General features: G+C 64.4%; 57 protein-coding genes and 3 tRNA genes (2 of these 60 running past the window's edge). 24 read left to right on the top strand and 36 right to left on the bottom strand.

Features of this window, described 5'->3' with window-relative positions:
- Together JOD47_RS08790 and JOD47_RS08785 are read left to right on the top strand one after the other, a co-directional pair.
- A protein-coding gene (locus JOD47_RS08790) for an alkaline phosphatase family protein (RefSeq protein WP_204533617.1) crosses the window boundary here: on the top strand, positions 1–331 show its end. It extends 1,091 nt beyond the left edge of the window; 331 of the gene's 1,422 nt are visible here — the last part of the coding sequence; the start codon falls outside the window, past its left edge; the stop codon is at positions 329–331.
- A 326-nt stretch (positions 332–657) separates the two neighbouring features.
- Positions 658–2,742, top strand: coding sequence for a PQQ-dependent sugar dehydrogenase (locus tag JOD47_RS08785; RefSeq protein WP_204533616.1), 2,085 nt, complete (start codon positions 658–660; stop codon positions 2,740–2,742).
- Between the two features lie 122 nt (positions 2,743–2,864).
- Here the strand turns inward: JOD47_RS08785 and JOD47_RS08780 are convergent, their stop codons facing one another.
- The 4 genes from JOD47_RS08780 to JOD47_RS08765 form a co-directional block, all read right to left on the bottom strand.
- Positions 2,865–4,094, bottom strand: coding sequence for an ROK family transcriptional regulator (locus tag JOD47_RS08780; RefSeq protein WP_307836242.1), 1,230 nt, complete (start codon positions 4,092–4,094; stop codon positions 2,865–2,867).
- A gap of 119 nt (positions 4,095–4,213) precedes the next feature.
- On the bottom strand, positions 4,214–5,293 hold the full coding sequence (locus JOD47_RS08775; protein WP_307836241.1) for a polyprenyl synthetase family protein: 1,080 nt from the start codon (positions 5,291–5,293) through the stop codon (positions 4,214–4,216).
- A 71-nt stretch (positions 5,294–5,364) separates the two neighbouring features.
- The gene (locus tag JOD47_RS08770; RefSeq protein WP_204533615.1) at positions 5,365–6,435 is read right to left on the bottom strand and encodes an ABC transporter permease; all 1,071 of its coding nucleotides are present in this window, start codon (positions 6,433–6,435) and stop codon (positions 5,365–5,367) included.
- Complete coding sequence (locus JOD47_RS08765) at positions 6,432–7,952, bottom strand: sugar ABC transporter ATP-binding protein (protein ID WP_204533614.1); 1,521 nt, start codon at positions 7,950–7,952, stop codon at positions 6,432–6,434. The genes JOD47_RS08770 and JOD47_RS08765 overlap by 4 nt, the downstream gene beginning before the upstream one ends.
- 156 nt (positions 7,953–8,108) lie before the next feature.
- Between JOD47_RS08765 and JOD47_RS08760 the strand changes: the two genes are divergently transcribed.
- The 9 genes from JOD47_RS08760 to JOD47_RS08720 all read left to right on the top strand — a co-directional run bounded on the left by JOD47_RS08760 (position 8,109) and on the right by JOD47_RS08720 (position 17,227).
- Entirely contained in the window at positions 8,109–9,152 is a 1,044-nt protein-coding gene (locus JOD47_RS08760; protein WP_204533612.1) for a substrate-binding domain-containing protein, read from the top strand.
- 88 nt (positions 9,153–9,240) lie between these two features.
- Positions 9,241–10,413 (top strand): Gfo/Idh/MocA family protein, encoded by a 1,173-nt coding sequence (locus JOD47_RS08755; protein WP_204533610.1) that lies wholly within the window; start codon positions 9,241–9,243, stop codon positions 10,411–10,413.
- A 39-nt stretch (positions 10,414–10,452) separates the two neighbouring features.
- On the top strand, positions 10,453–11,208 hold the full coding sequence (locus tag JOD47_RS08750) for a sugar phosphate isomerase/epimerase family protein (RefSeq protein WP_307836240.1): 756 nt from the start codon (positions 10,453–10,455) through the stop codon (positions 11,206–11,208).
- Entirely contained in the window at positions 11,205–12,308 is a 1,104-nt protein-coding gene (locus JOD47_RS08745) for a Gfo/Idh/MocA family protein (protein ID WP_204533608.1), read from the top strand. The genes JOD47_RS08750 and JOD47_RS08745 overlap by 4 nt, the downstream gene beginning before the upstream one ends.
- A gap of 24 nt (positions 12,309–12,332) precedes the next feature.
- A complete protein-coding gene (locus JOD47_RS08740; protein ID WP_204533607.1) occupies positions 12,333–13,331 on the top strand; it encodes a sugar phosphate isomerase/epimerase family protein in 999 nt (332 codons plus the stop codon).
- 86 nt (positions 13,332–13,417) lie between these two features.
- Positions 13,418–14,239, top strand: a complete 822-nt coding sequence (gene nadE, locus JOD47_RS08735; protein WP_204533606.1) for an NAD(+) synthase — start codon at positions 13,418–13,420, stop codon at positions 14,237–14,239.
- 18 nt (positions 14,240–14,257) lie between these two features.
- Positions 14,258–15,058, top strand: coding sequence for an exodeoxyribonuclease III (locus JOD47_RS08730; protein ID WP_204533605.1), 801 nt, complete (start codon positions 14,258–14,260; stop codon positions 15,056–15,058).
- 3 nt (positions 15,059–15,061) lie between these two features.
- The gene (locus tag JOD47_RS08725) at positions 15,062–15,910 is read left to right on the top strand and encodes a DUF8083 family protein (protein ID WP_204533604.1); all 849 of its coding nucleotides are present in this window, start codon (positions 15,062–15,064) and stop codon (positions 15,908–15,910) included.
- 21 nt (positions 15,911–15,931) lie between these two features.
- Positions 15,932–17,227, top strand: coding sequence for an MFS transporter (locus JOD47_RS08720; protein WP_204533603.1), 1,296 nt, complete (start codon positions 15,932–15,934; stop codon positions 17,225–17,227).
- Between the two features lie 2 nt (positions 17,228–17,229).
- Here JOD47_RS08720 and JOD47_RS08715 read toward each other — a convergent pair whose 3' ends face one another.
- From JOD47_RS08715 to JOD47_RS08695, 5 genes are all read right to left on the bottom strand, one after another.
- A complete protein-coding gene (locus JOD47_RS08715) occupies positions 17,230–18,003 on the bottom strand; it encodes an alanine--tRNA ligase-related protein (RefSeq protein ID WP_204533602.1) in 774 nt (257 codons plus the stop codon).
- Between the two features lie 43 nt (positions 18,004–18,046).
- Positions 18,047–19,057: a LacI family DNA-binding transcriptional regulator gene (locus JOD47_RS08710; RefSeq protein WP_204533600.1), complete on the bottom strand. Its 1,011-nt coding sequence runs from the start codon at positions 19,055–19,057 to the stop codon at positions 18,047–18,049.
- 6 nt (positions 19,058–19,063) lie between these two features.
- Positions 19,064–20,020: a carbohydrate ABC transporter permease gene (locus JOD47_RS08705; RefSeq protein WP_204533599.1), complete on the bottom strand. Its 957-nt coding sequence runs from the start codon at positions 20,018–20,020 to the stop codon at positions 19,064–19,066.
- Entirely contained in the window at positions 20,017–20,982 is a 966-nt protein-coding gene (locus JOD47_RS08700) for a carbohydrate ABC transporter permease (protein WP_204533598.1), read from the bottom strand. Before JOD47_RS08700 ends, JOD47_RS08705 begins: the two co-directional genes overlap by 4 nt.
- 85 nt (positions 20,983–21,067) lie before the next feature.
- Positions 21,068–22,420 carry an ABC transporter substrate-binding protein gene (locus JOD47_RS08695; protein WP_204533597.1) on the bottom strand — a complete coding sequence of 451 codons (1,353 nt, stop codon included), beginning with the start codon at positions 22,418–22,420 and terminating at the stop codon, positions 21,068–21,070.
- Positions 22,421–22,582: 162 nt separating this feature from the next.
- Between JOD47_RS08695 and JOD47_RS08690 the strand changes: the two genes are divergently transcribed.
- Complete coding sequence (locus tag JOD47_RS08690; protein WP_204533596.1) at positions 22,583–24,328, top strand: glycoside hydrolase family 13 protein; 1,746 nt, start codon at positions 22,583–22,585, stop codon at positions 24,326–24,328.
- 28 nt (positions 24,329–24,356) lie between these two features.
- On the opposite strand, the gene JOD47_RS08685 is transcribed toward JOD47_RS08690, so the two are convergent.
- The 6 genes from JOD47_RS08685 to JOD47_RS08660 form a co-directional block, all read right to left on the bottom strand.
- Positions 24,357–24,965, bottom strand: coding sequence for an Asp23/Gls24 family envelope stress response protein (locus JOD47_RS08685; protein WP_204533594.1), 609 nt, complete (start codon positions 24,963–24,965; stop codon positions 24,357–24,359).
- On the bottom strand, positions 24,962–25,549 hold the full coding sequence (locus JOD47_RS08680) for a DUF6286 domain-containing protein (RefSeq protein WP_204533592.1): 588 nt from the start codon (positions 25,547–25,549) through the stop codon (positions 24,962–24,964). The genes JOD47_RS08685 and JOD47_RS08680 overlap by 4 nt, the downstream gene beginning before the upstream one ends.
- On the bottom strand, positions 25,546–25,926 hold the full coding sequence (locus tag JOD47_RS08675; protein WP_204536577.1) for a hypothetical protein: 381 nt from the start codon (positions 25,924–25,926) through the stop codon (positions 25,546–25,548). The genes JOD47_RS08680 and JOD47_RS08675 overlap by 4 nt, the downstream gene beginning before the upstream one ends.
- Positions 25,917–26,108 (bottom strand): DUF2273 domain-containing protein, encoded by a 192-nt coding sequence (locus tag JOD47_RS08670; RefSeq protein ID WP_204533590.1) that lies wholly within the window; start codon positions 26,106–26,108, stop codon positions 25,917–25,919. The genes JOD47_RS08675 and JOD47_RS08670 overlap by 10 nt, the downstream gene beginning before the upstream one ends.
- Before the next feature lie 9 nt (positions 26,109–26,117).
- A complete protein-coding gene (locus tag JOD47_RS08665) occupies positions 26,118–26,558 on the bottom strand; it encodes an Asp23/Gls24 family envelope stress response protein (RefSeq protein WP_204533588.1) in 441 nt (146 codons plus the stop codon).
- Between the two features lie 67 nt (positions 26,559–26,625).
- Positions 26,626–27,105 carry a hypothetical protein gene (locus JOD47_RS08660; protein WP_204533586.1) on the bottom strand — a complete coding sequence of 160 codons (480 nt, stop codon included), beginning with the start codon at positions 27,103–27,105 and terminating at the stop codon, positions 26,626–26,628.
- A gap of 169 nt (positions 27,106–27,274) precedes the next feature.
- Between JOD47_RS08660 and JOD47_RS17765 the strand changes: the two genes are divergently transcribed.
- Positions 27,275–28,519: a sensor histidine kinase gene (locus JOD47_RS17765; RefSeq protein ID WP_307836239.1), complete on the top strand. Its 1,245-nt coding sequence runs from the start codon at positions 27,275–27,277 to the stop codon at positions 28,517–28,519.
- Here the strand turns inward: JOD47_RS17765 and JOD47_RS08650 are convergent.
- The 6 genes from JOD47_RS08650 to JOD47_RS08625 all read right to left on the bottom strand — a co-directional run bounded on the left by JOD47_RS08650 (position 28,511) and on the right by JOD47_RS08625 (position 31,820).
- Entirely contained in the window at positions 28,511–29,959 is a 1,449-nt protein-coding gene (locus tag JOD47_RS08650) for a glycosyltransferase family 2 protein (protein ID WP_204533585.1), read from the bottom strand. The two genes, JOD47_RS17765 and JOD47_RS08650, sit on opposite strands and share 9 nt — an antisense overlap.
- Positions 29,960–29,967: 8 nt before the next feature.
- The gene (locus tag JOD47_RS08645; RefSeq protein WP_204533584.1) at positions 29,968–30,939 is read right to left on the bottom strand and encodes a HEAT repeat domain-containing protein; all 972 of its coding nucleotides are present in this window, start codon (positions 30,937–30,939) and stop codon (positions 29,968–29,970) included.
- A 5-nt stretch (positions 30,940–30,944) separates the two neighbouring features.
- Complete coding sequence (locus JOD47_RS08640) at positions 30,945–31,313, bottom strand: response regulator transcription factor (protein WP_239548052.1); 369 nt, start codon at positions 31,311–31,313, stop codon at positions 30,945–30,947.
- Between the two features lie 163 nt (positions 31,314–31,476).
- Positions 31,477–31,552 (bottom strand) — tRNA-Phe (locus tag JOD47_RS08635).
- 57 nt (positions 31,553–31,609) lie between these two features.
- Positions 31,610–31,683: transfer RNA gene (locus JOD47_RS08630), tRNA-Asp, on the bottom strand.
- Positions 31,684–31,747: 64 nt separating this feature from the next.
- A tRNA-Glu gene (locus JOD47_RS08625) sits at positions 31,748–31,820 on the bottom strand.
- A 141-nt stretch (positions 31,821–31,961) separates the two neighbouring features.
- On the opposite strand from JOD47_RS08625, the gene JOD47_RS08620 reads away from it, so the two are divergent.
- From JOD47_RS08620 to JOD47_RS08610, 3 genes are all read left to right on the top strand, one after another.
- The gene (locus tag JOD47_RS08620; protein WP_204536573.1) at positions 31,962–32,321 is read left to right on the top strand and encodes a metallopeptidase family protein; all 360 of its coding nucleotides are present in this window, start codon (positions 31,962–31,964) and stop codon (positions 32,319–32,321) included.
- 37 nt (positions 32,322–32,358) lie between these two features.
- Complete coding sequence (locus JOD47_RS08615) at positions 32,359–33,276, top strand: cation diffusion facilitator family transporter (protein WP_204533582.1); 918 nt, start codon at positions 32,359–32,361, stop codon at positions 33,274–33,276.
- A 140-nt stretch (positions 33,277–33,416) separates the two neighbouring features.
- Entirely contained in the window at positions 33,417–34,937 is a 1,521-nt protein-coding gene (locus JOD47_RS08610) for a C40 family peptidase (protein ID WP_239548051.1), read from the top strand.
- On the opposite strand, the gene JOD47_RS08605 is transcribed toward JOD47_RS08610, so the two are convergent.
- Positions 34,934–35,950: a universal stress protein gene (locus JOD47_RS08605; RefSeq protein ID WP_204533581.1), complete on the bottom strand. Its 1,017-nt coding sequence runs from the start codon at positions 35,948–35,950 to the stop codon at positions 34,934–34,936. The genes JOD47_RS08610 and JOD47_RS08605 overlap by 4 nt on opposite strands.
- A gap of 134 nt (positions 35,951–36,084) precedes the next feature.
- Here JOD47_RS08605 and JOD47_RS08600 point away from each other — a divergent pair, with 134 nt between their 5' ends.
- Positions 36,085–36,906 (top strand): FAD-dependent monooxygenase, encoded by an 822-nt coding sequence (locus tag JOD47_RS08600; RefSeq protein WP_239548050.1) that lies wholly within the window; start codon positions 36,085–36,087, stop codon positions 36,904–36,906.
- 8 nt (positions 36,907–36,914) lie between these two features.
- Here the strand turns inward: JOD47_RS08600 and JOD47_RS08595 are convergent, their stop codons facing one another.
- Complete coding sequence (locus JOD47_RS08595) at positions 36,915–37,556, bottom strand: copper resistance CopC family protein (RefSeq protein ID WP_204533579.1); 642 nt, start codon at positions 37,554–37,556, stop codon at positions 36,915–36,917.
- A 93-nt stretch (positions 37,557–37,649) separates the two neighbouring features.
- On the opposite strand from JOD47_RS08595, the gene JOD47_RS08590 reads away from it, so the two are divergent.
- Positions 37,650–39,101, top strand: a complete 1,452-nt coding sequence (locus JOD47_RS08590; protein ID WP_204533577.1) for an NCS2 family permease — start codon at positions 37,650–37,652, stop codon at positions 39,099–39,101.
- Between the two features lie 73 nt (positions 39,102–39,174).
- Here the strand turns inward: JOD47_RS08590 and JOD47_RS08585 are convergent, their stop codons facing one another.
- On the bottom strand, positions 39,175–39,999 hold the full coding sequence (locus tag JOD47_RS08585; protein WP_204533576.1) for a 3-hydroxybutyrate dehydrogenase: 825 nt from the start codon (positions 39,997–39,999) through the stop codon (positions 39,175–39,177).
- A 2-nt stretch (positions 40,000–40,001) separates the two neighbouring features.
- The gene (locus JOD47_RS08580; protein ID WP_275577877.1) at positions 40,002–41,408 is read right to left on the bottom strand and encodes an MFS transporter; all 1,407 of its coding nucleotides are present in this window, start codon (positions 41,406–41,408) and stop codon (positions 40,002–40,004) included.
- A 151-nt stretch (positions 41,409–41,559) separates the two neighbouring features.
- On the opposite strand from JOD47_RS08580, the gene JOD47_RS08575 reads away from it, so the two are divergent.
- On the top strand, positions 41,560–42,456 hold the full coding sequence (locus JOD47_RS08575) for a LysR family transcriptional regulator (RefSeq protein WP_204533575.1): 897 nt from the start codon (positions 41,560–41,562) through the stop codon (positions 42,454–42,456).
- 66 nt (positions 42,457–42,522) lie between these two features.
- On the opposite strand, the gene JOD47_RS08570 is transcribed toward JOD47_RS08575, so the two are convergent.
- The 5 genes from JOD47_RS08570 to JOD47_RS08550 are packed head-to-tail and all read right to left on the bottom strand — an operon-like array spanning position 42,523 to position 45,318.
- Positions 42,523–43,359 carry a spermidine synthase gene (locus tag JOD47_RS08570; RefSeq protein WP_204533574.1) on the bottom strand — a complete coding sequence of 279 codons (837 nt, stop codon included), beginning with the start codon at positions 43,357–43,359 and terminating at the stop codon, positions 42,523–42,525.
- Between the two features lie 34 nt (positions 43,360–43,393).
- Positions 43,394–43,708 carry a TM2 domain-containing protein gene (locus tag JOD47_RS08565; RefSeq protein WP_307836238.1) on the bottom strand — a complete coding sequence of 105 codons (315 nt, stop codon included), beginning with the start codon at positions 43,706–43,708 and terminating at the stop codon, positions 43,394–43,396.
- A gap of 1 nt (position 43,709) precedes the next feature.
- On the bottom strand, positions 43,710–44,264 hold the full coding sequence (locus JOD47_RS08560) for a GNAT family N-acetyltransferase (RefSeq protein WP_204533573.1): 555 nt from the start codon (positions 44,262–44,264) through the stop codon (positions 43,710–43,712).
- Between the two features lie 59 nt (positions 44,265–44,323).
- A complete protein-coding gene (locus JOD47_RS08555; protein ID WP_204533572.1) occupies positions 44,324–44,968 on the bottom strand; it encodes an O-methyltransferase in 645 nt (214 codons plus the stop codon).
- Positions 44,965–45,318 carry a thiamine-binding protein gene (locus JOD47_RS08550; protein ID WP_204533570.1) on the bottom strand — a complete coding sequence of 118 codons (354 nt, stop codon included), beginning with the start codon at positions 45,316–45,318 and terminating at the stop codon, positions 44,965–44,967. The genes JOD47_RS08555 and JOD47_RS08550 overlap by 4 nt, the downstream gene beginning before the upstream one ends.
- A 136-nt stretch (positions 45,319–45,454) precedes the next feature.
- Between JOD47_RS08550 and pta the strand changes: the two genes are divergently transcribed.
- Positions 45,455–47,548 carry a phosphate acetyltransferase gene (gene pta / locus JOD47_RS08545; protein WP_204536564.1) on the top strand — a complete coding sequence of 698 codons (2,094 nt, stop codon included), beginning with the start codon at positions 45,455–45,457 and terminating at the stop codon, positions 47,546–47,548.
- Positions 47,545–48,672, top strand: coding sequence for an acetate/propionate family kinase (locus JOD47_RS08540; RefSeq protein WP_204533568.1), 1,128 nt, complete (start codon positions 47,545–47,547; stop codon positions 48,670–48,672). The genes pta and JOD47_RS08540 overlap by 4 nt, the downstream gene beginning before the upstream one ends.
- 73 nt (positions 48,673–48,745) lie before the next feature.
- On the opposite strand, the gene JOD47_RS08535 is transcribed toward JOD47_RS08540, so the two are convergent.
- Complete coding sequence (locus JOD47_RS08535; protein ID WP_204533566.1) at positions 48,746–49,057, bottom strand: AzlD domain-containing protein; 312 nt, start codon at positions 49,055–49,057, stop codon at positions 48,746–48,748.
- On the bottom strand, positions 49,054–49,773 hold the full coding sequence (locus JOD47_RS08530) for an AzlC family ABC transporter permease (RefSeq protein WP_204533564.1): 720 nt from the start codon (positions 49,771–49,773) through the stop codon (positions 49,054–49,056). Before JOD47_RS08530 ends, JOD47_RS08535 begins: the two co-directional genes overlap by 4 nt.
- A gap of 128 nt (positions 49,774–49,901) precedes the next feature.
- Between JOD47_RS08530 and JOD47_RS08525 the strand changes: the two genes are divergently transcribed.
- Complete coding sequence (locus JOD47_RS08525; protein ID WP_204533562.1) at positions 49,902–51,077, top strand: zinc-dependent alcohol dehydrogenase; 1,176 nt, start codon at positions 49,902–49,904, stop codon at positions 51,075–51,077.
- A gap of 63 nt (positions 51,078–51,140) precedes the next feature.
- Here JOD47_RS08525 and JOD47_RS08520 read toward each other — a convergent pair whose 3' ends face one another.
- The gene (locus JOD47_RS08520; protein ID WP_204533560.1) at positions 51,141–52,946 is read right to left on the bottom strand and encodes a glycoside hydrolase family 15 protein; all 1,806 of its coding nucleotides are present in this window, start codon (positions 52,944–52,946) and stop codon (positions 51,141–51,143) included.
- A gap of 12 nt (positions 52,947–52,958) precedes the next feature.
- On the bottom strand, positions 52,959–53,849 hold the full coding sequence (locus JOD47_RS08515; protein WP_307836237.1) for a glycerophosphodiester phosphodiesterase family protein: 891 nt from the start codon (positions 53,847–53,849) through the stop codon (positions 52,959–52,961).
- A gap of 132 nt (positions 53,850–53,981) precedes the next feature.
- On the opposite strand from JOD47_RS08515, the gene JOD47_RS08510 reads away from it, so the two are divergent.
- Positions 53,982–55,187, top strand: coding sequence for a DUF445 domain-containing protein (locus JOD47_RS08510; protein ID WP_204536560.1), 1,206 nt, complete (start codon positions 53,982–53,984; stop codon positions 55,185–55,187).
- A gap of 2 nt (positions 55,188–55,189) precedes the next feature.
- On the opposite strand, the gene JOD47_RS08505 is transcribed toward JOD47_RS08510, so the two are convergent.
- Positions 55,190–55,963 (bottom strand): hypothetical protein, encoded by a 774-nt coding sequence (locus tag JOD47_RS08505; protein ID WP_204533558.1) that lies wholly within the window; start codon positions 55,961–55,963, stop codon positions 55,190–55,192.
- A 109-nt stretch (positions 55,964–56,072) separates the two neighbouring features.
- The gene (locus JOD47_RS08500) at positions 56,073–56,339 is read right to left on the bottom strand and encodes a GlsB/YeaQ/YmgE family stress response membrane protein (RefSeq protein ID WP_204533556.1); all 267 of its coding nucleotides are present in this window, start codon (positions 56,337–56,339) and stop codon (positions 56,073–56,075) included.
- Positions 56,340–56,692: 353 nt separating this feature from the next.
- Here JOD47_RS08500 and JOD47_RS08495 point away from each other — a divergent pair, with 353 nt between their 5' ends.
- Positions 56,693–56,708 carry the beginning of a DUF6458 family protein gene (locus JOD47_RS08495; protein ID WP_204533555.1) on the top strand. The gene runs 242 nt beyond the window's last position, so the window shows 16 of its 258 coding nt (coding positions 1–16); its start codon is at positions 56,693–56,695; the stop codon falls past the right edge of the window.

The following is a 56,708-nucleotide window of genomic DNA, read 5'->3' as shown; positions in this document are numbered from 1 at the left end:
GAAACCCGGGTACGACCCTTCCGAGCTCTTCTTCAACCCGGCGGACAAGCTGGCCAAGGCGAAGGCGGGTATGAATCTGGCGCGGAAAAAGCTGGGCCTGCGATATGCCATGAAAACGGTGCCCCTGGATCCTACGCACGTTCGCGGAACCCACGGAAGGCTACCCGATTCGAAGGATGGCACGCCGCTGATCATCGCTTCCCATGACCAGATACCCGGGTCCATCGAGACACTCGTGAACGGCGGCAGACAGGTGCCGGCAGCCGCCGTCAAAGGGCTGGTGCTCGAGACCCAGGGTATGCACAGTTTAACGGGTTCACAACGACTTTAGCTTTACGGAACAACAAAATCCCGATTCGGCGCAGGAATGCGTTGATGTCGGACGATAGCCTGCTTTTGCGTGCCCGAACGCAGGGAACTTGCCGAAAAGAAACGGTACTTTGTTTGTTGAAACCACTAGCGGATTTGATCGACCTCTACTAGCGTTTTAGGTGACCTGACTCCGGCTGGTCCGGATCCTCAAAGGCGAGAAGAAAGTGAACGATGAAAGTCAATCGACACAGGATAGCGCAAGCATCCGGGCATCACACCGATGCCGCACCATTCTCAATGAAGCGTGCTGCGAGAGCGGGCGCAGGCCTCGCAATGGTGGCGCTGATGGCCACCTCCTTCGCAGCTGTACCTGCTCAGGCAAAGGACGCCGGTGCAACGCCGCCGGTCGCTCCACCGGACGCAAACTTCGAGAAAGTGACCCTGAATGACACCCCGGGAGAGCCGGTAGACCTGGCCGTCCTGCCGAACAACGACGTCCTCCACACCACCCGCGGTGGCGAGGTGTGGCTCAACGATGCCGAGTCCGGCCTCAACACACTGGCGGCGACCCTCGATGTCTACGAACACGACGAGGAAGGCCTGCAAAGCGTCGCGCTGGATCCGAACTTCGGAACCAAGGGCAACAACTGGGTCTACCTTTACTATTCACCTCCAGGAAATACTCCGGTAGATGACCCGGCCACTGAGGGCGTCAACGAGGGCGATGCGCCGACCACCGGCACCGCCGCCGACTTCGCACCATTCAAGGGCTCGCTCACCCTGTCCCGTTTCCAGTTCGACGGTTCCACCATCGACTTGGCCAGCGAACAGGAAATCCTCGAAGTTCCCGTGGACCGTGGCATCTGCTGCCACGTCGGCGGCGACATCGTCTTCGATGCCGAGGGCAACCTCTATCTTTCCACCGGCGATGACACCAACCCCTTCGCCTCCGGCGGCTACACCCCGATCGACGAACGCCCGGACAGCAACCCGGCATTCGATGCGCAGCGGACCTCCGCCAACACCAATGACCTGCGCGGAAAGGTCTTGCGCATCACCCCGACGGACGGCGGCGGATACACCATCCCCGAGGGCAACCTCTTCGAGCCGGGGACTGCGCAGACCCGCCCCGAGATCTACGTCATGGGCCTTCGCAACCCATTCCGCATCGAGCTCAACCAGAGCACTAGTGAACTGCTCATCGCTGACTACTCCCCCGACGCCCGGTCAGCCGATCCGCTTCGCGGTCCGGCAGGAACCGGCAAGTGGATGTCAGTAACCGAGCCTTCCAACTACGGATGGCCCTACTGCGCCACCGCCGAACTGCCGTACGTCGACTATGACTTCGCCACCGGCGTCTCCGGCGAAACCTTCAACTGCGATGCACCCGTCAACGACTCCCCGAACAACACCGGGCTTCGCGAACTGCCGCCGGTAACCCAGCCGCAGGCGTGGTACTCCTACGGCGCTTCGGCCGAGTTCCCTGAATTCGAGACCGGTGGAATCGGACCCATGGCCGGACCGGCATACCAGTTCGACAAGAAGGCAACCACGGGCCGCGCTCCGGTCGCGTGGCCGGAATACTACGACGGGATGTCCTTCTTCTACGAGTGGACCCGCGACTACATCAAGGGCATGACCACGGAAAATGGTGAACTCGTCTCCATCGAGAACGTTGTCGACTCGCTGGTCACGGACAACCCGATTGACATGGAATTCGGTCCCAACGGCGCGCTGTACGTCCTCGAATATGGTGACGGCTACTTCGGCGAAAACCCGGATGCCCAGCTCTCCCGTATCGACTACATCGGTGAAGGCGGCAACCACAGCCCCGTAGCGGTGGCCAGCGGAACTCCCACCGTTGGTGCATCCCCGCTGACCGTCGAATTCTCAAGTGAAGGAACAGCAGACGCCGACGGCGACAAGCTGCGTTACGCCTGGGACTTCAACTCCGACGGCGTTGTGGACTCAACAGACGCGAACCCCACGTTCACTTATGAGGAGATCGGCTCCTACACCGCCAGCCTGACGGTGACGGACCAGGGCGGAAAGCACCGGGGAAAGCACTCTTCCGCAGAAGTGACGATTGAAGTCGGGAACCAGGCACCGGTTGTGGAGTTCATCAGTCCGGTTGCAGACCAGGCCTTCCAGTTCGGAGACACGGTTTCCTACGAAGTCCGCGTCACCGACGACCAGCCCGTTGACTGCGCACTGGTTCAGGTCACCTATATCCTGGGCCACCACACCCACGGACACCCGCAGACCACCACCACGGGCTGCACCGGAACTATCACCACAACGGTTCCTGAGGGACACGATCCCGCAGTGGACGACCTCTCGGCAGTGTTCAACGCTTCCTACACTGACGCCGGCGATGCGGCTTCCGATCCGCTGACCGGAACCGCTGAAGTGGTCATCATCCCCAACTGATCACGCACGTAGCACGCTGATCGCACTGTAACGGCCATCTGGCCCTGACAAGAAAAGCGGATCCTGTTCCAGCCGAGGCTGGAACAGGATCCGCTTCTTCGTGTCCGGCAGGTTGCTGTCTGCTACGCGAAGCGAACCGGTGTGCCGGCGTCGTCGTCCTGTGAGCGCAGGAAACCGGCGGGATTCCGGATGAGCGGCTCGAAGGCGAGCTCCGCGGCACCGACCAGAATGGGATCTTCACCCAGGGGTGCCAGCTCGATTGTGACGCTCTCCCTCGGCCCGCGCGTGCCCGGAGTGCGCAGGGCTTCGCTCAGCGCGTCCGGCGAGGCGCGCACCAGGATGCGAAGGAAGCCGCCCAGCACGATCATTGAGGGGTTGAGCAGGTTCACGACGCTCTTGAGCCCTATCGCCAGCAGCTGGATCTGGCGCTCAATCAGCTCCCGCAGTTCCTGCGAGCCCTCCTGCTGCAGCTTCTCCAGGACAGCGTCTTCGAGATTCTCAGTCTCACCGGCGGGCAGGCCGACCGCCGCGATCAGCTCCTCCCGGGTGATCTCGGCTTCAAGGCAGCCGAAAGACCCGCAGGTACAGGCCACACCCCCGGAGCGCACGTGCGTGTGCCCGAGCTGCCCGGCGAAGCCGGTGGCACCGCGGATCAGCCGGCCGCCGCTGATGACGCCTCCGCCGATTCCGCTGGCGCCCCCATAGAGATAGACGAGGTCGGACACGTCCCGGCCCGCACCGAAGGTTGCCTGCGCGCGGGCGCCCACGACGGCGTCGTTCGCGGCGATGACCGGAAGCTTCAGGGCGTCGCTGAGAAGTGCAGCGAGCGGTTGGTCGCGCCAGCCGAGGTGTGGCGCTTCAATGACGGTGCCATCCCCGGGGTCGACGAGTCCCGGAATGGCGAGCCCTACCCCCATGATCCGGTGCCCGGCCGGCAGGGAGGTTCGCATTCCCGCGTAGATGGCGGTCACGATGTTCACCACTTCCGCGACCGACGGCGCGCGGACGGTGTGGAAGCGGACCGGATTCACAATGTGGCCGCCCAGCGAGACGAGCGCAACGCTGACGACGTCGATATCCGGATTGACCGAGAGCGCCAGCGCTCCGGGACTCGGCTCGATCATGATGCTGGGGCGGCCGTGCAGCTGTGCCTGGTCAAGGTTGCTCTCGACGACGAGACCGAGCTGGACCAGTTCGCCGACGAGCGCAGCGATCGTTGACCGGTTGAGTCCCGTGGCACGGGTGAGCTGTGCCCGGGAGACTCCGGCCATGGAGTGCACCAGCCGCAGCACCGTGGAAAGATTGTGCTGCCGGGTGGAATCGCGGTTATTGCCGAGGTTGGTGCCGGCCACCGTTCTACCTTCCACCTGGTTCAGGTCCTTCCTGGCGGATCGCCTCGGTGCCGGATTATTCCTTCATGATAACGGCAGAACAGGCGGCATCCATGAGCCGAAGAAACGGCCGGGCGCGGTCAGTGTGAGGTGGCGTCGGAGATGACGGCGAACAGCATGCGCTCGAGGCTGCTGCGCAGTCCGTCGGGCACGCTCTCGGACTCCAGGTGCATGACGGCGAGTTGTGCGTTTTCGATGGCCAGATTGACGGCGAAGTCCCTGGCACCGCAGGCCACCAGCACGGAGCGGACGTACCCGGCGCTGGAGGCCGTCAGGTCCGGGGATCCTATGAGCGTGGCTATGCTGCTCCATTCCGGCCGCGTGGCCGCATAAGAGAGCAGGGCCGTGCGCTTGCCTTCCCGCAGGTCTCCCCAGGTGGTCTTCCCTGTCCGGCTTTCACTGCCGAAAACGCCCAGCAGGTCATCGGCGATCTGGTAAGCGATCCCGGCATAACGGCCGAAGGATGTCAGTGCCCCAACGGCCGGCTCTTCAGCTCCGGCGAGCACGGCTCCGGCCTGCAGCGGCGCCTCGAACGAGTAGACAGACGTTTTCTGGTGCGCAGTCTTGGTGATGTCCTCGAGCGAGGGCATGTCCTGAGTCCGGCTGAACTCAATGTCGAGGACCTCACCGCCCACCGAGGAGAAAATGGCATCATCAAGGATCTCGTTGAGCCGCCGCGCTACGGCTTCCGGAGCGTCCACGGATCGCAGGAGCCGATAGGCGCCCGAAAGGGCGAGGTCACCGGCAAGGACTCCCGCAGAGACTCCGGCGTGCTCAGCGGCCGCCGGGGATGCACCGGCGCGCGGCGCCCTGTTCCTGTAGTGGCCGGAAACGTTGGGGTTGCCGCGCCGGACGAAGTCGCGGTCAATGACGTCGTCGTGAACGATCAGCGCGCTATGGAGGAGCTCATAGGCGGCGGCGAGCTGTGCAGCACCGGCGGGGTCAGTACCTCCCAGCTGGCGGTAGGCGAGCAGAACCAACCGCGGGCGGGAGCGCTTGCCGCCCGCGGTTGCCCTTTCCAACGATTCCCACAGGGTGAGGTAGGCGGCGTTCACCGATACAGCACGGAGTTTCGCGTCACTGAAGAATCGCTGGAGCGCATCCTCGACCAGTTCGAGCTCCGCGTTGCGGTGCAGCGCGTAGTCCACGTTCAGGTTCACCGACTCATCCTCCGGTTCCTCCGGCTCCCGGTACTCGGAAGCCGGCTGGTGGGCTGCATCCTGGTTTCCGGTTAGGCCTTGACTGGCTTGGCTTTTGCCCTTTTCTTTCCGCCGCTGACGGCGAAGCGCTGCTGCAGCAGTACCGCGACCACGATGATCAGGCCCTTGGCCAACGCCTGGACAGAGGTGTCCAGGTTGTTCTGGATGAAGACATTGGTCAGGGTGCTGAAGATGAGCACCCCGAGGACGGTGCCCATGATCGTGCCGCGCCCGCCAATGAGCAGCGTTCCACCGACGACGACGGCGGCGATCGCGTCGAGCTCGTAGAGCAGACCGTGCGTCGACGTACCCGCCGTGGTGCGGCCGAGCATCATGACAGCTGCAATACCCGCGGCGAGGCCGGCAAGGACGTACAGGTAGACCAGATGGCGCTTCACCTTGATACCGGCCAGGCGGGAGGCTTCAAGGTTTCCGCCGATGGCGATGGTCCGGCGACCGAAGGTGGTGCGGTTCAGGAGGAACCACCCTGCCACTGCGACAAGGAGGAAGATCCAGACGAGGATGGGAATGCCCAGGAAGTCAGCGCGCATGACCTGCAGGAAGTCCTGATTGACGACGATCTGCGTGCTTCGGCCGGAGATAAGCTCGGCAAGTCCGCGGGCGCCGACCAGCATGGCCAGGGTGGCAATGAACGCGACGACATTGCCGTACGCGATCACCACGCCGTTGATCAGGCCCGCACCCGCGCCCACCGCGAGCGCCACGAGGACCATGAGGAGCCAGGACGATTGCGTGGCGGCAAGCTGGACGCTGGTCAGGGTGGCAACGACGGTCGCCAGTCCCATGACCGAACCGACCGAAAGATCAATTCCTCCGGCGGTGATGACAAAGGTGACGCCTATGCTGATCACACCGATAATCGAGGCGTACCGGAGGATGGTCAGCATGTTCTCGGGGTTCAGGAACCGGTCCCCACTGGTGATGGCACCCACCGCGAACAGCAGCCCCAGCGCGATGACCAGCCCCAGGCTGCGACCAGCGGAGCCCTTCAGGACGCTCTGCAGCGGGTTGGCCTTGGAGGCGCTGTGGTCGGCCGACGCGTCGATTCGCGGTTCAGCCACCTTGGTATTCTGCTCGCTCACGCGGCACTTCCCTTCATGACGAGGTCGAGCACTCCGTGCTCGTCTATATCGCTTGCTTTGGTTTGGGTGAGGACTGTGCCGTCATCGATGACGAGGACATTGTCGGCGAGGCCGAGCACCTCCTCGATTTCGCTCGAGACGACAATGATGGCGGTTCCGGCGGATGCGAGTTTGCGGATGAGCGCGTAGATCTCGGCACGCGCCCCGACGTCCACCCCGCGGGTTGGCTCGTCGAGCAGCAACACCGGAGTTCCGTGCACGAGCCAGCGGGCGAGGAGGATCTTCTGCTGATTTCCGCCGGAAAGCGTGCGGGCCGGCCGGTCCGGATCGGCTGGACGCAACTCGAGGGCAGCAATCTGCTCGCGTGCTGCGTCCCGCTCTGCCTTTTCATTCAGATACCCCGAGCGGGCAAAGCGCCCGAAGGTTGAAAGGGTGACGTTCTTGAACAGCGGCTCATCCAGGATGAGGCCCTGGCTCTTTCGCTCCTCGGGGGAAAGGCCGATTCCGGCATTAACGGCGGAAGCAACGGATCCAGGCTTCAGCTTCCTGCCCTTGACCGAGACCCTGCCCGACGATGCCTTGCGCGCACCGTAGATGGTTTCGAGGATCTCGGAGCGCTTTGAGCCCACCAGGCCCGCAAATCCGAGGATTTCGCCGGCCCGGACAGTGAAGCTGACCTTGTCGAACTCACCGTGGAGCTCAAGGCCGTCCACATCGAGTACCACGGGTGCGTCAACCGCAACAGGCTGCCTGTCGGGGAAAACGTTCTCGACATCCCGGCCCGTCATCAGGCGGATCAGCTCCGCCCTCGAAGTATCGGTGACACTCAATCCGCTGGCTGTGCTGCGGCCATCCTTAATGACAGAAATTCGGTCACCGATCTGCCGGATCTCCTCCAGCCGGTGGGAGATGTAGACGACGGCGATGCCCTGGGCGGTGAGCTCGCGAACCACGCGGAACAGGTTGGCGACCTCGCCGGAGTCCAGAATGGCGCTCGGCTCATCCATGATGATCATCTTCGTGTCCCGGGACAGCGCCCGCGCCATGCTCACGATCTGCTTGTTGGCGGCAGACAGCGTACCGACCTCGGTGGACGGCGAAAGGCCGCCGTGCCCGAGCCGCTTGAGCAGGGTACGCGCGATCGCGTTGGTCTTCTTGACGTGGAGCACACCTCCACTGGCCCGTTCATGCCCGAGGAAGATGTTCTCCGCGATGGACAGTCCATCCACCACGTCAAGTTCCTGGTACATGGTGGCGATGCCGAGATCCAGCGCGGCGGTGGGGCCGGGGATCGAAATTTCCTTTCCCTCCCAGCGGATTTCACCCCCGTCGGGCTGGTGCACTCCGGACAGCGTCTTGATGAGGGTGGATTTGCCTGCTCCGTTCTGACCCATCACGCAGTGCACTTCTCCGGGAAGCACCTGCAGGTCGACGCCTTTCAGCGCCTGGACACCAGCAAATTGCTTGGTGATCCCCCGAACTTCGAGCAACGGCCGTGGCTGATCTTCTTCGAACATGAGACGAAGCTAACACATTATGTCGGCAATCGGTATAAAGTCGTCGATTTCTTTCGATCTTCTGTTATTGTGATTGCAGTCACGCAAAGAAGCGGTCATGGAAGATGCATGCTGCACCCTTGGCGAAGACGCACCTAACTCATTGAGGAGATACACATGCTTGCAGTTCGCACGGGCCGGAAAATGCTCGTCACCACCGGTGCCTTCCTGGCTGTCGGCGCCCTTGTTACCGGGTGCACAGCTGACGCGGGTAACACCAACACGCAGCCCACCAATGCATCTGTCGAGGGCAACCAGGCCGAAGGCGACACCGTAGTCATCGGCTTCTCCGGACCTGCCGCTGATCACGGCTGGTTGGGCGCCATCAACTCCGCTGCTACCGCTACGGCGGAGAACTACCCGGACATCGATCTGCGCGTCGCTGAGGGAACCAACGACGCGAACCTCCAGATCAGCCAGGTTGAGCAGTTCATCAACGACGGCGTCGATGCCATAGTGCTCCTGCCGACGGATGGCGCAGCCCTCACCCCGGTGGCCACCCAGGCCATGGAAGCCGGCATCCCAGTCATCAACGTCGACCGCGAGTTCTCCAGTCCCTTCGCGGCACGCACCACCATCCTGGGCGACAACTACGGAATGGGAGTCAGCGCAGGCACGTACGTCTGCGAGCAGCTCGAAGGCAACGACGATGCAGTGGTTGCCGAGATCGCAGGCGTTGACTCGCTGCCATTGACGCAGGACCGCAGCCAGGGTTTCGCCGATGCACTGGAATCCTGCGGCCTCGACGTTGACAACCGCGTCGCAGCTGACTTCACCATCGCGGGCGGCGAAGCAGCAACCTCGCAGCTCCTCTCCGCTGCCCCCGAGATCGACGCCATCTGGAACCATGATGACGATCAGGGCATCGGCGTCCTGGCCGCCATCGACAACGCCGGCCGCGACGAGTTCTTCATGGTCGGCGGCGCAGGATCGGCCAACGCCATGCGTGAGATTCAGTCCGGCGAGAGCGTCCTCCAAGCTACCGTCATCTACCCCGCCACCCAGGCGGCCGACGGCATCCTCCTCGCCCGACTGATCGTCCAGGGCAAGGCCATGAGCGATCTGGTGGAAGTGGAAGTCCCCAAGCGCATCGTTCTGAACGCACCGGTTGTCACCAGTGAGAACGTTGAGCAGTACCTGCCGACGGCCTTCGAGTCGTAGGACCATGAGAGGTGGGGCTCCCAATCGCTGGCAAGGGCGCCCCACCTCGACTCCACCGCTTATAACCGCCGCCGGATAAAGAGGAAACATGCACAACGACGTACCACCCCTGAGAATCGCCCTGATCGGACACGGATTTATGGGGGCTGCCCATTCGCAGGGATGGCGGGTTGCACCGCGATTCCACGATCTGCCGGCCCGGCCGGACATGACTCTGCTCGTAGGGCGCAACGCCCGCGGCGTTGAGGAATCGGCTCGAAAATGGGGCTGGGAAGAGACCGCTACCGATTGGCGTGCCGCCATCGCCCGCGACGACATCGACGTCATCGACATTGTTACTCCCGGCGGATCCCATGCGGAGATCGCCATCGCAGCACTTGAGGCGGGCAAGCACGTCCTCTGCGAGAAGCCCCTTGCAAACACCCTCGAAGAGGCTGAAGCGATGGCAGCCGCCGCCGACCGCGCCGGCAAGAACGTCTTTGCAATGGTCGGTTTCACCTATCGCCGCGTTCCGGCAGCAGCCTTCGCGAGGGATCTGGTTCAGTCCGGCGCAATCGGCGAGGTTCGCCAAGTGCGCGCCGCCTACCTGCAGGATTGGCTGGTTGACGCAGACGCGCCGCTCACGTGGCGCCTGCAGAAGGACTCCGCCGGCTCCGGTGCGCTCGGTGACCTCGGCGCACATGCGGTTGACCTCTCCCAGTTCATCACCGGCCAGAGAATCACCGGTGTGAGCGGGATCCTGAATACCTTCGTTCACGAGCGTCCGCTGCTGGCCGAAGCCTCGGGGCTCGCAGGCACCGCCTCAGCGGAGCGCGGCAATGTCACGGTGGACGATCTTGCCCTGTTCAGCGGCCGTTTCGACGGCGGCGCAGTGGGCTCCTTCGAAGCCACCCGCATGTCCACCGGGCGCAAGAACGCGCTGCGCATTGAGGTGGCCGGCTCCACCGGAGCGATTTCCTTCGATCTGGAGAACATGAACTCGCTCGGCTTCTACGACGCGACGGCGCCGGACACGCGGCAGGGCTTCACCAACATCATGGTCACCGAGCCCTCGCACCCCTACATGTCTGCCTGGTGGCCCACCGGGCACATCCTGGGTTATGAACACGGTTTCGCCCATCAGGCCAAGGACTTCGTCGAAGCAATCGCGGCGAATCGCCAGCCGCAGCCGTCCTTCGCGGACGGCCTGCAGGTGCAGAAGGTGCTTAATGGTGTGGAACGCAGCGCTGAAGCTGACAGCATCTGGACTAAAACTATCTAGTACCGGCCTTTCCCGGCCGCGTCAGCGAGAGGACCCCACGTGCCCATCCCACCCCTGTCAGTACAGCTGTACACAGTTCGTGAAGCGCTCGAGGATGACCTGGACGGCACCATCGACAGACTTGCGTCGATCGGTTACACACAGGTCGAGCCCTACAACTTCGCGGCAAATACGGAGGCGCTCTCCGCTGCCCTGAAACGCAACGGGATGAGCGCGCCCTCAGGTCACGCACCACTGCTCGACGGCGACCGCGACCTCATCTTCGAAGCGGCCCGGACACTGGGCATCGGCACGGTGATCGACCCCATGGTGCACCCTGAACGGTGGACTACGGAGGAGGCGATTGTGCAGACCGCCCAGGCACTCAACGAGGTGGCTGCCCTCGGTGCGGAGTACGGCATCACCGTTGGGTATCACAATCACTGGTGGGAGGTGGAAGCCGACTTCGGCGGCCGCTCCGGACTGGAGGTGCTGGCGGGTGAACTGGATCCCGCCGTCGTACTTGAAGTGGACACGTACTGGGTGGCAGTGGGCGGGCAGAATCCGGCGGAGCTGCTCGGGAAGCTGGGGAATCGCGTACGGTTCATCCACATCAAGGACGGCGCCGTGGACAAGGACAACACATCGCAGGTGGCGGTGGGAGCGGGACGGATGGACATCCCCGCAATCCTGGCCGCTGCCGCCTCGGTGGAGGTGGGCGTCGTCGAGCTTGATGACAGCGCCGGTGACCTGTTCGAGGCGCTCGAGGCGAGCCTGCAGTACCTGCAGGCGGACTCCGGGCAGGCAGGAGCATGAGCGGTCCGGTGGGCATCGGCGTCATCGGTGCCGGCGTCATCAGCAAGGAGTATCTCACCAACCTCACCGCGTTCCCCGATGTGCAGGTCCACATCGTCGCGGACCTCTTCCCGGAGGCAGCCCGGGCGCGTGCCGAGGAGTTCGGGATTCCAGCATCCGGGACTGTCTCGGACGCGCTCGCGCACCCGGACGTCGAGATCATCGTCAACCTGACCACTCCCGCCGCACATGTGCCCGTCGCGCTGGACGCGCTGTCCGCCGGAAAGCATGTGTGGAGCGAGAAGCCGTTCTCACTCGACCGCGAATCCGGCCAGCTGCTCCTGAAGACAGCGTCCGACGCCGGCCTCCGGCTGGGGTGCGCGCCTGACACCTTCCTCGGCGCCGGCCTGCAGACCGGCCTGCGCATGATCCAGCGCGGGGACATCGGAGTGCCGCTCACTGCGTTGACCCTCATGCAGTCCCCCGGTCCGGAGGCGTGGCACCCCAATCCCGCATTCCTGTTCCAGGAGGGCGCCGGCCCCCTGTTCGACCTTGGTCCGTACTACCTGACCACCCTGGTCCAGGCCTTCGGCGCAGTGAAGACGGTCGCCGCGCTCGGATCCCGTTCGCGGGAAACCCGTGTGATCGGCTCCGGGCCGCGTGCCGGTGAGGAGTTTGCGGTCACTGTTCCCACGCACGTCAGTGCACTGGTCCAGTTCGAGGGCGGTGCCTCCTCAACGAGCAACTTCAGTTTCGATTCACCGCTGCGACGAGAAGGATTCGTTGAGATCACCGGGACCGAGGCGACCATCGCCATTCCGGACCCGAACCGGTTCGACGGCGATATCCGCCTTCACCGCCACGGCGCCGAAGAGGATGAGACCTTCCCGGCCGTCGGTTCCACGTACGGGCGCGGAACCGGAGTCCTCGACCTGGCCCGCTCGATCCGCTCCGGCGTTCCGCACCGCGCACAGGGCGAGACCGCCTTCCACGTCTTGGACACCATGGCGTCGATCACCGAATCGGTGGACAGCCGCACGTTCGTTGACGTTGCCAGTTCAGCCATGGCTGCCGAGCCGCTGCCCGAAGACTGGGATCCCACCAGCCGCACGCTTTCCTGACCACCTCACCCAAGGAGAAAAATCATGGCACGCAACTTCACCCTGTTCACCGGCCAGTGGGCCGACCTGCCGTTCGAGAAGGTCGCCGAACTCGCGGGCCAGTGGGGCTACGATGGCCTCGAAATCGCGGTGTCCGGAGACCACCTCGACGCGTGGCGGTGGGACGACGATGACTACATCCAGGACCGCCTCGACATCCTGGAGCGCAACAACCTGAAGGTCTGGACCATCTCGAACCACCTCAAGGGCCAGGCGGTCTGCGACAGTCCGATCGACTTCCGCCACGAAGCCATCGTCGGGCCCCGCGTGTGGGGCGACGGTGACCCTGAGGGTGTCCGCCAGCGTGCAGCGGAGGAAATGAAGCTCACCGCCAAGCTTGCGCAGAAACTCGGGGTGAAGACCGTCGTCGGCTTCACCGGCTCTTCCATCTGGCAATATGTCGCGATGTTCCCGCCCGTCAGCCAGGACGTGATCGACGCCGGCTACCAGGACTTCGCGGACCGCTGGAACCCCATTCTCGATGTCTTCGATGACTGCGGCGTGCGGTTCGCGCACGAGGTACACCCCTCCGAGATCGCCTACGACTACTGGTCCACCAGGCGCACGCTCGACGCCGTCAACAACCGTCCCGCTTTCGGCCTCAACTGGGATCCCAGCCACTTCATGTGGCAGCAGATCGACCCGGTGTCGTTCATCTCCGATTTCGCTGATCGGATCTACCACGTGGACTGCAAGGACACGAAGATGCGGATGGGCGGCGGCCGCAACGGCATCCTGTCCTCGCACCTGCCGTGGGGAGATCCCCGCCGCGGCTGGGACTTCGTCTCCACCGGACGCGGTGACGTCCCCTGGGAGGACAGTTTCCGGGCGCTCACCGCCATCGGGTACGACGGGCCGATCTCGGTCGAGTGGGAGGACGCCGGCATGGACCGCCTTGACGGAGCCCCAGAGGCGCTGGCCTTCCTTCGAAAGTTCAACTTCGCGCCGTCGTCGTTGTCCTTCGACGCTGCCTTCAAGCAGTAAGTCCTCCGGAGTTTTTGTCGCCTACCTGCGGTTTACGCGCGTTTTAGGGCGCAGGTAGGCGACAAAAACTGAGTACGCTGGGTCGCATGCGCGAACTCCAGGTGAAGATCATCGACGAAATGGGCGTACGCCCCACCATCGACCCTGCGGAGGAGATCCGCCGGCGCGTGGACTTTCTCAAGGACTACGTCCGGGCCACCGGCACCAAAGGTTTCGTGCTCGGAATCAGCGGCGGCCTGGACTCCACCCTTGCCGGAAAGCTCGCGCAGCTGGCGGCGGATGAGCTGCGGGCTGACGGCGTGGAGGCAACGTTTGTTGCGGCCCGCCTGCCGTACAACGTTCAGCATGATGAGGAGGACGCGCAGGCGGCCCTGGCGTTCATCGAACCGGACCGGTCCGTTGTCTACAACGTCGCTCCCGCCGTCGACGGTTTCCAGCGTGAGTTTACCAGCGCCGCAGGCAACGAGATGTCCGATTTCAACAAGGGCAACGTCAAGGCGCGCGTACGCATGGTGGCGCAGTACGCGCTCGCCGGTGACGACAACCTGCTGGTCATCGGCACGGATCACGGCGCGGAATCCGTCACCGGCTTCTTCACCAAGTACGGTGACGGCGGGGCGGACATCCTTCCGTTGTTCGGCCTGAACAAACGGCAGAACCGCGAGGTCCTGAAGGAACTCGGCGCCCAGGAGCGCCTCTACAACAAGATTCCCACCGCGGATCTGCTGGATGAGAATCCGGGCCAGGCGGACGAGCACGAGCTTGGCCTCACCTACGAGCAGATCGATGACTACCTCGAAGGACGGGATGTTCCGGAAGAAGCCGCGCAGCTGATCGAGCGCCGTTACCTGATGACCCGGCACAAGCGCACCGTCCCGGTTTCCATCGACGACTCGTGGTGGCGCTGATTGGGTAACGTAGCAACTGTGAAGATTGCTACCTGGAACGTCAATTCCCTCCGAGCCCGTGCCGACCGTGTGGAAGCCTGGCTTGACCGCTCCGATGCGGACGTCCTCGCCATCCAGGAAACCAAGTGCAAAGACGACAACTTCCCCTGGGACATGTTCGAGAAGAGCGGCTACGAGGTGGCGCACTTCGGTCTGAGCCAGTGGAACGGCGTAGCCATTGCGTCCCGTGTGGGGCTGACCGACGTTGAGCGCACCTTCCCGGGGCAGCCAGTGTTCGGAAAGGACACGGACCCGGTGCAGGAGGCCCGCGCCATCGGTGCCACCTGCGGCGGCGTGCGGGTCTGGAGCCTGTACGTTCCGAACGGGCGGGCGCTCGGAGACCCGCATATGGCCTACAAGGTGGAATGGCTCGATGTGCTGCGCAAGCACGCCGTCGGGCTGCTCGAAGCGGATCCTTCAGCCCAGGTGGCGCTCACCGGTGACTGGAACATCGCGCCGCAGGATGAGGACGTCTGGGATATCGACCTCTTCGTCAACAACGGCTACACGCATGTGAGCCCGCCGGAGCGCGCCGCGTTCCATGCGTTCGAGAGCTCGGGCTTCACCGACGTTGTCCGCCCCCACACCCCGGGCCCGGGTGTGTACACCTACTGGGACTACAAGCAGCTGAGCTTCCCCAAGCGCATGGGCATGCGCATCGACTTCATCCTGGCTTCGCCCGCCCTCGCCGGGCGGGTCACCGGAGCGTCGATCGACCGGGAGGAACGCAAGGGTAAGGGCGCCTCGGACCACGCACCGGTCATCGTGGAGCTGACCTGACGCATGGCTGATGTGCCGGGCGCAGGCCGCAGTTTCCCTTACGTTTCCTTCCTGCGGGTGTATGAACCGCTTGACGCCTTCAGCGACGCCCAGCAGCTCGCCATCCTGGAACAGCGGACCCGCGGACGCCGGGTCACCGAACACATGGAACGCATCGACGCGATGCGGCGCATCACGCGCGCGGTCTCGGACCCTTTCCCGCACCATGCGCAAGACCTTGTGCGTGTGCTGCATTTCCCGCGCAGCAACGGCACCACCGCGCCCTATTACTGCCCCAACCAACTGGCGGTGCGCACCCACCTTTCCGCAGAGTCCCTTGAGCAGACCATCCGCGGTCCGCTGATGGACGTACTCCTCCCGGAGATCGCGCGGGAGGCACACCAGGCGCGGCTCGATCCGGAGACACTGTCCGAATCCACCGCCAAGCTGCATACGCGCTCTGCGACGTGGGGTGTTCCCTTCGCCTGGTTTGTCCTCATCCACGAGGACGACCTCACCGAGGTAGTGGACGACGACGGCGAGGTCCACACCGTCCGCGTCTCCGTCACCATCAGTGACTGCATCGATCGTGCCCGCCGTGCCGTCGCCAACCTCGCCATCGCTGCTCCGGAGCTCGATCTGCTGGAAGAGCTGACCGAGATCACCGAGTGGCTGGAGTCCTTCCGCCGCGACGCCGTCGTCGAACTGGATTACGGGCCGGTTGCGGACCTGGTGTTCCCGGACGAATCCCCCATGGATGTCCGGATGGGCATCGAGTGCCTCGCTGAAGCTGACATGACCGGCGCGGCCGCGGCCTACCGCCGCCTCGCATCGCGGTGGGTTCCCATCCGCCAGCTCGCTCGCGCGTCCTGAGCCGGGCGGACTCCACAGCGCATGCAGCTCCGCCGGAATCCCGCCTTCGTCCGGTTCTGGGCTGCCTCGACGGTCTCGGATTTCGGCACCTATCTCACCACTGTGGCGCTGTCCGTGCTCATCCTCGTCACATTGGATGGAACGGCACTGGATCAGGGCGCCGTCAATGCTGCCCGCTGGCTTCCCTACCTGCTGTTCGGTCTGTTGGCGGGCGTCTGGGTGGACCGCTTCCGCAGACGCACCGTGCTGGTGGCAGGCGACCTGGGACGCGCTGCCATCCTCGCCGCCCTGTGCGTTCTCACCCTGCTGGGGTGGGCGTCTGTTCCGGTGCTCGTGGTGCTGATGTTCCTGTTCGGAACGCTGGCGCTGGCCGGTGACGCCGCCTACCAGTCCTTCCTCCCCCAGCTGGTGGCCCGGCCCCAGCTGGTCCGCGCGAACGCCCGCCTCCAGCAGAGCGAGACAGTGGCTCAGGCCTCGGGCGGCGCAGTCGCCGGCGCGGTGGTCGCCCTCATCAGCGCACCCTTTGCGCTCCTCATCGACGCGCTCAGTTACCTCCTGTCCGGACTGGTGCTGCTCACCATTCCCTCACATGGAACTGCGAAGCCCAGTACGACGACGGTGCGCACCAGGATCGCGGAGGGCCTGCGGTGGATCTACGGCCACCGGATGCTCCGGCCCCTGGCGCTCAGCTCGCACGTCTGGTTCATCGGGTCAGCCATGGTCGGCACGGTTCTTCCGGCCCTGATCCTGAATGACCTTCAACTCGGCGCGCTCGGCCTCGGCCTCGTCCTTGGCGGAGCGGGCATCGGTGCGGTGCTCGGAACCACGCTGTCCTCGGGCTGGGGCGACCGCTGGAGCACCGGGCGGGTCATGGTGGCGGCGAGGCTGGCCCAGCCGGCCGCCGTCGTCGTCGTGATTGGTGCACCGCTGGTGGCGGCCGGTCAGGCGGGCGGCGGGAGCATCGGAAGCTGGCCGCCCGCGGTGTGGGCGGCATTCGCCTGTGCGGCCCTCGGGCAGTTCCTCTTCGGCCTGGCGATGGGTGCCGAGGGGCCACTGGAGATGGGGTACTGGCAGGGAGTCACCCCGGACGCGCTGATTGCCCGGATGAGCGCGACCAGACGTTCCGTCAATCGCGGCATGATCGTGGTCGGTGCTCCTCTGGGAGGCGCGCTGGCGACGGCGTTCGGTCCCGTCGTAGCTCTCGGTTCCGCCGCAGCGATCATGCTGGCGGCCGCACTGATCCTGGCGCTATCGCCTTTTTGGAGGGCGTCAGCGGCGGACCTGCTTGACGACGCCGCCGCCGGCCCGGCGAGCTGACGTTAACTGACGCCCTCAACGGCGTACGACACCTTGGTGACGCCCTTCTTCGACTTGATCTTGGGAATGCTCAGCGTGCCGACCTCAGCGACATCCCGGACGTGGGTCCCACCGCACGGCACGCCGAACGTCTGGTTGTAGAGCACGATCCGCGCGGGCTTGTTGGTGGGGATGTTGTCCGGAACGTGCCGGCAGTACTTACCCATGTCCGCTACGGGCATGAACCGGATCTCGTTGCGGCTGCCCTCGCCGATGATCCGCGCAACCTCCTGCTCGATGCGCTGCCGGATCTCCTCGACCTCACCGGGCACGTCGCCGGAGTATTCGACAAAGGACATGTGCGGATAGTGCGCGCCCTTACCGGGCACCCAGGGCAGCCCCAGCCGCTCAACGGCGAGGTCCACAATGTGGCCTGCGGAATGGAGGCGCGTGTTGACTGCCCGCCGGTCGGAGTCCACTTCCAGTACGACGGCGGCGCCCTCCGACACCGTCTCCCCACCGACCGGCTTTTCTGACACTGCAACACCCGGCGCTTCCCCGGCACCCAGGTGGTGAACGACCCCATGCTCGTCGAGGCGCACCTCCTCGACCCGGGAAGCGGCATCGCCGGCGCGGATGATGCCGGTGTCCCAGTCCTGTCCGCCGCCGCGGGGGTAGAAACAGGTGCGGTCCAGCACGACGTCCAGCCTGCCGTCCTCGAGAACGGACACCGAAATGACGGTTGCCGGGGCGGTAAGGACATCGAAATCGTCAAGGTAGAGGAGTTCAGTAGCCATGCGTACCAGCGTAGCGACCCAAACCCAGCAGGAACGGCCGCAGCTAGCGGGGCGCCGGGCCCGTCGAGCTGCGCCGGATGAGCTCATGCGGTTGCGTGGGCGGATTCAGCACGGGCAGTACCCCCTCCAGTTCACTGAGGAGGAGTTCCGCGGCGAACGCTCCCTGCTCCTCAGGCACCTGCCGCACAGTGGTGAGGCCCATGGGTTCCGCGAACTCGTGGTCGTCGATGCCCACGATCGAGAGTTCCTCAGGCACCCTGATGCCGAGCTCGGAGGCCGCCATCAGCGCGCCGAAGGCCATTTCATCGGAGGAGCAGAACAGTGCTGTGGGACGCTCAGCCACGGTGGAGAGCATCCGCTTCACGGCGAGCTTGGCCTCGCCGAAGCGGAAGTCGCCGAACACGGACCATTCATCCCGAAGGGGCAATCCGTGGGCGGCCATGGTTGCCAGGTATGACTCTTCGCGGATGCGGGGAACCTCGAAGTAGAGACCGAAAGCACCACCTCCGCGCACGTGCCCGATCCTGGTGTGGCCGAGCGAAATCAGGTGCTCGACGGCGTCCCGCACAGCCGCGCCGTCGTCGATGCCGACGTGCCGCACCCCCTGGACGGAACCGCCCACCACAATGGTGGGCGATTCCAACTCACGCAAGGCACGATGCTCGTCTTCCGTGAGTTCCATGCACATGACCAGAAGGGCATCGATCCGCTTTCGGAGGATGGAACGGTGGAACACGCGTTCCCGGTTGACTCCCGTTCCGCCGAGGCTGAAGACAATGAGGTCATAGCCCGCGGCCCTGAGTTGACGGTCAACCCCCTCCAGCACGGCGGAGAAATACCAGCGCTCAATGAGGGGCAGCAGCACGCCCATCGCCATGGTGCGTCCGGAGGCCAGACCGGACGCCGCCGACGACGGCACGTACCCGAGTTCCTGGGCGGCACTCAGTACCCGGGCGCGGGTCCCGGCCGAAACTCCGGCCAGGCCCCGCAGGGCGCGCGACACGGTCGCGGTTGAAACGCCCGTGGCTACCGCAACATCCTCGATGCCGGTCACGATGCATCAGCCCTTGAGGCCACCCGCCAGCAGACCCCGGACGAAGTACCTCTGCAGTCCGAAGAAGACCAGCAGCGGGACGATCATCGACACGAAGGCGCCGGCAGTGAGGCGGTGCCATTCGCCGCCGCGGGTACCGGTGAGCTCGGCGAGCCGCTGCGTGATCGGCGCGACGTCGCCCGTACCTCCGGAAAACACCAACGCCACCAGCAGGTCATTCCAGACCCACAGGAACTGGAAGATGGCGTAGGACGCGAGCGCCGGCACCGATAGCGGGATGATGATCCGCCAGAAGATGGTGGCGTGTCCGGCGCCGTCCACCCTTGCCGCCTCGATCACTTCGCCGGGAATCTCCGCGATGAAGTTGTGCAGCAGGAAGATGGCCAGCGGCAGCGCGAAGATCGTGTGCGCAATCCACAGCTGTGCGTAGGATCCGGAGGGAAGGAGCTGAAACTCGCCGATCTTCAGGTTTACGAACAGTGTGAGCAACGGAATCAGCGCCATCTGCAGCGGAATAATCTGCAGGGCGAAGATGAACACGAACAAAGTGTCTTTCCCGCGGAACCGGCTCCACGCGAAGATGTACGCGGCCATGGAGGCGATCACCAGGGGAATCAGCGTCGCCGGAATGACGATTGCCAGGGAGTTGATGAAGTACTGGCCAAGGTTCGGCGACTGGCTGCCGCCCGAGACCAGGACGTCCGCGTAGTTGTCGAGCGTGAACTCGAAGTTCGAGAGCACGTTCCACCAACCATTCTGGTTGATGTTCTCTTCCGGTCTGAACGAGGAGATGAACAGCCCGGCAGTCGGTACGGTCCAGATGACAGCGATGATCACGGCGGCGATGGTGGCGCCGCGTGACGTCAGACGCTGCTTCACCCGGCGGGCGATGGGGGGCTGTATCGCAGTGTCTTCCCCGGTTTCTGTGGTGCCCATGGCTGGAACGGCTGGTGTCGAAGTCATCGGATTTCCTTCTGCTTCTTGAGCACGCGGGCGTTGTAGATGACCACGGGCAGCACCATCAGGAACAGGATCAGCGCCAGTGCCGCACCCCGGCCTGGTTCGTTGGCCCGGAATGCCTGCGTGTACATCTCATTGGCGATCACGGAGGTGTCATAGTTTCCGGCGGTCATGGTCCGCACAATGTCGAATACCTTCAGCGTGATGATCGTGATGGTGGTGATCACCACCACCAGCGCTCCGCGGATTGACGGAATGGTGATGCTCCAAAACTGCTGCCAGGCAGTCGCACCGTCCAGGCGCGATGCCTCCACGATGTCCGCCGGAATACCTTTGATGGCGGCGGAGAGAATCACCATGGCGAAGCCCACCTGGATCCAGACCATGACGGCGATCAGGAAGAAGGTGTTCCCCGGTGCGTCAAGCAGGAACTGGCGCGGTTCGCCGCCAAACCAGACAAGGATCTGGTTGACCAGCCCGATCTGCTCCTGTTCCGAGCCGCGGAAGGCATACATGAAGTTCCAGATGATGCCCGCGCCCACCATGGAGATGGCCATCGGCATGAAGACCAGCGCCTTCAGCACCCTCTCGCCGTGGGCCTTGTCGATGAAGACGGCATAGACGAGGCCGATGATCGTGGAAATGGTAGGCACGAGAATCACCCATAGGACGGTGTTCCGGAGGGTGACCAGGGCGGTCGGCTCGGTGAACATCCAGATGAAATTGTCGATGCCGTTGATGTTGCCGTCACGGTCGGTGAAAGCGAGGAAGGTGGTCTGCAACGCGGGCCAGACCATGCCGACGATCAACAGTATTGCAGCGGGTGCCAGAAACCCGATGATCGTCGCCTTGTCGCGAAACGATTTGGGCGCACGGTCCACCAGCAGCATGATGATCCCGATGACGGCGGCGAAGATCGCCATGGCGATCACCACCTGCAGGAATTTCTCGCCGAGATCCTCCATAGCGCAGCCTCCTTGCTGGGTGCGGTTAGATTTCAGGACAGACCCGGCGTCCCACTACTGTGGAACGCCGGGTCTGAAAAAGGAACTACTGGGGCCAGCTGCTTTCGATGGTGTCGACCACTTCGTCGGTCGGCGTGCCATTGATCCATTCGACGATGCCGCTCCAGAAGGAGTTGGCGCCAACGGCACCCGGCATCAGATCGGAGCCATCAAAGCGGAACACCGTATTCTCGTCCTGCAGCAGCTCGATGGACTGGCGGTCCAGCGGGTTCTGCGCAAGTGACGCATCGAGCGCCTGGTTGGCGCTGATGGCAGCACCCTCGGAAACACGGTTGTTCGCGAACTCAGCAGAAGCCATGAACGTCTGGAAGGCAACAACCGCAGGCTCATCCGAGTATGCGGCGATGATCTCGCCACCACCGGTGATGGCATTGCTGCCTGCCTCGACACCCGGCGTCATGAATGCCCAGACGTCTCCGTCTTCGGCAATCTCGGTTCCTTCAGGCCAGTTGACGGCCTGGAAGGATGCCTGATGATGCATGGCGCATGCGCCGTCGAGTACCGGCTGGCCGGCATCAGCGAACGGGGTGGTCAGGATGGAGCGGACGTCGCCGAAGCCGCCGTTGACGTATTCGTCGTTCTTCAGGATTTCACCGACAGAATCGAAAGCCTCCACGATCTGGGGGTCATTGAACGGAATCTCGTGATTCACCCACTGGTCATAGACCTCAGGTCCGGCCTGGCGGAGGACATAATCCTCAACCCAGTCGGTGCCCGGCCAGCCCGTGGCTTCACCGGATTCAAAACCTGCACACCACGGCTTCATGGTTCCATCGGCAGCGATGTCCTCGGTGAGGGTCATCATGTCGTCCAGGGTTTCAGGGATCGCCCACCCGTTCTCTTCGAACGTCGCCGGGGAATACCAGACGTAGCCCTTCACATTGGCGAGCATCGGAGCACCGTAGAACTCACCGTCTACCGTGCCGTAGCCCTTCCAGTCCTCGGACCAGTTCTCGTCGACGAGAGCTTCGACTGCATCGGGGGCAGGCAGGACGTTGCCGCTGGCAACCTCGGCTGCAAGCAGACCGGGCTGCGGGAAGACGGCGATGTCCGGCGGATTGCCGGCCTGCGAACGGACGCCGATCTGGGTTTCGAATTCCTTCGAGCCCTCATACACAACCTCGACGCCGGTGCATTCGGTGAAGTCTGCCCATGAGTTCTCAAGGCGCTCTGCTTCAATGTCAACGATGGTCGAGTAGACGCTCACCTCTTCACCGTCGAAGGTTCCGTACTCCTCGTAGGCGGCGCAATCGGCGGTCGGCTCGTCACCGCCTCCTCCTTCGCCCTCGCTACCTGATCCACAGGCAGAGAGTGTAAGAACCAGCACGCTCAGTGCGGCCACTGGCAGCACCGCTTTGTTACCGCGAATAATCGCCATGAAAATGACTCCTTTGTCCGGCAGCTGGGCACTGGAAGATTACCGCCGCCTTGCCTCTTGATACCATCAAAGTAAGCGCTTACGTTGTGATCTGCAACACCCAGCGCACCGGACCGCCCCGTCGATATCCAATCGTGACCCATCGTCCTGCAGAGGAGCCCCATGACCGCCTCAGATCTCTCATCCCCCGCCCGACCGGTTCAGGACCGCCGTGATGTGGCCTGGTGGGAAGACGCCGTGATCTACCAGATCTATCCCCGCTCGTTCGCCGACGGAAACAACGACGGCATGGGTGACCTGCACGGCATCACCAGCAAGCTCCCCTACCTTCAGAACCTCGGTGTCAACGCCGTCTGGCTTTCGCCGTTCTACGTCTCACCCCAGGCGGACGCCGGCTACGATGTCGCTGATTACCGCGACGTGGATCCCCGCTTCGGCACCCTCGCTGACTTCGACTCCATGCTCGCCGACGCACATGGGCGCGGACTCAAGGTGATCGTCGACCTGGTGCCCAACCACACCTCGGACGAGCACGCGTGGTTCCAGGCTGCCCTGCGCTCTCCGAAGGGTTCCAGCGAGCGCAACCGTTACATGTTCCGGGAGGGTCGCGGCGGGAACGGCGAACTCCCTCCGAACAATTGGCAGTCCATCTTCGGCGGAAATGCCTGGACGCGTGTCGAGGACGGGCAGTGGTACCTGCACCTCTTCGACACGAAGCAGCCGGACCTGAACTGGGAAAACCCCGAGGTCCACGAGGAGATGATCTCCGTCCTGCGTTTCTGGCTGGACCGCGGCGTGGACGGCTTCCGAATCGACGTGGCGCACGGCCTGGTCAAGGCAGAGGGACTCCCCGACTGGGCCGGCCGCGAGAGCATGGTGGGAGACGTGCATAACCCGGACGCGGTGGAGGAAGCAGCGGCGACCGAACCGACTCCGCCGTACTTCGACCAGCCGGGCGTCCACGCGATCTACCGCGACTGGAACCGTGTCCTGGCCGAATACCCCGGCGACCGCATGCTTGTGGCGGAAGCGTGGGTGGAACCGGCCGAGCGCCTCTTCCACTACGTCCGTCCCGACGAGATGCAGCAGGCCTTCAACTTCGACTTCCTGCGCGCCGGTTGGGATGCGAAGCGCCTGAGCGCAAGCATCACCGAGTCCCTTGCGCAGGCGGGCAACGTCGGCGCACCCAGCACCTGGGTCCTCTCCAACCACGACACCGTCCGGCACACCACGCGCTTCGGCCTGCAGGACCCCACGCAGCTTCCCAAGGGCGTCGGGCCGCAGGATGAGCAGCCTGACGAGGCGCTGGGCCTGCGCCGCGGACGTGCGGGGATTCTGACCATGCTGGCGCTGCCCGGGTCCGCCTACCTCTACCAGGGAGACGAGCTCGGCCTGCCCGAGCACACCCTGCTGGATGACACCGTCCGCCAGGACCCGGCGTTCTTCCGGACCGAGGGCGTCGAACGCGGCCGCGACGGCTGCCGGGTTCCCCTTCCGTGGAAAGCTGACGCGCCGGGCTTCGGCTTCAGCGACAGCCCGGAAGATCAGACCGACGACGACGGCGCCGCCCCCTGGCTGCCCCAGCCCGCCGGCTTCGCGGCGTACGTAGCGGACATGCAGGTTGACCGTCCCGGCTCAGTGCACGAGTTGGTGAAGTCAGCGCTGACCGAGCGCTCGTCGCGTGGACTGGGGCGCGGATCGCTGGAGTGGGCGCCGGAGCACCGCCCCGGCGGCGGCGTGGTCGCCCTCACCAACGGCTCGGTGCTGGTGGTTGCGAACATGGGCGAGAAGCCCATCGAGCTGCCTGCCGGCGTCGTCGTTATTGCCAGCGCGGAAGATGCCGTATCTGAAGCAGGGTCCGCCAAGCTGCTGCAGCCGGACAGCGCGGTATGGATCGAGCGGTCCTGACACCGCGCGCGGTGAGCGGGCACTGCGCCTAGCGCACCCTCTCGGCGCGCGTGAAACGCGAGCGGGCACCGGAGCTGATGCTGATCAGCACCGGTGTCTGCACGCCGAGTACGGCATCCAGCGCGGACACGAGCGCGGACACCTCCTCCGCCACCACATAGGGCGCTACGCCCTGCCGCGGAGAGACCTTCACCTTCAGCGCGGGCCGGCCACGGAACTCATAGGTGGACACGGCCGAGTTCACGAGGTCCACCCGCTCATTCAGGGCAGCTTTCAGCGCCTGCTCCGCTACCGCCGCGTTGATCGTGACGCTGCCGGGAACCGGATGATCGTCGTCGTCATAGGCAAGCGTGCCTGACCGCCCCTTCCCCTGGTTCGCCACCCAGGCGAACATGAGGATGATCAGCAGCACCATCAGCAGGGCTACAACGATCCAGAGCCAGCTGTCCCGCTGGCCGGGGAGGGTGGTGGCCGTCAGGGCGTTACTGATCCACTGACCGGCCTGCGCAGCCGTTGACTGCCACCAGCGGGCAACGGCGGGCACAACGAGCGCCATGGCCAGGGCACCGGCGAGCATCAGTACCAGCCCGAACAGCGCGAGCAGGATGCGGTTGATGGTCCGCGGAGTCTGGTTCACTGCCCGATCACCCCCGACTGCGCGATTGCCACCTGGACTTCCGGCACGGGATCAATGGCGGTCCGGCGAAGCTCGTCCTCCACCGCGGCCTGGACGGATTCCCTGTTTACGGGGATGCCCGACGTCGGCCGCACCTGCACCTCGACAAGCCGCCGGCCGATGGTCACCAGCACCTGCTCCGGCGTCACGCCTGCGGCCACACGCGCGCGGCGCGCCAGCGATGATGCCAGCACCTCAGCATCGACGACGACGGCGGCACGCCCGTTGGGAATGCTGAGCCGCGCCTTCCTGCCGGGAAGGATCGCGGCGAGGAAGAACAGGAGCCCCACCAGGAAGATCAGCACTCCCGCCGCGGCAAGCACCGAGGCGGATACACCGGCCGGAAGCGCACCCAGCCACCCTGCGGTTGCTTCCGGTCCCAGCAGCCAGGGGTTTTGGCCGAGTGCCTTCAGCGCGGCCTCGAGCATCACATACAGGCAGACGGGAATGACCAGGACGGCAACGATCATGGCCGGCACCGCCCGGGATGCGTGGGTTTCCCGCCGAATGACGTCCGCGGTCAGGCGGTTGGTCTCATCATTCACTTTGCCCTCCCGCGCTCGCTTACTCGGGCGCCCGTGATGCGGATGTCCACGCGGCTCAGACGGGATCCGCTCAGCTGCGCAACCCGCTCCAGAATCTCCCCCTTGGCCCGATGTACGCGGTCCTCAACTGATCCGCCGAGCACCCCCACTGCTGCCGGATCCGCTGCCACCCGGTTCAGGGAAGGGACTGTGATGGGCAGGGCCAGGCTGAGAGCGAGCAGGCCGGCTTCGTCGAACCAGCTGGCGCGGACCTCCCGGACGGGAACGCGGAGCACCTCGGCCGCAACGGCGCAGGCTGTGCTGGTGAGTGCCTGCGTGCTGATCCGGTTGTGTCCGGCCAACCGCTCAGGTGCTGCGGCTGCGGCGGTCACGATGATGAGCGGCGTCCGGCCAGGGCATCACGCACGCTGCGCAAATCGAGCTTGCCCTCCGCAACCCGACCGACAAAGGCGCCGATAGCCATGAAAAGGGCCACCAAAAGGAAGCCCCAGAAGTGGAAGATAAGCGCAGCGAAAGCCAGAATGGTGCCCACGAGAATCCCGATGACGGTGAGGTTCATGGTGTCTCCTTAGCTCGCCGCCGGGCGAGGCTTGTCAGTGCTCTTGGGATCATTCAGGCCGGGGACGTGCACGTCATTGATTTCGACGTTGACTTCGATCACCCTCAGGCCCACCAGCTCACCGACAGCAGTGAACACGGCTGCCCGCACCTGGTCGGCCACCGCGGTGAGGGGGTAGCCGTATTCAGCGACGAGGTTGATATCAACAGCGGCTTGAACTTCCCCCACCTCCACGTGCACGCCCTGGGCCAGGTCGCTGCCACCGACCACATCGCGAAGCGCACCGAGCGCGCGTCCGGTGCCGCTGCCCAGGGCGTAGACCCCCGGCACCTTGCGGGCGGCGATCGCGGCAATCTTGGCGGCGGCAGTTTCCGAGATGGTGGTCCTGCCGGTGGCGGAGTCGGGAAGGGGCGCTATGCTCCCCTGCCGTACTTCCTGCTCGTGCTCCATGCTGGCGCCCTTTCTCTTTCGCCCAGCCTAACCCTTCCGCTGAACCTTTGACATGCGCCGGAAAAGCTCAGCCGGAGGGCTCGCTGCAGTGCTTCCTGAGCCAATCCTGCACCGGTTGCAGCGCCTCCCGGAATGCGGGTTCATCGAACTGGCCGGTGCCGTGCGGGCCGCTCTCGGCGGCGTCCGCCACCCGGACGAAGTGCGGCTTGAGCTCGTCGGGCACCTTCCCGTGGAGGTGATGCAGCTGATCCTCGAGCTTCGTCATGGTCTCAGGGTCTTCGTCCCCTCTGAAGCTGAGCGGGGCCAGCAGTATGGAGGAAATTCCGGCGGCCACGACCAGGCAGTCTCCCATGACCGCTTCGGTGTTCTCCGCCCCCTCCGCGAGCCGTGGGTCCGGTGTCTGCGGAACGGATGGTGAAGGTTGCGGTGATTCGGAAGGCAGGGGAGGCATGCTCAGGCTGCTTGTCGCCTCCGGCGCAGTACCGGCGCACCCGGACAGGGCCAGGGTGAGTGCGCCGGAAAGGGCCATGGCGAACTGGAGTCTCACGCCTGGCGGTCCTTCCGTTGACGGGTAGTGGCTGATGGAGTGCCGGCTGCCTGCAGACAGGGGCTCCACCTCTCTAACGGTCAGCAGCGTGAGTCTTCTCCCGCAACCGGGGCAGGACGCTCGAGCCGTTAGACTTCCTCAGTGACGTGCAGGAGGGGAGAATCACATCGTGTCGATTGAGGTAGGGGGCCGAAGCGAGGCGAAAAGGCTTGTCACCCTTGAACGCTATGCCCTCGCGGACCAGCCGTCCGACCGCGGCGGTTCCTATGACGAGGATCTCGACAACCTCGTTCTACTCGCCGCTGAAGTCTGCGGGGTTCCCTTCGGCGTCATCAACATCATCACCGCAGACCAGCAGCACCAGATTGCCGCGAGGGGCATCGAGGCCAGTGTGTGTTCCCGGGAAGACTCAATGTGTGCCCAGGTCTTCCGCTATGGGCACACGATTATTGTGGAGGATTGCCTGGAGGACCCGCGGTTCCTTGGGAACCCCTTTGTCACCGGCGAGATCGCCGAGGTTCGCTTCTATGCTTCCACTCCGCTTGTCACCGCGGCGGGCGATGCGCTCGGAACACTGTGCGTCTTCGATGATTCGCCCGGTTCGATCACTCCGCAGCAGAGCCACAGCCTCGAAATCCTGGCCGCCCAAATCATGGACATCCTGGACCTGCAGCTGCGAACACGGGAACTGGGCACCGCGCTGCGGGAACTGAGCCGCAGCAATGAACTCCTCGCAGAATTCGCGGGACGCGTGAGCCACGACCTTCAGGGCCCGCTGACCAGTATCCGCGGCTTCGCGGAGATGCTTGAGGATGATGCTGCGATTCCCGCCGGCAGCGACAGCCGCGCATATCTCGAGCGCATCGGTGCAAGCGCCGGCCGAATGACGTCGATGATTGAAGAGCTCCTCGCTTTTGCGCGCTCGAACGGAGCACTGCGGGTTCAACCCGTCAGCTTGGCTTCAACGGTGAGAGCCGTGCAGGATGACCTCGCTGCTGCCATCTCTGCGGCCGGAGCGCACTTGGAGGTGGAGGACTTCGTCGGCCTGGCTGATCCCACCCAGCTGCACACGCTGCTGCAAAACCTGCTGCAGAATGCCCTGAACTACCGTCATCCCGACAGGTCTCCAATATTACGGATCAGCGCCGGCGATGCCACCGAGGATTATTGGTGCCTGACCTTCGAGGACAATGGCATCGGCATAGCGCCCGAGGACCGGCAGCGGGTGCTTGAACCGCTGGTGCGGCTGGAGAGCAACGCAGCACCCGGCACGGGGCTCGGCCTGGCCACCTGCAATCGTATCGTCCAGGCGCATGGCGGTTTCCTGGAGCTGAAGGAAAGCGACAGCGGCGGTCTGACCGTCGTTGCATGGTTTGCCGGGGGCGACTCGCGGGCCGGGCTTCGGCTACGGTGACGAGCTCTCGAAACCCGTCCTGGTCATGGTGCCCCAAACCTGTTTTTTGCCGCGAAGCGCTGCCCACCAGCCCTGGATCCGCCAGATTGCGGTGAGCTGACGGTATCCGATGTTCTCCTGGACGGACACGAACAGGGCCACCCACAGGTCACGCCACCGGTTGTAGCGGTGGAAGGAGGCCTCCTCCACCAGCAGCGCCATCAGGGAAACGAAGATGGCGTAAAGGTACGCAACGGCAATGAACGCGAGTGCATAGGGCACGTTCACCACCCCGAGCAGCAGTCCCAGCGGAACGACAATGAGGCCGAAGAGCTCGATGGCTGGAGCGATGAGCTCAAAGATCCAGTAGTAGGGCAGTGCGATCATCCCGACCGTCCCATAACGGGGGTTGAACGTCATGCCGCGGTATTTGATCAGGACTTCCCACAGACCGCGGTGCCACCGCCGTCGTTGTCGGGCAAGGACCGCTGCCGTTGAGGGAACTTCCGTCCAGCACACCGGTTCGGCGATAAAAATGACGCGGTATTTCCGTTTTGACTGGCGCATCATCCGGTGCAGCCGCATGACCAGTTCGAAGTCCTCCCCGATGCAGTCCGGGTCCAGACCGCCGGCCTGGGTCACCAGGTCACGCCGGAACATACCGAAGGCGCCGGAGATGAGAATCAGGGAATTCAGCTGGGACCACCCGGCCCGCCCGAGGAGGAAGGATCGCAGGTACTCCACGATCTGAATGCGGGCAAAGTAGTTCTTCGGCATGTTCACGCTGACCACGCGGCCCGCCACGACTTCGCATCCGTTGGCCACGCGCACCACGCCGCCGGTTGCAATCACGTGCTCGGGATCATCGGTGAAGGGCTTGGACACTACAAGGAGGGAATCGGGATCCAGCAGGCTGTCGGCGTCGACCATCACCACGAGGTCCTTCGACGCGACATTCAGGCCCATGTTAAGGGAATCCGACCGGCCGGAGTTTTCCTTGTCGATAACGACGATGGGCAGCGCGGTATCCCGCGCACGGTAGATGGCCCGGATGGTTCCGCGGACAGGAACCTTGATGGAAACTTCCCGCCGGTCTTCGACGAGGTCATACACGTCGATCAGCGTTTGCAGCGTCTCATCGGAGCTGCCGTCGTTGATCACCACGACTTCGTGATCCGGGTAGCGGAGGTCGAGCACCGAGCGGACGGACGTGGCGATCACCGCGCCCTCGTTATACGCCGGCATCAGGACGGAGATGCCCGGGCTGAGCGGAGATGCGGCGGTAATGCGCGCGCCTGCAAAGGACTGACGCCGAAGATGCGCGGTGAAATTAACGCTCGCGAAGATGATCAGCAGCAGCAGGAACGTGTTGATCACAATGAAGTAGGCGAGGACGGGGTACGCCGTGATCTCGAAGAGCAACCGGATTGCCGATCTCAGCGGCTCAAGCACGTTCTCCATCCGCTCCCCTAAGCATCCACGAGAATGCGGCGGACATCCGGGTCCGCGTGCTCGATGACGCGCCGGCGCACGTCGCGCGCCTCGGCTCCGGGCATCGCCCTGAGCGCCTCACCCGCTGCCTGCCGGACCGACGACGACGCAGCGCTTGAGCAGGAGATGTCCGCAAGTTCGGTGGTGGCCGGCTTGTGGCCGAGCCGTCCGAGCGATCTGGCGCACGCCGCGATGACGACGTCGGACGCGTCTTGGCGGCCGCGCTCCGCCACCATGCAGTCGAACAATGCGTCCGCAGCTTCCGACATGAGCAGCAGACCCACGACGGCGGCAGAACCGTAGCGGATCCCGGCGTCCCGGTCCTGTAGACCCTCGATGTACACGGCGGGATCCTGCTCGGGCAGGTTGAGCAACGCCGTGGCGGCAACCGAATGCGGGATCCCGCTGGTGAGCGAAAGCGCGTCGACGAGGTGCCCTCCGGCTTCCGGCTGGGCAGCGACGCCGAGGGCGCGCGCCGCCACGAGACGGACCTCGAGGCTCTTGTCCCGGAGCGCAGCCGTCAGGGGATCGATGACCTCCCTGCCGCCAAGAATTCCAAGGAGTTCGGCAGCAGCGGCCCGCTGAATGGCGCTTCGGGAATGAATGCGGTCGAGGGAGCGCCTGAGCAGACCGCGACCGGCGAGGACCCGGATCATGGCCTCGCGTACATCGCCGCGGACTTCGGGGATCATGCGCAGCAGGGTTTCCTCCACGCGTTCACCGCGGGCACCTGACGTGCGTGAGAGTTCCGACACCAGTTCATCCAGCGCGTCGTCCTCGGCGACCGCGAGCATCATGATGCGTCCGCGGATTGCCTCGTCATGGACAGACCGCCCGCGCTCACGCGCATGGCGTCCCGCTTTGATGAGAACGACGGCGGCGAGCGCCAGCACGCATGCCGCACCCAGCACGATGACGGCGACCGCCAGCACATCCCATGAGACCAGCACGGCTTTTAGCGTGCCAGGATGCCGGCAACCCGGGCTGCGAGTTCGCGCGGGCTGAAGGGTTTGACGACGTAGTCGGTGACTCCGGCAGCGAACCCGTTCTCTATGTCGCGTTCCTGGTTCTTGGCGGTCAGGAGGATCACGGGCACGGAGATCGGAGGTTCTGCTGAACGCATCATCCGCACCATGTCCACGCCGGACATACCGGGCATCATGACGTCTGAGATCACGAGGCTGTATTCGTTGTTGGTGGCCAGTTCCAGCCCGGCGACCCCGTCACCGGCGGTCTCAACCTCGTAACCGCTGGATTCGAGCTTGGTGGAGACGAGATCGCGGATGTCCGCGTCGTCGTCAACAACCAGAATCTTGTGTGGCATTGCCGATCCTCCCCGCAATCCTTGCATGTTGCCCCGTTCCCAGACCCAGCCTAATCCACAGCCGGCGGCCCTGAAACGATTCGTCGCTGCAGCGCGGGAGGATTGGCTCGCCGGGGAAACCGTCAGGCAAAGCAAAAGCCCCCGGTGTCCCGGGGGCTTTCAGTGGTGGCTCCGACCGGCGTCGATCCGGTGACCTTTCGATTTTCAGTCGAACGCTCTACCAACTGAGCTACAGAGCCTTGCAACCATCGTGTGATGATCACCGTCGACACCCGGATTGCTCCGGCCGCCTTCAGCGACCCTGACGGGACTTGAACCCGCGACCTCCGCCGTGACAGGGCGGCGCGCTAACCAACTGCGCTACAGGGCCTTGCGATTTTGCAAGAGTTTGATCTTATCAGCACCGAAACGGTGTTTCGAACCACTCTCCTGCGTACCCCCAACGGGATTCGAACCCGTGCCGCCGCCGTGAAAGGGCGGTGTCCTAGGCCGCTAGACGATGGGGGCCAGGACCACACAAGTGCTTTACTCCTCGTTGTGGACCTCTAAAACTATAGGGCTTCGATCTCGATTACACAAAACCCCCGAATCACCGGCAAGACGTGCTCCGGAACCGACGGCAGTAGAGTTTCCTCCGTGCCCATTGATATGAGCCTCGAGGACTTCGAATCGGCAGTCGACGACGCGATCGACCAGATCCCGGACAGGTTGGCCAGGGCCATGAACAACGTGGCGATTTTCGTCAAGGAGGAGTTTGAGCCGGGCCCGGGAGAAGAAGCGGATCCCGACCTCCTGGGCCTCTATGAGGGAACCCCGCTGACCGAGAGGGACTCCTGGTGGGACGCCGGGTCCCTGCCCGACCGCATCAGCATCTTCCGGCAGCCGCTGCTGCGGATGTGCGGGAGCCGGGAGGAACTCGTGCAGGAAATCCTTGTCACTGTGATCCACGAAGTTGCACATCACTTCGGGATTGACGACGAGCGGCTCCACGAGCTGGGCTGGGGATAACCCGACCCGGCCACCGTCCGGGCTTCATACTGGTTATATGGGCGCACATTCTCATGGGCAACACGTCACGGCGACGGGGAAGCACCGCAAGTCGTTGGTGCTGGTCGTGGTGATCACGCTCGCCGTCGTCGTCGTTCAGGTGATCGGTGCTGCACTATCCGGATCGCTGGCCCTGCTCGCTGATGCGGGGCACATGCTTTCCGATGCCGCCGGCGTCTTCATAGCGTTACTGGCCTCCTGGATAGCAACCCGGCCCGCTACAGTCCGCAGCACCTACGGTTACCAGCGGGCGGAGGTGCTGGCCGCCCTCGCCAACGCCGTCATCCTGGTGGTGATCGCGATCGTCATCGCCATCGAGGCATTCCGCAGGCTGGGTGCGCCCACAGAGGTGCATACGGACATCATGCTGATCGCCGCGCTGCTCGGCGGCGCAGCGAACCTCGCCTGCCTGCTGATCCTGCACGGTGGACACAAGGAAAGCCTCAACCTTCGGGGCGCCTATCTGGAGGTGCTGGGAGACCTGCTGGGGTCAATCGCTGTGGTGATTGCCGCCGTCGTCATTGCGGTGACCGGGTTCCTGCAGGCTGATGCCATCGCCTCCATCCTCATCGCGGCCATGATCCTGCCGCGCGCATGGAGCCTGCTGAGAGACGTGATCAACGTGCTGCTGGAGTCCGCGCCCAAGGGAGTGGATCCGGCGATGATCCGGGAGCACATCCTGAAAGTGCAGGGAGTGGTCGATGCACACGATATCCACGCGTGGACCATCACGTCCGGCGTTCCCGTTTTTTCAGCCCACGTCGTGGTGGATACCCAAAGCCTGAACGCCGAGGGTGTTGACCGCATGCTCGACCGCCTTGCGCACTGCCTCAGCAACCATTTCGATACGGAACACTGCACGTTCCAGCTTGAACCGCTGGAGCATGCCGTGCACGAGAGCCGGCAGCACGCCTAACGGCCGCGACACGCCGTAGATGGTGTTCGCGCAGCGAATGACACCTCTGTTGTTTACGATACTGGTGTGACGAATGTTGCTAAAGTGACATTTGTGGCTCTATCCTCGGACAAGTCTGGTTGCCGTCCGAGGATCGAGTTATGCCGCAAACCTTCTCACAGCGCGGGTTCCCCGCGCTCGCTGCCATGCTCGTAGGGTCGCTGCTCACCTTGGGATTGCCGCCGTCGTCAGCTTTCGCAGCACCGGAGCTGCCGAGCCCCGCCGAGATTTCCGCCGCGGAGGAGGACACAGCGGCAGCCGCTGAACTCGTCACGGAGATCGAAGGCATCCTGGAGAATGCTTCTGCGGATTTGCAGGATGCACAGGTTGAGGCCATGAAGTCGCAGGGCGCCTACATTGATGCACTCGCGGAACTCGATGAGCGGCAATCGGCCGCCCAGCGGCTTTCAGCGCTGGCCCTGCAGGCTGAGCAGACCTACCGCACTGCCTCCACGGAGCTCGGTCAGCTTGCCGGGGACATCTATCGCGCGGGCGGCATCATGCCGAACAGCAGCCTTCTTTCCTTCGCCCAGGATCCAGGCAGCATCATGTACCAGGCCTCCACGGTCGAGGGGATGGCTGCTTCCCGGTCACGGACAGTCAACCAGGCTGAAACTGCGGCGAAGTCGCTCGAGTCCCTGCAGGCCGATGCACGCCATGCGGAGCAGGCCGCGACCGACGCAGCAGAGGCCGCGGAACAAGCCGGGGCCGCCACCGAATCCGCGATGGCGACTGCCGCCGGCCTGGTGGAGGAGAAGCAGGCCGAACGCGAAACCCTGGTTGCACAGTTGGCGCAGCTGCGGGACACCACCGCGGCCCTTGAGGAACAGCGCATCGCCGGCCTTGAACAGGAACGGCGCGAGGAGGAGCTCGCACGGGTTCTCGCCGCATCAGCTGAGGCGGCTGCCGCGGCGGCCCCCGCTCCGCGCTCCGCAGCACCGCTTGCTGCAGCACCCACGCTGGTGCCGCCGGCACAAAACACGCCGCAAGCACCCGCGCCGGCCCCCGCCCCCGTGACCGAGCGGCCCACCATTCCTGCTCCGCGTCCGACGACGCCGGCTCCTGCTCCCGCGCCTGCCCCCGTTGCGCCGCGCCCGGCGCCCGCGCCCGCCCCCGCTCCCGTTGTGCCGCGACCGGCACCGGCACCGGCACCTGCTCCCGCCCCGGCACCTGTCCCAGCACCGGCACCTGCTCCCGCCCCGGCACCGGAACCGGCTCCCGCCCCAGCACCGCCGGCGACCAACACCGGCGGAGTCGCCGCGGCCGTCAGCTACGCCCGCGCCCGCGTTGGAGCACCGTACTTCTATCAGTGGGGCGGCAACGGGCCCCGGGGCTATGACTGCTCCGGGCTGGTCCAGCAGGCCTTCGCCTCAGGTGGCATCTCATTGCCTCGGACGGCATCCGCGCAGTTCCATGCGGCACGGACCCATGTCCCGCTGTCGCAGGCGCAATTCGGCGACCTCGTCTTCTGGGGAGAGGGCGCGGGGATCTGGCACGTTGCCATCTATGTGGGCAACAACACCGTGGTCAATGCCCTCAACCCCAAGCAGGGCATTCTCGAGGTGAATCTCGCCAACATGAGCGGGATGGGCGCACTCAACCCGCTCGCTGCGCGGTTCTAGGCCGCCATCGGTCCGAAGTTCGCGCGGTCCGTCAGACGCGGATCCTCGCGGTCCGGCACCACCAGAACCGGTCCCTTTGCGTGGTGCAGCACGCCCTGGCTGGTGGAGCCGAGCAGCATACCGGCGAACCCGCCACGGCCGCGGGTGCCGAGCACAACCAGCTCGGCAGTTCGCGATGCCTCGATGAGCACCTCGACGGGAGGCCCGTCGAGGAGTTCGACTGATACGTCCAGTTGCGGGAAATGGCTCTGCAGCCACGCCTTCCCAGCGTTGAGTTGAACCATGATCTCGGCGTGGAGCGCGTCCCGGTCAACCGGCGTCGGCATCCATGCGAGAGACCCCGTGAAGGGCGGCAGCGAACACTCCACCCGCAGGGGCAGACCACGGGACTGCGCCTGCTCAGCTGCGATCAGTGAAGCCATGCGTGCCTGCTCCGAGCCGTCAACGCCGACCACAACCACCTTCTCCACCTCTTCCGCGCGTGGGCACGGCTCGCCCTTCGACTTCGGAGCCGATACGCCGGCCTCATCGAGGCGCGGAGCGCAGTACAGCGGCACAACCACCGTGGGGCACTTCGAATGCGCCGGCAGCGCGGCGCTCACTGAGCCCAGGAGCCGTCCGACGAAGCCTCCCCTGCCGCGCGAACCGACGACCATGAGTTCGGCTTCCTCCGAGAGCTCAAGGAGCACACCCGCGGCGTCTCCGCTCTCCACGCGCGGCACAATCTCGATGTTGTGGTGACTGGCTATCTTGCTGATGGACTGATCGAGGACCGCCTGCGCCCCCTCACGGATCACCGAGTCATCCACGGTCGCGTAGCCTGCGTCCATGCTCGACGCCGCGAAGACCGGAACGGTATAGGCAGTGACTACATGGAGCGGAGATTGGCGGCGCTCGGCCTCTTGTGCGGCCCACACCAGGGCACACATGCTCTGGTCGGAGCCATCAACTCCCACAACCAGTCCGCGCCCCTGGGAATGCCCTGGCGCACCCGACATACGAGCCTCACTCATGTCCCGCCTCCTCGCGGTTGAACCTCAATTGACACCTTCGCTCAGCCGGCCGGATATTTCTAGCCTACTCGCCAGTAGGAGGACTATTCAGCACCCAAAAAGTTATATAGGCTTCGAGAATCGTTATCGGGCGGATGGTCTCCAACAAAGGTTCCCGCCCGATTTCAGTGCGCTTGGTTGACCCGTTCGCAGCCAAGTGTCCGCACAGCCCGGAAGAGGCGCCGGGCTGTGCGGAATTCTCCTTCCTTCAGGAGGTTTCATCGATGCTGCCGAAGCCGATCACCCACGTCGCCGCTGACTCTTCCGTGCCGCCCGCAGCAGAGATGACCACAACCGTGGTGATCGGCTCCGGATTATCCGGCCTGGCTGTCGCAAGCGAATTGAGCCGCCGTGGCGTCCAGTCCATCGTGGTCGAGAGCATCGAGTGTCTGAATTCCGGCTCGAACCGGACCGTGATGACGGACTCGGTATCCCTGTCCGAACGCACGGAACTCCTGCGGCTGCTGCGGTGCTACGCGTCCAGCCACTCGCTGGACGTGCGTCAGGAGACGGTGGCGGAGGGATTGTGCATGGTGGGTTATTCCCAGCTGCTTCCGGCGCCGGTGCTGGGCTCCAAGAAGTGGGCAGTGCAGACCCGCAACGGCGTCCTGCTCGCGGACCACGTGGTCCTGACCAAGTATCCACAGAACCAGCTGCGGCGTTTTGTGCAGTCCCTCGGCCTGGCCGTGGGAAGCGACATCAAGGCGGCACTGAGGGCCATCGGTCTCTACCTCATCGGGGTGGGCGAGATGCTGACGCCAACAACGCGGGAAATTGTTCGGCAGGCCAAGGTCATCAGCGACGCGATCGTCTCGCAGGGAGCTCTCGCGGGTCAGGTAATCCAACCCGTGAAAGCTTCCGTGATGGCCGCCGCCTTAGCGGGATCAACCAGGCGTCCACCCGCTATCAGCGCCTGAGAAGGCGCCTACGCGGCGTCGTTATTGCCCTGCTTCAGCCGCCGCCTGGCTCCAAGTGCCAGCACTATCGCGAGCGAAATCAGCACGGCTATCATCAGGATGACCCCCCAGGAAACACCGGAATCTGCTGCCGGCTCCTGGTCAAGCGCGCCCGGGTCGGCGGTTTCGATCGGGCCTGCGGTGCCCGCCGACGCCTCAGGGGTTTCCGCAGCAGCGCCGCCGTCCGAAGCCGTGAAGTCGAAGGTGCCCTCGATAGGGTGCGAATCGGAGGACACTACCCGCCAGTTCACCGTGTAGGTTCCGGCGGGCGCGCCGGCACGGATTGCCTGCGTGGCCACAGTGTCTGTGATGGTGACGTCGCCCTCTGCCCAGTCCTCGCCCGCGGCGTCGAGCACCTGGACCTGCGAGCCGATCGTCGCAGGAACGTTGGTGAACGTGAGTTCAATCGCCTGGGGTACGGTCTCAAGCGTTGCACCCGGCTCCGGCGTCGAGGAGCTCAGCTCGTCATGCGCTGAGGCGCCTGAGGCTGATCCGAACACCAGGGTGAACGCAACCAGAAGTACACCGGCCAGAAGCACGGCGATGCGTTGGATGGGATGCGTACCTGTAATGCGCGCCGGGCGTGCTGCAACTACTGCGGAAGGCTTCATGACTTAAGCCTACGGGAGCGAACTGGCAGGATCCTGAATCGGTCATTGGATAGACTCCTTGAGCGAAACCCCACCACCAACAGAGGAATACCCGTGCCTGAACTGCGCACCGCGACGGACCGCTACTTCCAGCTCACCGCCCGCGGATCAACCTACTCGCGCGAGATCAGGGGCGGCATCGCCACCTTCTTCGCCATGAGCTACATCGTGGTGCTCAACCCCCTGATCCTTGCCGGAGCGGACGCGAGCGGAGGCAGTCTGGGATTTGAACGCGTGGCGGCGGTGACCGCCCTCGTTGCGGGGCTGCTCACCATCCTCATGGGCGCCTGGGCGAAGTACCCCTTCGCCCTGGCCACCGGACTGGGCGTCAACGCCTTCGTGGCCATTACGGTGGCCACCAATCCGGAGCTCACCTGGCCGGACATGATGGGTCTCGTGGTTCTTGCCGGCCTCACCATGCTTGTGCTGGTCCTCACCGGCTTCCGGACCGCCGTTTTCAACGCGGTGCCGGAGAGCCTGAAGACAGCGATCGTCGTCGGCATCGGGCTCTTCATCGCCCTGATCGGACTGGTGAACGCGGGCTTTGTACGGCGCGTTCCGGATGTCGCGCAGACCACAGTCCCGGTCGGGTTGGGTTTCGAGGGCGTGCTCCTCGGCTGGCCCACCCTGGTGTTTGTCTTCGGCCTCATCCTCACCATCGCGCTGGTGGTCCGGAAGGTTCGCGGCGGCATCCTGATCGGTGTCATCGCTGCGACCCTCCTCGCTGTCATCATCGAAGCCGTGGCAAACGTCGGGCCCAGCGTGGGACCGGACGGCTCCAACCCGCAGGGCTGGTCGCTCGTTGTTCCGGAGCTTCCCTCCGGAGCGTGGATCGGGCTTCCCGACCTGAGCCTCGTCGGCAGCGTCAGCGTCTTCGGTGCGTTCGGCAGCCTCGGCGCCACCGCCGCCCTGCTGCTCACCTTCACCATCCTGCTCAGCATCTTCTTCGACGCCATGGGCACCATGGTGGGCCTGGCCAACGAAGCAAAGCTGGTGGACAGGCAGGGCAACATTCCCGGCGTCAACCGCGTCCTCATCGTTGACGCTCTCGGAGCGGTGGCCGGCGGAGCGGGATCAGTCTCCTCGAACCAGATCTACGTGGAATCCGGCGCGGGTATCGGTGAAGGCGCACGCACCGGCATCGCCAACATCGTGACGGGCATGCTGTTCCTCGTGGCCATGTTCTTCACGCCGCTGATCTCGCTGGTACCGTTCGAGGCGGTGGCGCCGGCCCTCGTCGTCGTCGGTTTCATGATGGTGTCCCAGGTGGGCCGAATCGACTGGCAGGACTGGGGTATCGCCATTCCTGCCTTCCTGACGTTCACGCTGATGCCGTTCACCTACTCGATTGCCAACGGACTGGGCGCCGGATTCATCGCGTACGTTCTGGTCCGCACGTTCCAGGGCAGGGCGAAGGAGATCCACCCGCTCATGTGGGCCGTGGCGGGCGCGTTCGTGGTGTTCTTCGGCATCGGCCCGATCGAGCAGCTGCTCGGCGTCGCCTGACCCACCCGTTGATTCGGCAGGACACGCCCCTTTTGCACGCGCATCAGGGGGGTGTCCTGCCAACTCATCGGGCTCAGCGCGCGGACCAGCCGCCGTCCATGGTGTAGGACGCGCCGGTCACCATCCCGGCCTGCCCGGACGCCAGCCATGCAACGAGTGAGGCAACCTCCGACGGCTCCACCAGGCGCTTGATTGCGCTCTCGGTGAGCATGATCTGCTCGAGGACCTCATCCTCGCTGATGTCATGCAGCCGCGCCTGGTCGGCGATCTGGTTCTCCACGAGCGGCGTCCGCACGTAGCCGGGGTTAACGCAGTTGCTCGTAACTCCGTGTGGCCCGCCTTCCAGCGCCGCAACCTTGGAAAGCCCCTCCAGCCCGTGCTTGGCGGACACGTAGGCGGACTTGAAGGCGGACGCCCGCAGCCCGTGCACCGAAGACACGTTGATGATCCGGCCGAAGTTCTTCGCGTACATCGACGGCAGGGTGGCACGCATCAGGAGGAACGGCACCTCAAGCATGAGCGTGTGGATACGCCGGAAGTCAGCCGGATCAAACTCCTCAATAGGCTGGACGACCTGGATCCCGGCGTTGTTCACCAGGATGTCCGCGTCGAGGGTCAAGTCCTCCAGCGCCGCCGTGTCCAGCAGGTCAACGGCCCACGCTTCGCCCTTGATTTCCTTGGCGACGACGCCGGCACCCTCCGCGTCCCGGTCCGCCACCACCACGTACGCGCCCTGTGCTGCCAAGTCGCGCGCGCAGGCGGCGCCTATGCCGCTCGCCCCGCCGGTGACGATCGCACGCCGCCCGGCGAGCAATCCGGCTGGAGCGGGTGAGTGAAACGACGGCGACTGTGCGATGGGGCGCAAGCCGCCGTCGTCGTTCTGGTGTGCCGCAGGCATCCCTAGCTGTCCCTGCCGACCGAAATGCCGTGGCGCTCAGCGTCGGCAGCATCGATGTCCCGCAGCGACGCTCCGCGCGTTTCGCGCAGGGTGAGGACGGCAATCGCCGTCACAACGCAGGCGCCGAGGACATAGAGTGCCACGCCGAGCCATGATCCGGTTTCCTGCAGGATCGCGGTGGCGATGATCGGCGCGAGCGATCCCGCAAGGATCGACGTGACCTGATAGCCGAGGGACACACCGGAGTAGCGCATGCGGGTGGGGAACATCTCCGCCATGATCGCGGGCTGGCCGGCGTACATCAGGGCGTGGAAGCACAGTCCGATCGTCACGGCCAGGATGATGATCACGGGGTTCTGGGTGTCGAACATCGGGAAGGCGAAGAATGCCCAGCTTGCGCCGAGGACAGCACCCGCGAGGTACACGGGCTTGCGTCCGAACTTGTCCGACAGCCGGCCGACCTGCGGGATCACGAAGAAGTGCACCACGTGGGCGATCAGCAGCGCCAGGAGCAGTGAACTGGTGTTGTACTCGTGGACCTGGGAGAGGTAGACGATGGAGAAGCTGACGATGATGTAGTAGAGGATGTTCTCCGCGAACCGCAGGCCCATGGCGCCGAGGATGCCCTTGGGGTACTTCTTCACTACCTCGAAGACGCCGTAGCTGATTGCCTTTTCGCGCTCGACCTGCTCGCGTGCCTCAAGGAAGATTGGCGATTCACTCACGTGGGTGCGGATGTAGTAGCCGATGACCACGATGATGGCTGAGAGCCAGAAGGCCACGCGCCAGCCCCAGCTGATGAACTCGTCCTCCGGCAGGATCGAGGACATCGTCAGCAGCACCACGGTTGCCAGCAGGTTCCCGACGGGCACAGCGGCCTGCGGCCAGCTGGACCAGAATCCGCGGGACTTGTTGGGGCTGTGTTCGGCGACCAGCAGGACTGCACCGCCCCACTCGCCTCCCACCGCGAAGCCCTGGACGAAGCGGAGGATCACCAGCAGTGCCGGCGCCCAGTAGCCGATCGAGTTGAACCCGGGCAGGCAGCCCATGAGGAACGTGGCTACGCCAACCAGGATGATGGTGACCTGAAGCGTGTGCTTGCGGCCCAGCTTGTCACCGATCTGCCCGAAGAAGATACCTCCGAGAGGGCGGGCGATGAAGCCGACGGCGTAGGTCAGGAAGGCCGCGATGATCGCATCCAGCGGGGTGTCCGCGTTGGGGAAGAACACGATGCCGAATACCAGCGAGGCGGCCGTTGCGTAGAGGAAGAATTCGTACCACTCGACGACTGTGCCGACCATTGAGGCCGCGACGATCTTCTTGAGGCCTGTTGGTGCCTCGTCGGTGTTTCCAGCCGGATTGCCGGCTTTTCCCCCTCCGGGGCGGGCTGGACGGGAACTGACGCTCATGTGTTGCTCCTTCTGTGTCGGCGCTGACACTTTCCGTCTGATGAGACGTTTGTGACGACTGTCACCGGGTTCGGGCCTCATTGAGTATGGCTGCACAGTCAAAGGCACTTCAATGACCAGTTGCGCAGACCTAATCTGCGAAAATGCAGATATGTCCCTTCAGCCCGATGATCTGCTCATCCTCCTTGCTGTTTCCCATACCGGCCGTTTCACCTCAGCGGCCGAGAGCCTGGGGCTGAACCACACCACGGTCTCCCGGCGCATCTCCGTCCTCGAGCGCTCCCTGGGCGGGCACGTGCTCGTGCGCGCGAGCGGCGGTTGGGAGCTGACGGACCTTGGATTGCGCGCGGTTGCCGCCGCGGAGGAGGTCGAGCGCGCGCTTTCGGCGCTGGAAGCGAACGACGACGGCGCAAGCCGGCTCTCCGGCGTCGTGCGCATCAGTGCCACTGACGGTTTCAGTGCCTATATCGCGGCGCCGGCTTTTGCGCGGCTGAGGCGCGATCACCCGCAGCTCAGCGTCGAGATCGTCGCGGCGACCCGGCGGGCGTCGCAGACCCGCAGCGGGCTGGATCTCGAGGTGGTTGTCGGGCGTCCGCAGGTCCACCGTGCCGAGGCAATCCGGCTGGGTGAGTATGTGCTGGGCCTGTACGCTTCGCGGGACTATCTGGCCGAGTACGGCAGGCCGTCGACGATCGAGGAGGTCCTGGCCCACCCGCTCGTCTACTTCATCGACTCGATGCTGCAGGTCGACAGCCTTGACGCGCCGCGGCGCCTGCTGCCGAGCATGAAGGATTCGCTGAGTTCGACCAACGTGTTCGTCCATGTAGAAGCCACGCGTGCCGGTGCCGGCATCGGCCTGCTGCCGTGCTTCATGGCCAACCTGCATAGCGACCTGGTTCGGCTGCTGCCTGAGGAGGTCGCCGAGCGGTTGGGTTACTGGCTGGTGGCGCGTCCCGATTCGCTCCGGCAACCGGCGGTTGCCGCCGTCGTCGGTGCGCTTCGGGAGGCGACGGACGCCTTCGAGGGCAGGCTGCTGGGTAGGGACTGAACCCGTCGAATTGGCAGGACACGCCCCTTTTGACGCTGCATTAGGGGCGTGTCCTGCAAACTCAAGCTAGTCCGTGAGGACTGCGGCGCCGCTAATGAAGCGGGTCACCTGCGCGTTCCGCAACAGGTGGGCAGGAACGCCGCCGCCGAGCAACTCGCGGGCCAGGCCGGGATCTTCACCCAGTGGTGCATCGCTTCCGGCAAGAATGACGTTCCCGTAGCGCCGGCCCTTGAGCATCGCCGGGTCCGCAATGATCACGGTATGGGCGAAGGCCGCGGAGATGGTCGCTGCCTCGCGTCGGGCCATCACCAGGTCAGGTGCGTCCCCACAGTTGACGACATAGACGCCGGTCGCGTCCAGGACCCGCTTGGCGTGCTCAACGAACTCGACGGTGGTCAGCGGGGCTGGAGTGCGGCTGCCTGCGAAGGCGTCCCGGATGATGAGGTCCCGGCTGCTCGCGGACAGCGATTCAGTGACCTCACGGGCCTCCCCCACGCGGATCCGCAGCAGCGGCGCCCGGGGCAGGTCGAACCACTCGCGCACCAGGGCCGCGAGCGCGCCGTCGAGCTCGACGACCACCTGCCGTGCATCGGGAAAGGTCACGGCAAAACTCCGCGCCAGGGAGCACGCCCCTCCGCCGAGATGCAGCGCTCGCAGCCGGAACGTGGACGGCCACTGCGAGGTTGCCAGCGAACTGATCCAGCGCATGTACTCGAAGTCGAGCCGGGCAGGATCGGTCAGGTCTATGTGCGAGCTCGGCACACCGTTGACGTGGAGCACCCAGCCATTCGGATTGAACCGGTCCGGGACCAGTTCACACGTACCGGTGTCGATGGTGTGAAGGCCGGGAACCGGACCGCCGTCGGTGCCCGCCGTTCCTTTGCGTTCCCGTTGACGTCCCACTGATCCTTACGCTTTCAACTGGTGGCGCTCTTCGCTAGTACGGACGGACTGCACCCTGGTAGTGCAGGTGGCCGTTGACCTGCCGCACCCTGCCCGGAATGGTGAACAGGTCAATGACCATCATGATCCACAGCGGTATCAGGAACAGGAACCCGAGCACGAACCACGCCGTGGCGTAGCCGATCAGGCCCAGACCCAGGTAGAGGAAGCCCATCCCGTTCTGGCGCAGGTAGAACTTGTGGGCGCCGAAGTTCCCAAGCAGGAACCAGAGCAGATAGGCGAGCCAGCTTTCCTTCGCGGCGTACACCACCACGTGTTGAGGCGGCTGGTTCCCGTAGTAGTTGGACACGTCATTCCCCTGTCAGTTGTGAACCCGGTGCGGCAGCGCTGATGCGCGGCGGATCGACGGCGCAGGCAGTGCGCACCATCCGAATCTCATGAAGGCCGTTCCACCGTTCGGACAGCTGCTCACGCTCGCCGTCGGGAACAAAGCCGAGCTTGCGGTAGAAGGCGGTGGCGCGTTCGTTGCCCTCAAGGACCCAGACGCATGCGGCGGCGCCGCCGATCGCGGCATCGGCCAGCGCCCGGCCCAGACCGGTGCCGTAATACTCCTCCAGCACGTACAGCATGAAAAGTTCGACGGCGGCAGGAGGGTTATCACCCCTCGCCTCACCGCCCGCAGCAATACCGACAATCGCGCCGTCGTCGTCGACCGCTACAAACGGCACGCTCCCGCTCTCATCGAACCCCTGCCTCCACGCTTCCGCGATCGCCTCGATGCCGTCATCCAGGTCATCCAGGATCTCTTCGCGGACCTTCCCCCGGTAGGCCTGGCGCCACCCCTGGTTCTTCATGCGCAGCGCAGCTTCGGTCTCCTCGCTGCGGAGCGGACGGATAGTGGCCATGCCGTTCATGCTATCGGGAACGACGCCGGTTCCTCACGTGCAGTGGTTGTAGGTGCGCTCTAGTTGACGATGGCGACCGCGAACCCATCCCAGTCCTTGGATCCAACTGTCTGCAGGGCTGTCGCTTCCAGGCGCGGATGGCTGCCGAGCAGTTCCAGCGCCCTGCGGGTGCCTTGGATGTCGTCGTCGCCGCTCTCGTCCAGCACGCCGCCTCCGCGCACCACGTTGTCCAGCACAATGACCGATCCCGGGCGGGACAGCTTCACCGCCCACTCCAGATAGTTGGGATTGTTCGCCTTGTCGGCGTCAATGAAGAACAGGTCATAGGGCCCTGTGAGCGTCGGCAGCGTCTCCAGAGCCGCTCCCACGTGAACAGTCACCTTGTGTCCGACGCCGGCCGCCTCCAGATTGCGCCGGGCCACCTCTGCGTGGGCCGGCTCGTATTCGCAGGTATCAACGGTGCCGTCCTCAGGAAGGCCCCGTGCGAGCCAGGTGGTGCTGAAGCCGCCCAGCGTGCCGATTTCCAGCACCCTCTTCGCCTGATGAATACGGGCAAGCAGCATCAGGAACTTGCCTTGCCCGGCCGTGACTTCAATGGCAGGCATTCCTGCAGTTCGGGTATTTTCGACGGCCGCGAGGAGTGCGTCGTCAGGCCGGACCACCGTGCGGTTCAGGTAGCCGTCCACCTCTGCCCACTTAGTCATGAGTGACCCTGGTACTCGTCCATCTCATCGATCGCGCGCTCAAGGCGCTCCACTTTTCCGGCAAGTTCGCCCGTATGACCTGGGCGGATGTCCGCCTTGAGGACCAGGGAGACGCGGCTTCCGTACTTGGCCACTGCCTCAGTAGCGCGTTTGACCACGTCCATCACTTCATCCCACTCACCCTCGATCTCGGTGAACATGGAACTGGTGGAGTTCGGCAGGCCGGAGTCACGCACGATCTTGACCGCTTCGGCCACCGCGGCGTGAACCGAGCCGTCGCCGTTCCCGGTGGTGTCCTGATGCGCCCCGCTGGGCCGGCCGGAAGGTGCTACTGAGAAGGCTACGAGCATGGGACACAGTCTGTCAGGTTTGGCCGCGCCGGTCACCCGTTCCGGACGTTTTGATTCGTTCAACAGGCCGGCGGATGAAGCCGCCGGGAGCGGCTTCGGCAGTGACTATGCCCCTTCGATCGTGCAGGATGAAGGAATGACCACCCGCGGAATTTATGTCAGCGCCATGGCCCCCGGGTCCGGCAAGTCGCTCATCTCCCTGGGGTTGGCCAGCATGCTGCAGGGGCACGCAGACCGGATCGGCTTCCTTCGGCCTATCTCGGAAGCGGAGGACGGCAATGACGATCCGATGGTCCTCCTGATGCGGCGGGCGTTCGGGCTGGATGAGAAGACCGCAAGGAGCGGCATGACGCGGGCGGAGGCCCGGGCGCTGCTCGTGTCCGGCGAGCGCGAGGAAATCGATGCGCGCTCCGTCGCTGTGTACAGCGAGATGGCGCAGTCCTGCGACGTCATCATCGTGGAGGGAACCGATCTGAGCGGCCAGGACGCCGCCGTCGAGTTTGATCTCAACGCACGGCTGGCAAACAACCTTGGCGCCATGGTGCTTGCCGTGGTGAGCGCGAAGGACATGACGGCCGCTGAGGCTGCTGACGCCGTCGACGTCGCGCGCAGGGAACTGGACGCAGCGGAGGTGTCCCTGCTGGCGATGATGGTGAACCGCGCCGGGGAGGGCGCCGTTGATGCAATCCGCGAGCAGGTGCGCCCGGGGAAGTCCGGCCGGCCGGTGTATGTCATCCCGGAACTGAGCGAGATCTCCCAGCCAACCATGGCCGAGGTTGCGGGCGCCCTGAACGCGCGCCACATCGCCGGCGGCGCGACCCTCGAGCGGGACGTTTCCTCCATCCGTGTTGCCGCCATGAACGTGGGTCACTTCCTTGAACTGCTCACCGACGGCGCCCTGGTGATTGTTCCCGGAGACCGGGCGGATGTGCTGGTAGCGACCGTGGCGTCGTCGTTCTCGCCTGAATTCCCCGTACCCTCCGGCATGATTCTTACCGGCGGCCTGACGCCGGACCCGAATATTCTTGCCCTGCTTGCACACGCCACCTTCCCGGTCTTCGCGGTCGACGACGACACCTACACCGCCGCCAAACGCGTCAGTGAGGTGCGCGGCGAGATAGCGACCGGCCTGCGCCGGAAGTCCGCCGCGGCGCTCGGTGTGTGGGCACGGCAGGTGGATGCGACGGAGCTGCTGGAGCGGCTTGAGCTGCCCCGGCCGGTGAAGATGACTCCGCTGCGCTTCCTGCACGAGCTCATTGAGAAGGCCCGCGCGGACCGCAAGCATGTGGTTCTGCCGGAGGGCCTGGACGAACGCATTCTTCGTGCGGCTGAGATCCTGCGGCGCCGGGATGTCTGCGACCTGACGATCCTCGGACCGGAGGGGCAGCTGCGCGAGCGTGCCGCAGGCCTCGGCGTGGACCTGACCGGGCTGACCCTGCTGGACCCGGCAACCTCGGACCTGCGCGAGGAATTCGCTGCGGAGTACGCGCGGCTGCGTGCACACAAGAACGTCTCGCTCGACGACGCGCGGGACCGCATGCTCGATGGCTCGTACTTCGGAACCATGATGGTCCAGCTCGGTTACGTTGACGGCATGGTCTCCGGCGCAGCCCACACCACCGCGAACACCATCCGGCCGGCGCTCGAGTTCGTGAAAACGAAGAAGGGCGTGACAATTGTGTCCTCGGTGTTCCTGATGCTGCTCCGCGACCGCGTCCTGGTCTATGGAGACTGCGCGGTGAATCCGGACCCCACGGAGGAACAACTGGCGGATATCGCCGTGGCGTCGGCTGAAACGGCTGCCCAATTCGGGGTCGAACCGCGGGTGGCCATGCTCTCCTACTCCACCGGGGAGTCGGGTTACGGAGGCGCGGTGGACGAGGTGCGGCGGGCAACGGAGCTGGTGCGCTCGATCCGCCCTGACCTGCCGGTCGAAGGGCCCATCCAGTACGACGCCGCGGTGGATGCTTCCGTAGCCCAGTCCAAGCTCCCCGGATCGTCGGTCGCGGGACAGGCCACGGTGTTTATATTCCCCGATCTGAATACAGGCAACAACACGTACAAGGCGGTCCAGCAGTCAGCCGGTGCAGTCGCCGTCGGACCGGTTCTTCAAGGTTTGCGCAAGCCGGTCAATGACCTCTCGAGGGGTTGTACCGTCGAAGATATTGTGAATACCGTCGCCATCACGGCCGTGCAGGCGCAGGGCACACCAGCGCAGGAGGCACCATGATCATCCTCGTCATCAACTCGGGCTCGTCGTCACTCAAGTACCAGGTACGGGATTCCGTGAGCGGGGAACGCCTGGCCAACGGGCTGATCGAGCGCATCGGTGATACCGCGAACGGCGGCCCCAAGGATCACACCGAAGCGCTGGACCGGGTGACTGAGGAGCTGGACGCCACCCTGCAGGGCAAGTCCATCGACGCCGTCGGCCACCGCGTGGTCCACGGCGGCGAGCGGTTCAGTGAACCCGTGCTGATCACCAACGAGATCATCCGCGCGATCGACCGGCTCAATCCCCTGGCGCCCCTGCACAACCCGGCGAATGTGCAGGGCCTGCGCGCTATCGCGGAGCGGTGGCCGGACATGCCGCAGGTGGCGGTGTTTGATACGGCCTTCCACCGCACCCTGCCCGAGCATGCGTGGCGGTACGCCGTTCCGGATGAGCTGTACAAGAAGTTCGGCATCCGCAGGTACGGATTTCACGGCACGTCCTTCGAATATGTGACGAGGCATGCCGCGGCGCTGCTGGGAATGCCGGCGGAGGAGTTCACGGGCATCATTGCGCACCTTGGCAACGGCGCGTCCATCACCGCCGTGCAGAATGGCCACAGCATCGATACCTCCATGGGGTTCACTCCGCTGGAGGGCCTGGTCATGGGAACGCGGTCCGGTGACATCGACCCGTCGATTCTGCTGTTCCTGAGCCGCGAGGGCTACACCGAAAAGGACCTCGATCAGCTGCTCAACCGCGAATCCGGGCTCAAGGGCCTCACCGGGCACAATGACATGCGTTCGATCGAGGAGTCCGGAGACGCCGCCGGCACCATGGCGTTGGACATCGCGTCCTACCGTCTTGCGAAGTACATCGGCGGATACCACGTGGCCGTTGGAGGCGCGCAGGCGCTCGTGTTCACGGCGGGCATCGGGGAGAACTCCTGGCGTTTCCGGGAGCGCGTGGTCAACCGCCTGGGCGCGCTCGGAGTGTTCGTTGACGACGCCGAGAACCAGAAGCAGGGCGGCTCGCCACGGGAGATCAGCACAGAGGAATCGGCCTTTCCGGTCCTCGTGGTGCCCACCGACGAAGAGGCGGCCATCGCGGAGGCGACTGCCGCCGTCGTCGGCTCTGCCTGACACCCACCGTTCATTTCGCAGGACACACCCCGAAAGCGGACGCAAAAGGGGTGTGTCCTGCCAACTCACGGGGCTAGGGGGCGCCAAGCAGGCGCGCGACTGCTGCGGCGCCAGCCCCCACCAGCACGACGACGAGGAACGGCGCCCGCAGCCACAACGCCACCCCTGCTGCAACAAGGGCCGCGAGGCGCGCATCAACCACCAGCGACTGCCCACTCGAAAAGGTGTTCACGGCGGTCAGGGACGCAAGCAGCCCGATCGTCAACGTGCCGGCAACGCGGGTCATATGCGGGTTCTCCATGAGCCGCGCGGGAACCAGGTAGCCGGCAAGCTTCGTGAGGTAGCTGATACCGCAGGCAATGAGGATCCAGATCCAGAGGTTCACCGGTGTCCTTCCGTGGGGTAGGGCTCAACATCAGGCTCGAGACCCTCGCGCGGCGGGCCGGAACTGAACCAGCCGGCCAGCGCAGCAACAGCGGCGGCAACGAGGATCGGAATGCCGGCAGGCACAAACGGAACGGTGAGCAGGGTGACCAGCGCACAGACGACGGCGATGGCGGCCGGCTCACGCGCCTTCAACCGTGGCCACAGCAGCCCGAGGAAGGCAGCGACGGCAGCGCCGTCCAGTCCCCATTGCGCAGGGTCACCGAGTGCGTTGCCGAGCAGCGCGCCGGCGAGCGTCAATACATTCCACAAGACGTATATGCCGATGCCGGCCACCCAGAACCCCCGCGACTGTTCCTGCGGCTCGCTCTGTCCGGTGGCTGTCGCCGTCGACTCGTCGATGGTCACCTGGGCGGCGGCGAACCTGCGCAGGCCGCGCGGTCGGAGCATCGCGTTCATCTGCATGCCGTAGACGGCATTGCGGATACCCAGCAGGGAAGCTGCGGACATCGCGGCCACCCCGGTCCCGCCGCCGGCCACCACGCCGATGAACGCGAATTGTGAACCGCCGCTGAACAGCAGGAGGCTCAGTGCCATGGTTTGCAGGAGGTCGAGCCCGGAGGCCACCGACAGGGCACCGAAAGACACCCCGTAGAGGCCGGTCGCCACGGCAATTGACAGTCCAACCCGCACAGCCGGGGATCTCGAAAACTCCACCGGCCAAGCGTATGCCTTACCCGCCCTCTCTTTCCTTCGGGCGTCATGGCCGCAATACTGAAGATGGTCAGCATACTTACCAACCCATACTTACCAACCCATACTTACCAACCCATGGAGGAGTATCGATGAAGGCACTTACCTGGCAGGGCAAGCGATCAGTGAGCGTTGAGGAAGTCCCCGATCCGCGCATCGAGGACACGACGGACGCCATTGTCCGCATCACCTCGACAGCCATCTGCGGATCGGATCTCCACCTGTACGAGGTTTTGGGACCCTACATGCACAAGGGCGATGTCCTGGGGCACGAACCCATGGGAATCGTGGAAGCCGTCGGCAGCAGCGTGGCAAATCTCAAGCCCGGTGACCGCGTAGTGATCCCGTTCAACATCTCCTGCGGCCATTGCTGGATGTGCAATCACGGGCTTCAGTCGCAGTGTGAAACCACGCAGGTCCACGAACAGGGCACGGGCGCCGCCCTGTTTGGATTCTCCGCGCTGTATGGCTCCGTCCCGGGTGGGCAGGCTGAATACCTCCGGGTTCCGCACGCGGACTACGGTCCGGTGAAGGTGGGCGCTGAACTCCCCGATGAGCGATACCTGTACCTTTCCGACATTCTTCCCACGGCCTGGCAGGGCGTCCGGTACGCGGACGTGCCCGACGGCGGTACGCTCGCCGTTTTCGGACTCGGCCCGGTTGGGCAGTTCGCAAGCAGAATCGGCAAGTATCTGGGTCACCGCGTCATTGCCGTTGAGCCGGTCCCCGAGCGGCGGGCGATGGCTGAGAGGCACGGGATCGAGACCATCGACTTCACCAAGGAGACGGGTGATGTCCTTCGCGAGATGACCAACGGGCGCGGACCGGACGCCGTCGTCGACGCCGTCGGCATGGAGGCACACAACTCACCACTGGGAGCCTTCGCGCAGCACGCCGTCGGGCTGTTGCCTGACCCTGTTGCCCGAAAGGCGATGGAGACAGCGGGCGTTGACCGGCTGACCGTACTTCACGCCTGCATCGACTCCGTGCGCCGCGGCGGCACTGTTTCACTCAGCGGCGTTTATGGCGGAACCGCAAGTCCCATGCCGCTGCTGACCATGTTCGACAAGCAGATCCAGACCCGGATGGGCCAATGCAATGTGCGGCGCTGGACGGACGAACTGCTGCCGATCGTCGAGGATCCCTCGGACCCACTAGGCGTGATGGACCTCAAGACGCATGAAGTGCCCCTCACCGAGGCGCCGAATGCCTACAAGATCTTCCAGAAGAAGGAGGACAGCTGCATCAAGGTGGTACTCAAGCCTTAATTGCCCGTTCATTCATCAGGACACGCCCCTTATGAGCTTCCATAAGGGGCGTGTCCTGCGAACTCAACGTGCGAGGGAGACCTGCTGGGCCGCGTGGATCGCGTCGGCGGCCCGCACCAAGCCCAGGTGAGAAAACGCCTGCGGGAAGTTCCCCGCCATCCTGGCGTTCCCGGCGTCGTACTCCTCGGACAGCAGGCCAAGCTGGTTGGCATAGCCCACCAGCTGGTCCATCAGCTTCTTGGCGTCCTGAAGGCGGCCGGTATGCGCGTACTGCTCAACGAGCCAGAACGAGCAGGCGAGGAATGGATGCTCCCCGGGCGCCAGACCATCGATCGACGATTCGGTGCGGTAGCGGAGCAGCAGCCCGTGGTCATCGAGCAGCTCTTCCTCAAGCCTTGCCACGGTACCGAGCATCATCGGGTCGTCGTAGTCAAGGAAGCCGACCTGCGGCAGCTGCAGCAGTGACGCGTCCACCAGCGGTGTGCCGTAGAACTGCGTGAAAGAGTTCACTTCGCTGCTGAAACCCTGCTCGAGGATCTCGGTGCGGAGCTGATCGCGAAGCTGTTCCCACCGGTCCGCCTCACCCTTGAGCCCGTGTTCCCGGACGGCGCGGGTGCCGCGGTCGAACGCCGCCCACATCATCACCCGGGAGTGCGTGAAGTACGCAGGTTCGCCACGCATCTCCCAGATGCCGTGGTCCTTGGCGTTCAGGTGTTTCTCCAGGAAACCCAGCAGTGCGTGCTGCAGCGGCCAGGAGAATTGGTCCTCCTTCACACCGCGCTCGCGCAGCTTCTCCAGTGCCACCATCACTTCACCCACGACGTCGGCCTGGTACTGGCTCACGGCTCCGTTGCCTATCCGGACGGGAGCGGAGTCCGCATAGCCGGGCAGGTGCCCAAGGACTTTCTCCGGCAGGTTCCGCTCACCCGAAACGCTGTACATGATCTGGAGATCCTCCGGGTCACCGGCGACCGCACGGAGCAACCAGTCCCGCCATTGGGAGGCTTCATCCTCGTAGCCGTGCGTCATCATCGCTTCGAGGGTCAGCGCGGCATCCCGTAGCCAGCAGAACCGGTAGTCCCAGTTCCGCTCGCCGCCGAAGGCCTCGGGCAGCGACGTGGTGGGAGCCGCGACGATGCCGCCGGTGTCTTCATGCGTCAGGGCGCGCAGCACCAGGAGTGAGCGCTTGACGATGGCGTCATACTCGCCCTGCTTCTCGCAGCTTTCCGCCCAGCCCTGCCAGTAGTCGATGGTTGCCTGAAGCGTGGCGTCGAAGTCCAAGGGCGTTGGTTGCGGACGGTGCGATGGGTACCAGACCAGCTCAAGATCCACTTTTTCACCGGCTTCAACCGTGAACTCGCCCACATGGCGGTGATCGGCGGCGTGCGGAAGGTGGGCACCGCGCAGGAGCAGGGCATCCGGTCCGGCCATCGCGAGAATTCCGGGACCACCCTTCTCATGGGTGCGCCGTACCCATGGCAGTACCTCGCCGTAGCCGAAGCGCACCACCAGCTCCTGGCGCATCGGCACTGATCCGCTGATGCCCTCGATGCGGCGTGCAAGGGAGGCTCGCCGGTCGTGGATAGGCATGTAGTCGGTCACGAGGACTTCACCGGCTTCGGTGCGCCATCTGGACTGCAGCACGAAGGTGGAGTCGATGTACTTCCACTCCACCAGGTCGGCAACGCCGGCGGCGTGCGCAGGTGCCACCAGCCACCGTCCATGGTTCTCGTTGCCCAGGAGCGCGGAAAAGACCGATGCCGAGTCGAACCGCGGGTAGCAGAGCCAGTCCACGCTTCCACCCCGGGAAACGAGCGCGCCGGTATGGAGATCGGAAATCAGCGCATAATCTTCAATCGGCATAGCCATGCGTTAACTCAATCACACCCGGCCGGGAGAGGACTCCCCCTTGAGCCGGCGAAGAACGTACGCCGGGCGGTTGGTCGTGATTTCCTGGACGCCGAGCGTGTGGAGGAGGTCGACGTCGTCGTCCGTGTCAACCGTCCACACACGCAGGCGAAGCCCGGACTCAAGCCACCCGGCAATCCTGTCGGGGTGGGCACGCACATACTTGATGCCCGGACCGGCAATCCCCACCGCTCCGCTCGCGATAATCCGCTCTCCCTCGTGCAGCGCACGCCGGAGAAGGTTCATCACGGCGGCCGCTGTGAGGGGTCCCAGGGTTTGGCGCACATCATCGGGCTTGACGTCGGCCACCAGCTGGCAGACGACGTCGGCGGGCACACGCTCCAGGAGGTGCCGGACGGAGTCGGGGTTGAAGCTCATGAAAGTAATGTGGAGATTGGCCAGGCGGGACGTCTCCGGGTCATAGCCTTCCCTCATCAGGAAGGCAATCAACCGTTCCTCCAGTTTGAGGCCGAAAGGACTCGGGTGCTTCAGCTCGATCGCGAGCTCCAACTGGCGTCCATCCGCACGCAGGAGATCCACCAGGTCCTCGAGCGTGAGCAGCTGATCGGCCACACCGCCATACTGCGGCGGGATATTGGCGCCCTTCCATGACGCGAAGTCCAGTTCACGCAACTGACGCAGCGTATGGTCTCCCACGTCGCCCGTTCCGCTGGAGGTGCGGTCAAGGGTGGTGTCGTGGATGCAGACAAGTTCCAGGTCCTCAGTGAGGTGGACGTCGCATTCAACACCGTCCGCACCTTCCGCGAGCGCCTGCAGGAACGCAGCGCGGGTATGTTCCGCGTATTGCTTGCTCGCCCCGCGGTGCGCGAAAACCAGGTGCTTCACTGCTTGTTGTTCTGTCACAGGCCTTACGCTAGCGAATCGGCGGCGTGACTGTCCTCCGGACGGCTGGTTAGATGGGAATTCAGCATCGATGCGGAGGACTAAGTGAGCATTGCGTTGACCGATACGGAGCGCGCGGCCGGTCTGAGGCGGATGAAGACCGTTGCGACGGGCCTGCTCGCCGTCATGGCGGTAATTTTCCTGGTTGCCTTCGCCTTTCAGGAGCAGTACCCGTGGCTGCAGTATGTCCGGGCCGCTGCGGAGGGTGGCATGGTGGGTGCCCTGGCCGACTGGTTCGCGGTGACGGCCCTGTTCAAGTACCCGATGGGGCTCAGGATCCCCCATACAGCGATCATTCCCCGCAAGAAGGACCAGATCGGCACATCGCTGGGGCAATTTGTGGAGGAGAACTTCCTTTCGGAGTCAGTGGTGCAGCAGAAGCTGTCCTCCCTTGGCCTCGCCCAGCGCGCCGGCACGTGGCTCTCCCGCCCGGAGGGCGCGGACCGGGTAGCCGTTGAGGGTGCCGCGCTGATCCGCGGCGCGTTCACCGTGCTGGATGACGACGCCGTCCAGAAGGTCATCGAATCAATGGTGCGCAAGCACGTTGTAGACCCACCGTGGGGTCCGCCGGTTGGTCGTATGGCCGAGCGCGTCTTCGAGGAGGGACACCACCACCGGCTCGTTGACCTGCTGGTGGACCGCGCGGCCGAGTGGGTGGACGGCAATTACGACGTCGTCTCCCGCGTGGTGTCCCAACGCTCGCCCACGTGGGTGCCGCACTTCGTGGACGGGCTCGTCGGCGACAAGGTCTATGCGGAGTTCCTCAAGTTCGTGCGTGCAGTCCAGGCAGATCCGCAGCATGATGTCCGGCTCTCCATCGACAAGTACCTCAAGGACCTCGCCCAGGATCTACAGCATGACCCGGTGATCATCGCGAAGGCCGAGGAGATCAAGGCCGGGATCCTCGATGACCCGCGCCTGCATGACGTTGCCGCCCGGGCCTGGACCACCATCAAGACCGCGCTGCTGGAAGCGGTCAATGATCCCGATAGTGAGCTGACCCGCAACTTCAAGGCCGCGGTTCGCGATTTCGGACGCCGCCTCACCACGGACGAGGATCTTGCGGGCAGGATCAACAAGTGGATTTCCGACGGCGCCGGCTACCTCGTGCGGACGTACCGCAGCGACATCGCGGGCATCATCTCCGAAACCGTGGAGCGCTGGGACGCGGAGGAAACCTCGCGGAAGATCGAACTCCAGGTGGGCAAGGACCTTCAGTTCATCCGGATCAACGGCACGGTGGTCGGCTCTCTTGCCGGGCTGGGTATCTTCTCCCTGGCGCACGCACTGTTCGGCTGATCTCAGGGCTGCGGGTCAGTGCCAATCTCCGGAAGCTTCTCAAGTTCCGTGAGCAGTTCGCCCGGAAGGACGGTGGGCGGCGGGCCGAAGGCTTGCCGGGTTGCGTCGATCACCGTACGCCCCATCTTGTGGTTGGCCACTCCTCCCACAGCTGCACCCACTCCGAACGGGAGCGCACGGCCCAGCAGGGCCCCGCCCTGGCGTGCAAGCATGCGCTTGAGGAATCGTTTGCGGATGCTTGCGCCGATGCCGCGCACTGCGGAAGAGGACATCGATCCCCCGACCACGTTGCCCCAGTGACGCGTCACCCCGCCCGCCGAGGAGCCGATGGTGGCCTGAATCAGCGCCGAGCCCTCTTCTCCCATGAGGATGGCCATGACCAGAGTGCGTGTTCGTTCGGGGTCCTCGGTGGAGATGCCGTGAAGTTCCGCTACCGATTGCGCATACAGCGCCGTTGCCTCGAGAAATCCAACCGTGGCGGCAGCGGAAAGCCCCAGCGAGACCACTGTTCCAATTGCCGGTACGACGGCGGTGCCACCGACAGCCGCGCCCGCGGTTGTAATCGCAACGAGATAGTCGCGCTCCAGTTTTGCGTTCAACTCGGCGCCGGTGGCAGCCGGGTTTTTCCTGCGCAATCGTCGCAGGTTGGCGAGAACCAACGGGCGTTGAATGTCGATGGCCCGTTCCACCGCGCGCTGGACGCCCGGTTTTGGTTGGCCGTGGCGGTCGAATACCGCTCCGCTGGCTAATTTTCCCGCGGGGTTGAAGCGTGCCATTGCTGATCCTTCCATCGAGCTGCCCATGTCTGGTTTAGGGACGTTTCCTTACCACGCAAAACGCCCCGTCGGATGGGGCCGACGGGGCGTTTAGTCTATGGTGCCCAGGCTATGCGTGCGAACGATTCTTGGTGATAGCTCCGTAGACGAGGAGAACGATGATCGCCCCACCAATGGCCAGCAGCCAGGAAGACAGGGAGAAGAATTCGTTCACGCCGACGTTGAAGAGGAGGTTGCCGAGGAAGCCTCCAAGGAGGGCACCGATCACGCCAAGGATCAGCGTCATGATCCAGCCGCCGGCCTGCTTACCGGGCAGAATCAGTTTGGCGATGGCGCCTGCAATAAGGCCGAGAAGAAGAAATGCCAGGAAATTCATGAAGTGCTCCTTTATCGAACTTCTAACTGCGCAACATATATGTCGATTTCGACGATGCACCGAAGTGCAACTGCACACTACCCTACTTGATAAGTGAGCTTAGTAATAGCATACGCCTTACCGGTGGAACCATTAAACTCCTGCTCGGGAACTTTGCAACCCCTTGTGATCAAAACTTCACCGGAGACGTGTTCGGTAACGGAAAGAAGGGGCAGTTCGACCCGGCACGGTGCCGGGCAACCGAAGCGAATGCCAGTATGCTGATTACCTAACGCGTTATTATCGCAACCCGCCGCGATTACTGGATCTAACAGACAAATTGCTGAAGCGGGTCAAATCAAGGAGTAGTTGGTATGAGAATCGGTTCCT

The organism is Arthrobacter tumbae, from assembly GCF_016907495.1.
Lineage (GTDB): Bacteria > Actinomycetota > Actinomycetes > Actinomycetales > Micrococcaceae > Arthrobacter_D > Arthrobacter_D tumbae.
Note: the sequence above shows the minus strand (reverse complement) of the source record. Positions and strands in the feature narration are given on the sequence as shown.

Coding starts and splice junctions, on each gene's coding strand:
- JOD47_RS08785 (WP_204533616.1), top strand. CDS start 658: ATGGCCACCTCCTTCGCAGCTGTACCTGCTCAGGCAAAGGACGCCGGT.
- JOD47_RS08765 (WP_204533614.1), bottom strand. CDS start 7,952: ATGTTCGAAGAAGATCAGCCACGGCCGTTGCTCGAAGTTCGGGGGATC.
- JOD47_RS08760 (WP_204533612.1), top strand. CDS start 8,109: ATGCTTGCAGTTCGCACGGGCCGGAAAATGCTCGTCACCACCGGTGCC.
- JOD47_RS08755 (WP_204533610.1), top strand. CDS start 9,241: ATGCACAACGACGTACCACCCCTGAGAATCGCCCTGATCGGACACGGA.
- JOD47_RS08745 (WP_204533608.1), top strand. CDS start 11,205: ATGAGCGGTCCGGTGGGCATCGGCGTCATCGGTGCCGGCGTCATCAGC.
- JOD47_RS08740 (WP_204533607.1), top strand. CDS start 12,333: ATGGCACGCAACTTCACCCTGTTCACCGGCCAGTGGGCCGACCTGCCG.
- nadE (WP_204533606.1), top strand. CDS start 13,418: ATGCGCGAACTCCAGGTGAAGATCATCGACGAAATGGGCGTACGCCCC.
- JOD47_RS08725 (WP_204533604.1), top strand. CDS start 15,062: ATGGCTGATGTGCCGGGCGCAGGCCGCAGTTTCCCTTACGTTTCCTTC.
- JOD47_RS08720 (WP_204533603.1), top strand. CDS start 15,932: ATGCAGCTCCGCCGGAATCCCGCCTTCGTCCGGTTCTGGGCTGCCTCG.
- JOD47_RS08715 (WP_204533602.1), bottom strand. CDS start 18,003: ATGGCTACTGAACTCCTCTACCTTGACGATTTCGATGTCCTTACCGCC.
- JOD47_RS08705 (WP_204533599.1), bottom strand. CDS start 20,020: ATGACTTCGACACCAGCCGTTCCAGCCATGGGCACCACAGAAACCGGG.
- JOD47_RS08700 (WP_204533598.1), bottom strand. CDS start 20,982: ATGGAGGATCTCGGCGAGAAATTCCTGCAGGTGGTGATCGCCATGGCG.
- JOD47_RS08695 (WP_204533597.1), bottom strand. CDS start 22,420: ATGGCGATTATTCGCGGTAACAAAGCGGTGCTGCCAGTGGCCGCACTG.
- JOD47_RS08690 (WP_204533596.1), top strand. CDS start 22,583: ATGACCGCCTCAGATCTCTCATCCCCCGCCCGACCGGTTCAGGACCGC.
- JOD47_RS08670 (WP_204533590.1), bottom strand. CDS start 26,108: ATGAACCTCACCGTCATCGGGATTCTCGTGGGCACCATTCTGGCTTTC.
- JOD47_RS08665 (WP_204533588.1), bottom strand. CDS start 26,558: ATGGAGCACGAGCAGGAAGTACGGCAGGGGAGCATAGCGCCCCTTCCC.
- JOD47_RS08650 (WP_204533585.1), bottom strand. CDS start 29,959: ATGGAGAACGTGCTTGAGCCGCTGAGATCGGCAATCCGGTTGCTCTTC.
- JOD47_RS08640 (WP_239548052.1), bottom strand. CDS start 31,313: ATGCCACACAAGATTCTGGTTGTTGACGACGACGCGGACATCCGCGAT.
- JOD47_RS08620 (WP_204536573.1), top strand. CDS start 31,962: ATGAGCCTCGAGGACTTCGAATCGGCAGTCGACGACGCGATCGACCAG.
- JOD47_RS08615 (WP_204533582.1), top strand. CDS start 32,359: ATGGGCGCACATTCTCATGGGCAACACGTCACGGCGACGGGGAAGCAC.
- JOD47_RS08610 (WP_239548051.1), top strand. CDS start 33,417: ATGCCGCAAACCTTCTCACAGCGCGGGTTCCCCGCGCTCGCTGCCATG.
- JOD47_RS08605 (WP_204533581.1), bottom strand. CDS start 35,950: ATGAGTGAGGCTCGTATGTCGGGTGCGCCAGGGCATTCCCAGGGGCGC.
- JOD47_RS08600 (WP_239548050.1), top strand. CDS start 36,085: ATGGTCTCCAACAAAGGTTCCCGCCCGATTTCAGTGCGCTTGGTTGAC.
- JOD47_RS08595 (WP_204533579.1), bottom strand. CDS start 37,556: ATGAAGCCTTCCGCAGTAGTTGCAGCACGCCCGGCGCGCATTACAGGT.
- JOD47_RS08585 (WP_204533576.1), bottom strand. CDS start 39,999: ATGCCTGCGGCACACCAGAACGACGACGGCGGCTTGCGCCCCATCGCA.
- JOD47_RS08580 (WP_275577877.1), bottom strand. CDS start 41,408: ATGAGCGTCAGTTCCCGTCCAGCCCGCCCCGGAGGGGGAAAAGCCGGC.
- JOD47_RS08575 (WP_204533575.1), top strand. CDS start 41,560: ATGTCCCTTCAGCCCGATGATCTGCTCATCCTCCTTGCTGTTTCCCAT.
- JOD47_RS08560 (WP_204533573.1), bottom strand. CDS start 44,264: ATGGCCACTATCCGTCCGCTCCGCAGCGAGGAGACCGAAGCTGCGCTG.
- JOD47_RS08555 (WP_204533572.1), bottom strand. CDS start 44,968: ATGACTAAGTGGGCAGAGGTGGACGGCTACCTGAACCGCACGGTGGTC.
- JOD47_RS08550 (WP_204533570.1), bottom strand. CDS start 45,318: ATGCTCGTAGCCTTCTCAGTAGCACCTTCCGGCCGGCCCAGCGGGGCG.
- pta (WP_204536564.1), top strand. CDS start 45,455: ATGACCACCCGCGGAATTTATGTCAGCGCCATGGCCCCCGGGTCCGGC.
- JOD47_RS08540 (WP_204533568.1), top strand. CDS start 47,545: ATGATCATCCTCGTCATCAACTCGGGCTCGTCGTCACTCAAGTACCAG.
- JOD47_RS08525 (WP_204533562.1), top strand. CDS start 49,902: ATGAAGGCACTTACCTGGCAGGGCAAGCGATCAGTGAGCGTTGAGGAA.
- JOD47_RS08520 (WP_204533560.1), bottom strand. CDS start 52,946: ATGGCTATGCCGATTGAAGATTATGCGCTGATTTCCGATCTCCATACC.
- JOD47_RS08510 (WP_204536560.1), top strand. CDS start 53,982: ATGAAGACCGTTGCGACGGGCCTGCTCGCCGTCATGGCGGTAATTTTC.
- JOD47_RS08505 (WP_204533558.1), bottom strand. CDS start 55,963: ATGGCACGCTTCAACCCCGCGGGAAAATTAGCCAGCGGAGCGGTATTC.
- JOD47_RS08500 (WP_204533556.1), bottom strand. CDS start 56,339: ATGAATTTCCTGGCATTTCTTCTTCTCGGCCTTATTGCAGGCGCCATC.